Here is a 47,659-nt window from a genome sequence, read left to right as displayed (position 1 = left end):
CTCGGGCGGTGGAATTCGGTGGACCCGCTGGCGGAGCAGATGCGGCGCTGGTCGACGTTTACGATGGCGTTTGACAATCCGCTGCGGTTTGTGGACCCCGATGGCATGAGCCCCACCACCGATAGCTATGGCTTGCAGGAGGGCTGGGATTTTAGTACTACTTTTAGTGACGAGGGAGAGCAGGAACAGCCGAAACCCCGGCCCCGGGCAAGTGCAATCAGTACCCGGCAGAACGAGCCTACATCAACAGCTCCCAAACCTGCCGCAAAGCAGGGCAGTAGCTTTGGTAAACAGCTCCGGACGACGTTTGTAAACTCAAGCCGGGCGGCGTGGCAGCGGACGGTGAATGCCTTTTTGCGGCGGGAGACCTACAGTCAGGCGCTGGAAGGGGCACTGGCTCTGGAAGGAGTGCGGGGGAGTTTGTTTACAAAGGTAGGCCAGGAGACGGCGGCAGCGGTAGTACCGGCCGTAGAACGGGAAGTAGTGTATGCTGAGTATGCCTTCGAGGAACGAATGGTGGCGCAAGAGTTCGGTAGGGGGGTAAAGAATAGTTTGAAATTTAGCGGTGACGAAGCCATAGTACATTTTGGTAAGCACAGGAAAAGTGTTATGGACGCTCTTGGTAAGACTTCTTATAATCTAAAAAATTATTTAGATGACGCGAACTTTATTATCAAGAATGGAACCTTTGTACCGGAAATGAATGGTTATGTTAGGCTTATTGGTGGTCAGGGTAGTGCTAAATTTGGATTTGTTGGCTTAAATAGGTCAACAGGAAACATAACTACATTTCATATTAAAACTGCTCAGGAGCTTGCTAGAAAAGCACCAGGTTTATTTGAATATTAAAAAAAATATGGTTCAAGTTAGCAATGTAAAATGGTTGTCAAAAGAGGCTAAGGAGGCCGAAGTATACTTGTCGGATGTAAATTTCAGTCTCATTGTTTTTTCTCATCCTTTTAATCAAAATGTAGGCGATAGCGTAAAATTGCCTTTATACACGTTGAATGCAAAGGGGATTTATAAGTTGAATAATACAGAAAATTTGCTTGTCAATAGAAAGGGGAAAACTTTTGGATATGAAATTTCAGGTACTGTTTTGAATAAAGAGTTAAATCAAATTCAAATCGGAGAGTTCGTAATCCAACTTGATGTCTCTTTACCAAATGATATAACTTCAGGCGATTATGTATCGTTTGTATGCGACCGTATAGATTTGTGAGAATGCCAGCGCCCCCGTTGTTTCTCGTCTGTGACAAGGAACCTCTATTCAAAAGGGCCTCCGGCGGCGGACCGCTCCGGCCCGTAAGTTGGCTTGCCAAAAGCGACTTAGGCGGTAGTACCGGCCGTAGAACGGGAAGTGGTGTATGCCGGGTTTGCCTTCGAAGAACGAATGGTGGCGCAGGAGTTCGGGGCGGCGGCAAAGGGGGGATTTGAACTCACAGCACACGGTGCAGAGAGAATTGCGGGAGCGGCTGCAACAAGAGGTGGTGTACTTTCTATGGAAGGAGTAAATTCCACCATGTCATTAGGTAAAACATTTACACAAGCAGATGGAGCGCATGTGTTTTTACATGAAATAACACCAGGTAGATTTAATGCTGTAATTCAGAATCAAACGACAGGAAAAGTTATTACAACTATGAGTAACTGGTCTTTGAAATCAATAAATAGAATAGGTAAAAATTATGGATGGCCAATTCAATAAGCAATCGGAAGTGATATGTTGCTTTTGTGGTAAAGGGCTTTTAGTTAAGGACGCTGTGATACTAAATGTACAACCAAATATTGAGAGCGAAGAAATACAGAATTTTTTTTCGCATAAAAAGCATTTTACTGAACTGATAGATAAGTCAATTCCTCTACATCCTGATTTTTTTGAAGATGACGACGATATAGAAATGTAAAATAGCCAAAGCCTGATTTAGCCTGTATTTTATCATTCAGGTACATATTTTAGGAGTTCGTTCCCGTTGTTTCTTGTCTGTGACGAGGAGTCCCTATTCATAAGGGCCTCCGGCGGCGGACCGCTCCGGCCCGAAAGTTGGCCCCGTTGTTTCTCGTCTGTGACGAGGAACCTCTATTCATAAGGGCCTCCGGCCCGAAAGTTAGCTTGTTACAAAACAATCTACGGGCGGGAGCGGTCCGCCGCCGCGGTCCCTTCTGGATAAAAATTACTCGCCACAGGCGAGCGATTACCCTGAGTACTGTCTGTTGCAGAGGCTTTACGAGTTAAAATAATCAGGTATCATGGGAGTAAATGCAAAGATAAGTGAAGTGGATTAGAGTTATACTGGTCCTGATAATTAGTGTAATACTCTTAGCTGTTTTGTACTTTTCTTTATATTTTTTTTTATCAAGGGATATTGAAGATGTAAGGGTTAAAGGATTGGTTTTTGATAGTACAGAAGGTAGACCATTAAGTAATGTAAAGGTAATAATTCGTAATGAACGGTATGAAAGTGATGCTGGTAAGATGAATTATGATGAGTATTTAGGACATGATCAAATCGTCGTTTATACAGATTCGAAAGGCTTTTTTTCTTGTGAACTCAAAAAAAGTGCCTTCCTATGGTTAATTTTCAGCAAGGCAGGCTATGAAAAATATATAGAGCCGGGGAAAAATACAAATAAGAACATGCAATACCGTATTGTGTTGAAAAGAAAATAAATAAATGATATTAATTTTTTCAAAAGCAATTTTTAGTGTTGAACTCTTTCTCCGTTGTTTCTCGTCTGTGACGAGGAACCCCTATTCAAAAGGGCCTCCGGCGGCGGACCGCTCCGGCCCGTAAGTTGGCTTGCCTAAAGCGACTTAGGGCGGTAGCACCGGCCGTGGAACGGGAAGTGGTGTATGCCGGATATGCCTTCGAAGAAAGCATGGTGGCGCAGGAGTTCGGGGCGGCGGCTGATGCAGGTTTTTGTGTGAATCCTGGTAAATTTGATTATTTTTTGCCATGTTGTGAGTGGCTTAGAACACAATATTGCAAGGTCTGCGCAAAGCTTAAAAGACTTAACAACGTGGGGATTAAAAATGAAAGCCAGTTACTTAAGTGTTTGGCCAAGCTATGGAAAGTGGGACAATTATATCGACTAAAACTAGTCAGTATGGAACAACTGTAATTAGAAGTATAAACATCGAAAACCAAGTAAGTGTTAATGTTAGCTTTTTTTATCAAAAAGGAAACATGAAGTCTATTCCTTCTGTTTCAATAATAATTCCTGAAATCCTTCAGTTAAATGAATATAAATGTAAAAAAAATATCAGAATTAGATTTTAGAAATCTAAAAATTCCAACTTTGTTTGAAGATGAGCCAATAGATAGGGCTTTTGGAATTGTATCAAATGGAAGGGCTGAATATAAGATAGGATGGCAAAGTGAAGATATTAAGCCAGTAGTAAAATGTATTAATGTTTTATTGTGCTCTATTGGTATAGATTTGGTTTTTGTGATATTTGACTTTTCGACGGGGGAAGTGTTAAAAAAAGTTTATTTAGATTATTACTTTTATGATATAATTATACATAAAGAGCTTTTGTTTGTAATCACTCAGCTTGAAGTTATAAGAATTATCACTACAGATTTTTCACTAAATAAAACATACTCTTTGCCTGATTATATTGAGAATTTTAAAATCGAGAAAGGAATTTTAGTGATAAAATGTATTGGAGGAGATATTGTATATGTGCAATAATTCATGTTATCCCGTTTGCACTCGCATTTTGCGAGTGAGGCTTACCCCATATTTTGCCCATGATGAACAAACCCCGTTGCTGTAGCGCGGGAATGCCGGCAGTAGGTAGCCTGCAACCGGCATAGCGCTGATGGCGAAGCCATAGTAAAAGCCTGTACCGGTTTCAGCACACCGGTACCGATCCCGAACGGACGTTTGGAGGTAAATAATCAGTTACCCTATTGGCCTGTTGGCTGAAGATTTCTCCGGAGAAACACGTTTCTATGGTTCATTAAAAATGATCATATGTTAATATTATTTAATTGATATTAACTTTTTCACCATCAAATCATGAGTATGAAACACCGTTTATGTACAGCTGTAGACAGCAGCATTGGGCGTAATTGCCGGGTATGGGCAATGCTGTTGTGTATGTTGGTAATTGGCCGGTTAGGCGCGGCACAATCGCTGCCGCCGTCGTATACCGCCACCCCGCCGGGCTCATCAACCCAAAACAAATCCGGGCTCGACTATACTAATCAGGATTACGACAAAATCCTGCCCGCATCGCCCGGCGCTGCCGCCCTGGGTACGTATGGCGAAATTCCGGTCAGCCTCTATACCGGTACACCGTCGATTACGATTCCCGTATATGAGCTTACCGGCGTGGAACTAAAGCTGCCCATCACGCTTTCGTACCGTGCTTCGGGTGTCCGGGTCGAAGACAACGCCTCATGGGTTGGCCTGGGGTGGTCGCTTGAGGCAGGAGGCGTCATTACCCGCAGTGTCCGGGATAAGGCCGAGCAACAGGCCGGTTCGGGCGTACGTGTACCGCTTCCGCTCGGAAACTCAACGGCATCGCTGAATACCCTGAAAAATACCGGCAATACCAATTACGATTTCGAGCCGGACATCTTTTACTATAATTTCATGGGTATGTCGGGCAGCTTTGTGTTTGATGCAACCGGCAAACCCCGGTTCAGCAACCAGGCGAGTTATCAGGTATCCTATACGACAACGTCTGCCCTGAGTAGCCAGAACAATTTTACGATTGTGACCGACAACGGCAACCGGTATGAATTCAACGGGCAGGAAATTACCACCAACGGAACCGGTGCCGTCACGGCCTGGTACTTAACCAAAATAACCTCGGCATCGGGCAAGGAAGTGATTGTATTCAACTACGTCGATGAATCGTATGGGTACCACATGCCTGCCCGCTCGTCGCGGCTGATTACCCCCAACGGACAATCCGGCTATTTGTCTGCGCCGGGCTACACCGATTTTGCCTACGAACGGTTTGTCTCGATTTTAGGGAAGCGCTTAACCACGATAACGTTTCAGGGCCTGGCAACGGTTGAGTTTAAGGCAAGCCCGAGACAGGATTTGTATACCAGCAGTACGCAGGGGGCAGGCTATCTCGACGAAATTACAATCAAGGATGTGGGGGGCGTCGTAAAAAAGGTGGTCGATCTACAGTATCAGTCCGTCAAGACGAGCGATCCGTATCAGGCGTTATCGGTCAATCCGTGTAAGGATGCCAACGGCTGTCCATATCTGAATTACCGGCTCTATCTGACCGGCGTACAGGATAAATCGGATGCGTCGCTGACCAATCCGCCAACCTACCGGTTTGAGTACTACGGCCGCAACACCGCCGGCGAAGACCTGCTACCCAATAAAGTGTCTGCCAATCAGGATCATTGGGGATATTATAACTACAATACTCTGTATAACAAGGATCTGAACCCAGGGTTCTGCGGTCCGTTTGGCGATGCCGATACCGAATTTTATAATTTATTCCAGCGATGTGATCCGGCGGCAGGCATAACATCCCTGAACTTATGGCAGATTGGCGGGGCTAACCGGGAGCCTTATTTTCCCGCCAGTCAGTACGGCAGTCTGCAACGGATCACGTACCCGACAGGCGGACAGTCTGAATTTATTTATGAACCCCATCAGTATCAGTACGTCGGAGCTACGGGCGTGCCGGCACCAACCTCAAACGAGTTATATTGTTACGGGCCAGATTATGCGAAACGGTATGCGGGGGGTATCCGGATCAGGGAGATCATCAACCGGATCGACGGGCAGCCGGTTAAACAGACGGAGTATACCTACGAAAACGGCGTCTTACGAGCCAAACCGCATTATTACAGCTATTTTTATTGGTCTACCTATGATGGTGTGACACGGAAGTCGCCCTTTCCGGAGTGCGGAACCATTGGAGGGTCAAGTGGTTATACATCAGACCGGCATTTGTACGTGGAGATCAATTCGGGTATGGTCACCGATCACGGGTATCGGGGCGGCACCCACATCGGGTATGGAAAAGTAACAGAACGAACGTTTACGACAAGCAATGCGGGCCGTATTTACAACGGAAAAACCGTTTATGAGTACAACTCAGAGCGAGACTCTCCGACCGGTTACAGTGCGGCTATTGCCTCCTTGTTCAGTCAGAGCGGGCAGACTATTACCGACTATCGGGAGAGCGCCATTACGGATCAATATGCCTGGCCGTTTTTCCCGGGGCAGAATCTGGATTGGGCACACGGGCAGTTACTGCGTAAAACGGTGATGAATGTCAGTGATCAGACCGTATTCAAACAGGAGTCGTATTATACCAATTCCAGCCTCGGCACCATACCGGCAGCGAAGGTGTTTGAGGTCAGAAAGGATAAAGAGTACTATTTTGTAAACTACGACTTTACGGAAGGGTGGCCACGACTCACCTCACAGGTCGAAACGACGTATGACCTGAACGGACAGAACGGAATCGTCGTCACGAAAAGTTTTGACTATGCTGCTACAAACCATAAATACCTGACCGGCGAAACAATGATGGGCAGCGATGGCTCTACGGCTCAGACCCGGCTGACGTATGTGGAGGATTACGCCAACACCGCCATGAACGGAACAATTGCCACGCTCAAGAGCAAAAATATACTTAATAAGGTCATTGGCAATCAGTTGCTACGCAATAACCTGACCACGCAGCACCGCATTACGCAGTATAATCCGGACGGGCAACCGATTTCTATTCATCAGCTGGAGACCGTGCAGCCGGTTCCGGTGACGGTAGATCCGGCGTCGGTGTTGCCGACAGTACCTGTCAGCGCTACCTACGTACCTAAAACGCAGATTACGTATGCCAATAAAGTGCAGCAAACCATTACACAAACCGACGGGCTGAATACCACTTATCTGTGGGGCTATAATTACATGCGTCCGGTAGCCGAAATCAGCAATGCAACGGCGGCTCAGCTTACCGCGACCGGCGTCGATCTGTCGCCGTTGACTAGCAGTACGGTTTCAGATGCCGGCATTCAGTCGGTCCTGGCTGCTTTGCGGCCTAAATTACCGCAGTCGCTGATTAAAGGATTTACGCACGATGTCTTGTTTGGCACTACCACTGAAATCAGCCCGGCAGGCATCAGTACCTATTACCGGTATGACGCCCTGGGCCGGCTGAAGCAGATACTGAATACCAATCAGGCCGTTGTAAAGCGCTACGAGTATGCCTACCGCCTTGCCGGGCCTACTGTTAGTTTGCCATTGACAGGAGTGAGCGCAGTGGTTGGGCAGTCCTTTAGTTATTCAGTGCCTGCGAATACGTTCTCCGATCCGGCCTCAATGACCGTCAGCATTGATCCGGCAGGTGCGCCTGCCTGGATGACTGTCAACGGAAAAGTAATCAGCGGAACCCCGCCCGCCGGTAGCGAGGGGCTGATGTATACACTTAGCGTAAAGGCGGTAAATCAATCCGGCGGAGTTACCTATGCTACACTGCCGGTTGCCGTTGTGGCACCGGCACCGCTCAGGCTGTTGCCGCCAACGTATGATTGTAACACCGGTATATTCAGCTTTAATGTGACCGGCGGAGATGGTACACCGGTCTATTTTCTGTCGACAGATATTACGGGTTGGACAACGAAGCGTACCGGCCACAGCGTACAATTTTATTGTGATGCCTTTCCGCTTACGCTCTATGCCCGTCAGGGAAGCACAATTGTCAATATGTCGTGGAGCTGGCAAACCTATTGTCAGTCGGTCAAACAGCCGCCGGTTCGTGACTACAGTATTCAGATTCCGAACCTGACCGCCACAACGGGTGTCCCGTTCTCCTATACGTTTCCGGCGATGGCTTTTTATGATCAGGACGGTTATCCGCTGACTTTTTCGGTGAGTGGGTTGCCGGTTGGGCTGACCTTTAATGCTGCCACCGGGGTTATTAGTGGTACGCCGGTAAGCGCCGGCACGTTTACCCTGAATTACAAGGCGACGAATAATGCCTGTATGACCAATCTGGCTATTCCGACCCTGACCATACAAGCCTGTACACAACCGCAACCGCCTGTGTTATCGGCTAATCCAACAACAATTTGCCCGAATCAGAGTGCGGTCATAACGGCCGGTGGCTGTTCCGGCGGAGTGATCCGCTGGTCTACAGGTAGTACTGGCACTACGCTGAACGTAACAACAACGGGATTTTATTCGGCCACCTGCGTTGTAAACGGCTGCGCCAGTAATGCGCGGAGCATCAATCTTGGTGCGGGAGCCACCTGTTGTAGTACCTTACCGGCCGCACCTGTGCTGGCGGCCAGTCAGGGAACAATTTGCCCCGGGCAGAATGTAACGCTGACCGCAAGCGGTTGTACCGGTGGGACGATTAACTGGTCTACCGGTAGTGTCGGTAATACGCTTGTGATCAGTGGGGCCGGAAGCTATTCGGCTACCTGTACGCAGAATGGCTGTGCGAGCCTTGCCGGGGTATTGCTGGTAGACGAAGGGGCAGAATGTTACAAACTGGCCACGTCAGCGAGGATATATACCCGGCCAAATCCGGGCTGGAATATCATGTTCCGTTATGTTGGCGGTGTTTTTCAGGGATCGAATGATATAATAAACCCGCTGGAATCGAAAAGCTGGACAACCCTCGCTACCATTACAACGGACCCGGTCGCCGATGCCTGGAACAGCTATGCATTTGCCGGTAATACAGTTCCCTATCGTTATGTACGGTTCGTGGCTGGCCCGAACGGCTATGGCGAACTGATGGAGATTGAGTTCTACAGCGGTAATACGAAAATAACCGGAACAAGCTTCGGGTCTCCGGCAACGTATAATAACCAGTCAAACTATGTGTCCGGAAATGTCTTTGATGGTAATACAACCACGATGTGGCACGGCGCCACAACCGGGAATTCCAATTATGTCGGTATTGGTCAGGAAAGTAAGGTACCGCCGTGTGTACCGCCGTCAGCACCTGTTCTTACGGCAGGAGCTACCGGTTTCTGCGCCGGTCAGGGAATGATACTGACTGCCGGCGGATGCAGCAGCGGAACAATTACCTGGGCGGGCGGGGCTACCGGCTCTTCTTTTACGATAACAACGCCAGGGATTTATACCGCCACCTGTAAGCAGGGAACCTGTGTGAGCCAACCCGGTAGTTTAACCGTACCGGCGATAACTAACTGTCCACCGGCTCCGAACGGGGCGGTCAGCTTACCGGCTCTTACTGTGGTGGCCGGCGCAGCTATGGCTTATTATCTGCCACTCAATGCCTTTACCGAGCCTGAAAATCAAAGTATGGCCTATGCCGCCAGCGGTTTGCCCGGGGGGGTAACCATAAACGGCTTTACGATAAGTGGAGTGGCTAATACACCGGGTACCTATACGGCAACCCTTACCGCAACTGATCCGTATGGTGCATCCGGAAGCAGATCGTTAGTGATAATTGTGAGTAGTCAGGCAGTGGCTTTTCAACTGCTGGCACCGTCTTATAACTGCTCAACGGGTAGTTTTTATTTCAACTCAACCGGCGGCAACGGCTCAACTGTGTATTATATGGCTGTCGGGGTGACCGGCTGGACAACCGCTGCCGGGCCATTTACGGTATTGCCTTACACCGATGCTCAGCCGTTTACCCTGCAAGGCTGGCAGAGCGGGAATTTTTATACCTATACCTGGGACTGGAAAGCTACCTGTCAGACGACAAACGCGCCACCTGTGAGAAACAACGCTGTGTCGCTACCGGCTACTTTAACGGCGGTTACCGGCAATGCATTTACCTACACGATACCGGCAGGCGTTTTTACTGACCCGGAAGGACAGGCAATGACGTATGCTATGAGTGGTTTACCGGCAGGCCTGTCTTTTAATCCGGCTACACAGCAGATAAGTGGAACTTCATCGGTTACGGGGTCTTTTACATTAACGTATCAGGCAACCGATAATGCCAATGCGTCTGCCAGTACACAAATGGTATTGGTTATATACTCAGCCTGTAACTGTCCCGGGTGCAACCCATGTGGCCTTGTTGCTACGTCTGCCCGGATTTATACCCGGCCAAATACGAGCGGGGTGCAGCTTATGTATCGTTACGGAGGGGCGGTGTTCCAGGGATCAAACGATAATCAGAACTGGACTACGCTGGCGTCAATTATTGTGTACCCTAATCCAGGTGCCTGGAACAGCTATACTTTTACAGGAAATGCAAACGTCTACAAATACCTGCGGTTTGTGGCCGGTCCGCAGGGATATGGTGAGTTAATGGAGATCGAATTCTATAACGCTGCGAAAAAGATATCCGGCGTTATGTTCGGCTCAACGGCTACCTATGGCGGTAATCAGGCACTCTATTCGTTTACCAATGCGTTTGATGGTAACCAGGCTACCATGTGGCACGGGGCCGTGCCGGGCAATGTAAACTATGTCGGAATCACTCAGCCATAAGGCGTGTCAATGACGGAAAAAGAGGGTCAGCGCGTTCTGGCAGCGATACAGATTCTCCCGGTAATGTAACAGAAGTGTCGATAAAACTGTAAATTGCACAAGCCTTGTCCGTCACGCCAAAAAGCCGGCAGGGCGTCTATCTCGCAATTTGACACAATATTAATGAAAACCCTTCTTGTAGACGACGAGCGGTTAGCACGCGCCGAACTGCGCCGATTGCTGGAGAATTTCCCGAAAATTGACATCATCGGCGAGGCCGCTAATGCGGACGAGGCATTGCCCATGATTGAGGACCTTCAACCGGATTTGCTCTTTCTGGACATTCAGATGCCGGGCAAAAACGGATTTGAACTCCTGCAGTCCATCGAAGGCAAAGCGCCGGATGTGATTTTTACCACCGCCTACGATGAATACGCGATCAAGGCCTTTGAGTTCAATGCGCTCGATTACCTGCTGAAGCCGGTGGAGCTGAACCGGCTGACGGAAGCCATTCACCGCGTGGAGGAGGAGCATCATCACCGCAACGAACCGGAGCGCACCCAAAAAGACATTTCGACCAAGATTCTGGGCGAAAACGACCAGGTCTTTGTCAAAGACGGTGAAAAGTGCTGGTTCGTGAAGCTGGGTAAAGTGCGGTTGTTTGAGTCGATGGGGAACTACGTGCGCCTGTATTTCGACGATCAGAAGCCGCTTGTCCTGAAGTCGCTCAACGCGCTCGAAGACCGGCTCGATCCGGCCACGTTCTTCCGCGCCAACCGGAAACACATCATCAACCTGCAATGGATCGACAAAATCGAGCCGTGGTTCAGCGGCGGGTTGCTGGTTACCCTGCGCGGGGGCGATAAAATCGAAATCAGCCGCCGCCAGGCCATCCGCTTTAAAGACTTACTGAGTCTGTAACGTCATACGATACAAGCCGGGGGAGTGATTAACAGGCTCAGGCCTGCTGGTCACTCCCCCAGGTCGTTCAGGGCGGCCCTGGCTTTGTTGTCAATGCTGTTTTTATACTCATGCTTTTTGTAGCTGAGTGCCTTCTCAAAATATTGCCGGGCCCTGGCATTATTTTTCTGTTGCTGATAGAGGTAGCCAAGCTGAAGGGCTGAGGTTGCGCCAAACGAGAGCTGACCGGCCTCGCTGAGGGAAATGGCCCGTTCAAACAACGGAATAGCGGCCGGCAGCTCGGCCCGCTTTTGCCGGATGCGGCCAAGCCGGTAATTGTATTCCGCCTTTTCGGCCGTTGATCCGAACCGCGCTTCGGTATAGCCTCTCAGGTGCTCCAGGGCGTCGTCCAGAAAACCGCCGTCGAACGCCAGCCGTGCTTTCATCAATACCTTCTGGTTGGCCGACGGGGCTCTCTTCGCGAAATTTTCGGCAAACTGCTGCGCCACTTTATCCGTTTCTGCCACCGTTTTGCCGACCGACGTTACCTTTTGCAGATAAGGCAGGGCCTTGCCGTCTTCGTTATCGAGCCAGAAGCTGAGAAACAGCTTGTAATACGCATCTTTCAGAAAGCTCTGCCCGCGGTACGTACTTAAAAAACGCCGGAACGCTCCCTGTGCTTTGTCATACTGCGCCTGTTGCAGGTAAATGTCTCCGAGAATGCTGTTCAGGACCGGCATCGGCAGGTAGTCGGGGCCGGTTGGCCGGCTGTTCAGGTAAGCCAGGGCCTGTTCGCTATGCCCGTTTTTGATCTGCATCGTAGCCCCGAAATAATGAACAAGCAGGTTATCCGGCTGACTGTTTACCCACGGGGTCAGTTGCTGACTCACGGCCGGCGACATGGTCAGTATGTACGACCGGGCCAGCAGTTCGAGCAGATAGGCTTCATTTTTCAGCAGCGGATCATGCTGGGCGCGTTCGAGTTCCTGAAGTCCCAGCCGGACATTGCCCCGAAGCCCGAGCATGTTGGTCAGCCAGGTATAGTTGTCGGGTACTGACCCGAACAGGATGTGCAGCAGGCCAAGGGCTTTGTAGGTAGGCAGAAACGAGGGGTATTTTTCCTGGTTATCGGCCAGCAGCCGGAACGCTTTGATGATGTCCCGGCCTGCGCTGATTTCATGGCCGAACTTCAGTTTGGCAAACGCCCAGTGCAGCCTGACCTCTGCCTGTAGCACGCGGGCATAGGGCGAATCGTCGGGTAAGGTACGCAACTGATCGAGCCGCTGCGTTTCCCGGCCTGCCAGCTGATCAAACGCCTTTTCATCGTCGTTGATGAGCAGTATGAGCATATCGGCATAATCAGTGAGCCAGATAGTGATCCCGTTCCGGCTGTTTTCGGCCGCCAGCCGCTGAAGGGCGGGTTGTACTTTCAGCTTCGACAGGTCGGCGTATGCCTGCTGATGGCCGGCCGTCCAGCCATACGGCTGCGCACCGGCGGGTTTCGCACCGGCGGGTTGCTGACCGGCCAGCCACAAGAGGAATATCGATAGAACATGCATGTACATAGCGCACCATTCATGACAAAAATAAAAAAGCCCCGCCTGATTCTGTCAGGCGGGGCGTACAAGGGGCAATCCGCAGTTACCGGCGACCGGTTACTGCGGGCTCAGGTGCGCCTTCTACGTCGGCCAGCACGCGGCCGCAGTGTTCGCACACGATGATTTTCTTCTTGTCTTTGATGTCAGCCTGACGCTGTGGGGGAACCACGTTGAAGCAGCCGCCACACGCACCGCGTTTAACGGTTACCACGGCCAGACCGTTGAGGGCGTTGCCCCGGATTTTGGTGTACGACTTCAGCAGACGTTCTTCAATGTGCGTAGCTTGCTCGTCGCGGTCAACTTTCAGGCGTTTTTCTTCTTCTTCGCTTTCGGCCAGAATCTGATCCAGTTCCTGTTTTTTCACGCGCAGGTCTTCTTTCCGCTCATTCAGGGCGCCCTGTGTCGCCTTGATTTCGTCTTCCTTCCCGGCAATGCGGAACAGCGCTTCCTTAATGCGTTTGTCGGCCAGTTCGATTTCGAGCGATTGCAGTTCGATTTCTTTGGAGATGGCATCGTACTCACGGTTGTTCCGTACGTTCATCTGCTGGTCTTTATAGCGATTAATCAGGCGTTCGGCGTCCTTTTTCGACAACCGGTTGCGTTCGATTTCGTCGTTCAGCGTGCTGATTTCGTCGTTAAACTTACCAATTCGCGTTTCAAAACCGGCGATTTCATCCTCCAGATCCCGAACCTCTTCAGGCAGGCTACCACGAATTTTAATCAGATCATCGAGGGAAGAGTCAATCGTTTGTAGTTTGAGAAGAGCATCCAGTTTTTGCGCAATTGTTAGTTCCATTCGAGCGAATATATTTTAATGTAAAAGGCATTATGAATACTGAACACCAGGCTATCTGTAAATAGTTTGGCAGCAACCATAACCTGCTAAAAATAGTACTGAATCGGGTTAGTCACCGTTTCAGACAAAATTACCGCAAAATTAGTGAAATGTTTTGATAAATAGTGCTGAATCAGCTCCTTTGTAAAGACTTCACTTTCGTAATGGCCAATGTCGCAGATCACAATTTGCTGATCGGCATCGAAAAATTCGTGGTATTTGTAGTCGGCAGTCACCAGCACATCGGCACCGGCACGAATAGCGTTGGGCAGTAAAAAGCCGCCCGCGCCCCCGCAAACCGCTACCCGGCGGACCGGCTTATCCGGCAAAGCTGTATGGCGGATGACCGTGACGTTCATGTGCTGCTTCAGGTAAGCCAGAAAATCGGGGCCGCTCATTGCCTCCGGTAAATCGCCGATGGCGCCCGAACCAACCTCGCCGTTGACGTTCAGTACCGGATATAAATCATGGGCAACCTCTTCGTACGGATGCGCTTTTTTCATGGCCGATACAATGGCCCCTTCCAGATAGGCCGGAAAAATAACCTCGACCTTGTGTTCGCGTACGGCTTCGTCAGTACCTACCTGACCGATTACCGGATTGGCGCCGTCCAGTGGCTTAAAGGTCCCCGTGCCCTCGACGCGGAACGAACAGTGTTCGTATTGGCCGATATGACCGGCTCCGGCCGCATACAGCGCCTGTAACAAGGCTTCGGTATAATCGACCGGAATATACACCGATAGCTTGGTCAGCGTCTGCCCTTTGGGCGAAAGAATGCGTGGGTCCCGCAGGCTTAGTTTTTCGGCAATTTTAAAATTTACTCCGCCTGTGACGTTATCTAGATTAGTATGAGAAGCGTAGAGCGCTACATCGTTTTTAATGGCTTTTATCACGGCCCGTTCCACATAATTGCGGCCGTTGAATTTCTTCAGGCCTTTAAATACAATGGGATGGTGGGCTACCACCACGTTGCAGCCTCTGGCAATGGCTTCGTCGATAACGGCTTCGGTCGCGTCGAGCGTGACCAGCACGCCGGTGGCGGGTGTTGACGGATCACCGACGATGAGCCCGGCGTTGTCGTATGATTCCTGATAGGCCAGCGGAGCCCAGGCTTCCAGGCAGGCCGTTAACGTGCGTATGCTTGTCATAGAGTGAGAGAGCGAAAGAGTGAGAGAGCGGCCGCCGCGCGGCGAAAGAGTGATTTTGGCGTCTAAGCACATTAGCACTCCCGCTGGCTCAACAGATTGCAAAAGTAATGGGCGGGAGGCCAATAAATGAGCGGTTGGCTAAACAAACGGGCATAAAACTGACTTTATGAAAAGAAGCACGTATTAACGTGTTGTAATTTACTCAGCTAATGAACATGAAAACAACAATACTTAAGACGGATCTACGGTTTCCGGAGGGACCTGCGTTTGATGATGCAGGACGGCTCTGGTGCGTAGAGCAGGAGGGCGAGCGCTTATTCTGCCGTCATGTCGATGGAACAAGCGAACGAATACAGGTGGGCGGTAAGCCCAACGGACTCACGAAAGGGCCTGATGGCTGGCTCTATTTCTGCGATTCAGGAAAAAACGCCATCCGGCGGCTTCATCCCGAAAACCGGCAGGTAGAAACGGTGCTGGAGGCCATACATGGCCAACCACTGAATATGCCTAACGACCTGATTTTTGATCAATACGGTAATTTATTATTCAGCTGCCCCGGCCCGCCCGACGACGATGTACATGGCTACGTGGGCGTATTGACAACCAAAGGCAACACAGATATCATAACAGAAGGCTTACGCTACCCGAACGGACTGGCTATGCTGCCCAACGGGACCAGCCTGCTGATTGCCGAAACGCACCGGAAGCGCATCTGGTGCGGACACTGGGATGCCGTCAGCCTGACCTGGGAAAACATCCGTGTCTGGGCTGAAACCGGCGAAAAGGGCTTTGGCCCCGACGGGTTGACGGTAGGCCCCGATGGTAATTTATACGCAGCGATATACGGCGGGAGCCGGGTTCAGGTGTTCGATCAGGATGGAATTTCGGTCAGCGAAATCAGCATCCCCGGCGAAAACCCGACCAACCTGACGTTTAGCCCCGATGGGTATCGGCTGATTGTTACCGAAGCAGACAAAGGGCAGTTGCTGAGTATACAGCTTTCATAGAGCGGCATTTCAACCGCCCGTTTATACTGATCAGAGCAGCCGCAAGCTGCCGAAGGCCGGACTTTTACTCCAGCCTTCGGCAGCTTGCGGCTGTCTTATTTCGGGACGGCTGGCTGGCAGTACCTGAATTGCCTACTGGCCGGTAAGTAACCGATTTTGGGGGTATCATACCTTTATCCGATTGTGGTGCATGGTTTTTTCTGCCTGTTTTACATCCGCAACCCGTACCCTCTTATCGGGCAAGGCTGTCTGAAAAACGGATACTTAAGACGTATGAAATACACCTGTAAGTTACTGATACTTTGCCTGCTCGGGCATTTTACGGCCTTCGGTCAATATATGGGCATTGGCGGAGCAACTAATCCCCAATATCCGCTTGATGTGAATGGCCAGATCCGGATCCGGCAGCAGGCCACCAACGGGGCCGGTATATGGTTCAATAAACCGGACAACACGCTTGGCTCCTTTATCGGGCAAACGGCCGCCGGTCATTTCGGAATCGCCAACAATGCGGCAGGCAACTGGAGTTTTGTTTTTGATCATACAAATACCCGGATCGGCATCGGAACGGATGCACCGGTCAACCCATTGACGATCAGGTATTCGGGTAATGGTTTTGCCCAGATTAGTGAGAACGGAGCTGTTAGTCTGGGAACGTATGTCAGTAATACGTCAGCGTATATCCAGACCAACTCCAACCATCCGCTGAGGTTTGCCACCAACAACGCCAACGCGCAGATGACGCTGGCAACCAATGGATTTGTAGGAATCGGTAACCTGACACCTGCCTACCCGCTGTCGTTTTCGAATTCGGTTGGCGATAAAATTTCGCTCTGGAGCACCAATCCCGCCCTGGCCACTGCACCGCATTACGGGTTGGGTATTCAGGGGGCGCGGTTTCAGCTGTTTGCCCCGACGGCCACCGATAATATTGTGTTCGGCATTGGCAACTCCGGCGACTTTACCGAGAATGTGCGCTTTACGGGCGATGGCAAGGTAGGAATCGGCAGTGTGTCGCCCGGGCTGGGCGGCCTGGTTGTGGATAAAAAGGTAGGGGCTGTCAACGCTGTGTTCGGGGCAAATACCAGTGGGATCGCCATCGAAACCAACTGGCCGGGTATTGGGTTCAACAGCTATTTTAATAATGGCCGCAAAGCCATCACCCCCGGATTCGGAGCCCTTATCGGGCAGGATCCCATTTCCGGAAGGATGTACATCATGAACAGCCCGGTTAGCATCGCCACGGCCAATGGCGATATGGCAACCGTGGAGCGGATCAGTATTTTGCCCAACGGCAATGTCGGCCTCGGCACGATCAATCCGGCCAGTGCGCTAACGGTTAAGCCGGTTTCAGCCGCCATCGGATTAGACCACACCAGCCCCGACGGAACCGTGCGTGTAGGTACTTATGCCAGCAGTACAGGCGGCGGAACAGCGGCCATTCAGACGCACAGCAACCACCCGTTGTCGTTTGCTACCAACGGCGGTTCACCCCGCATGACCATCGGGACCAATGGCAATGTCGGTATCGGGACAACCGATCCGCAGGCCAGATTACATGTCTCAGGTAGTGTGCGGCTGGCAACGGGCGATCAGGGCAATGGTAAAGTATTGACCTCGGATGCGGAGGGGGACGCAACGTGGCAGAAAGCCGGTTACGGAGCCGTAGAACTATTCGGAGGGAACGTTCAGGTGGGCAGTATTTTTGTCTTTATTGCCTCGGGCGAACAGATTGTTGTGCCGGAGGTGCAGGATGATGACAATCGATATACGGATGGTAACTACACGGTTGGTAAAGCCGGGTATTACAGCATTAACGGAAGACTAACCGCCAGCTTCAGTAGTAGCGGTAATTCCTCATTTTCATACAGGTATGCGGTCCGTATTTTCGTGAACGGTGCCTCCCGCCGGACAGGCACCTATGGATACACGTCGTATAGTGCCAATGCGTATGATACCACGCGGTATCCGGCCACACTCAATTCAATTATCTATTGTGAAGCCGGTGATGTGATTTCCTTTCGGCTGGCTACGCAGGACTCTACCGGCAACTGGGGTTTATCCAGCGCCCAGTTTACGATTATCAAATTATAACTGTCAGCAGCATTAACGTCCTGATCTGTGGTAAAATCTGCCATGGATCAGGATTTTTTTTTACCCCTTTCCAACTTTTCGGGTTTGCCGATGCACTTTAGAGCGTAATCATCTAAACATCGAATGTTTCGCTTGGCAACCCCTCCCGACATATCCGAACGCGACCTGATTGAGGGCTGTCTGAGCCCGGCGTTGCCGACCCGTCGGGCGGCGCAGCGGATGCTGTTTGAGCGCTACAAACGAGCGATGTTTTCAACCGCATTCCGCCTGCTGAATGATTATGATCACGCCAACGACGCGTTGCAGGATGCCTTTGTTGACATTTTCCGGAGCCTCGATACATTCCGCTACCAGTCGACGCCGGGGGCGTGGATGAAAACGATTGTGGTACGGCACGCGCTGCGTAAACAGCAGTTTGAAGGCCGGTTCATCAGCCTTGACGAATCCCTGCATGATCTGCCGGTACCGGAACCGGATACGCTGACGGGGCAGGAACTGGAGGCCGCTATTCTGGCGCTTCCGGTAGGGGCACGTACGGTATTTCTGCTGATTGAAGTAGAAGGCTACAGCCACCGTGAGGTCTCGGATATGCTTCAGATCTCGGAGGGAACGTCGAAATCACAGGTTAGTTATGCGAAAAAATGGCTGAAAAAACGGCTTCAACGATCATGAATCAATTACCCGAACATGACCCGCGCCCTGACCTCTGGGCCCGCATTGAGGCTGACCTTATCCATGAAGACCGGCTTGACCGGTTGCTGAGCCAACTGCCTGAACATGATCCGGGCGATGTATGGGCGCAGCTGGAGATGCGGGTTCAACAAGGTGAAAGCGGTGCCGCCGGCGAAACACCAGTACGGCGGATTGGCCGGTCTGTCGCCACACGATGGGTCGCCGCCGCCTCGCTGGCCGGCTTACTGGCGGGCTGGTTCTGGTGGCAGAATCTGCCCAAACCGGATGAACGCATAACGGTTGCCTGGTCGACGGAAACGACGGTAACGACACGGCAGCACCCTGATCAGACAGCGGCCGACGCTCACTTCATGACATTTGTGGAGCAGCATTGCCGGCAGGAAGTAGCTGCCTGTAGCCGCCCTGAGGTAAAAGAACTGAAAGGCCGGCTGGACGACCTGAACGACCGGAAGGTAAAAATCGAGGAAAAGCTGTCGGTTTTCGGTAATGATCCGGCGCTGGTACAGGCACAGATAAAAATTGAAAATGAGCGTGCTGAGGTGGCGAAGCAGCTCGTACGCGAACTACGGATATGAGAACAGGCAGGTATTCGGGCCGGGGCCTCTTGTGGTTACTGGTCTGCATGTGGTCAGCAACGATGGCACAGACGCAGGTACAGGTTGTGACGAAAACGATCGAAAAAGAGTTGCCTTATGCCGACGGCCAACCCATCCGGCTGATGGCACAGAAGTCCGATGTGATCGTACGAGGCTGGAACCGGCCGGTGGTAGGCATCCGGCTTCGGCTTATTGCCAAACATCCGGACCGGGCGGTGGCTGAGCGGGAGCTGGTCTATCACCAGTACACGTTGCAGGCTACCGGTACGGGGCTTGATCTGGCCAATCGCTTCGTGATTCCGCAATCGGCCGGCAAGCTGAAAAGTCAGCTGAAGGCCGTTTTCGAAGTGAATGTGCCAACCCGTTCGCAACTGACGATCAATGATGCATTCGGCGATATCAGCCTGACCGAATGGGCAGGCGAGGGGTCGGTAAGCCTGGAATTTGGCCGGCTGACGCTGGAGGAAGTCGGTGGCCGGCTGACGATCACGTCGGAGTATGCCGATATCGACGGGCGGCAGGTGAATGCTGTGCTGACGGGAAAAACGCAGAAGGCCGAAGTCAGTCTGCGCGGACTGGGCGGCACCGTGAAGTTGTACTGTAAATACGGTAAGCTGGTGATCTGGCCGAACGCTGCCACGCTGGAGAGCCTGCAGGTCGACGCGGCTGGTACGGACATCATGGTTATTCCGAAGCGGATCGAGGAGTATCAGTATGGGGTTCTGTCGGTCTACAGCACGGTACAGGTCCCCGACGGCTTCAGGGAGTTTCTGAAGAAAAAGGGCGTGCAGCAGCGTTTCGACTGGCCGGCTTCCGGCCGCAAACCGCCGATAAAGATCGATAACGAGTACAGCCCGGTGATCATTCAACCACTTTCGGATACTAACGCGTCAACGGGGAAGAAATTGTAAAACCACTACGCTTACACTACGAACCCTACTACTAATCTGATCGCATGAAAACCATCGCTACCCTTGTGCTTTTTATAGCAATCACCGGCAAACTAATGCCCTTACAGGCACAGACCATAAAGGACACCGTTCGTGTAGAGTACACACAGGAGACAGTGTCTTTCCCGGCAAAAACTGATCCGGAACGTGCAAAAGCTGAAAAAACGGCTATTGACGAATTATACAGCCGCAGCCGTGAGGAACGGACATTGTTTATGTTGCGGTTTACAGACGGCCTCCAGCCCAGCTTTATAACAAACCGGCTGCCAGTACAGGAACGGGCTGGCTGGGTTGGCCTTGAAACCGGTGTGGAACATAAAGTGCATCCGGCCTGGGCACTGCTCGGAAGCGTACAGGCCGGATTTGCCGGTGGCCGCCGAAACGGTTTTTCGTACAAGGGCTATAGTCTGGACGGGATTGGCGGGGTGGCCTGGTATCCGTGCATGATGCGGATGATCCGGAAGGGTAAATCTGCAAATAACTTTTTACGCCAGACCTACATCTCAGCCTTGCTGGTAACGACTATCCATGACCGCATTACGGCTACCCGTCTGGACAGCGGTGAACGCTGGCAAACCAACCTGAAGCCCTACAACCAGCTGATTACAATCCAGATCGGGCAGCACAGCCGCCGGACAAAATGGTTTGATTACAATTTTTCGTTCGGGGCGGGCTACCTCATTGGCCCTGATCCGGGCATCCGCCGGCATATACAGGCCGTTTTCCGGTCATGCGTTGGTTTAGCCCTGTAGAGCCGCAAGATGTTGCGGCTCCGCGTGCGTCAGCCGTATGGCGTCAGCTATCCTATTCTTCCTTAAACCCCATCGTCAGCGGGCAGGGGACCTCCACCGCCCGAGCCGCAAGATATTGCGGCTCTACAGTTGCGCCAGCTATCATCAGAAGTGCTGTACATGTCCGGAATTTCTTTAATGAGAATTTAATCATTCAGATAAAACTGGCTATATATTGATCAAAATACGCTTAATCGATAAAAAAACATGATAAAATAGAGAAAAAAAGAGCGTTTTTTTAACCTGCGAGTATAGGGATTCGCTTACTTTACTTGTCTATGATGAGTACAACGATTGTAGGTGAAAAACACAATTTTATATGAACGCTTCTTACTCAACGCATTCGCAGGAAAAAACACAGTCGTCTGTGTTCAGACCCTCTGTTTGTAAGGAAGCTTTAGTTATGGACGATGAGTTGGTACTCCGGCAGGCTTTTGCCAGCGATCCGCGCAAGGGTTGTGAACTCCTGTTCCGCCGATACTACACCAATCTCTGTAACCACGCCATCCGTTTTGTTTATTCAAAGGAAGTCGCGGAAGACATTGTCGCCGAGCTGTTTGCCAATTTCTGGTACAGCCGGGTGTTCGATGAAATCAGCACCTCCTACCGGGCGTACCTCTACCGCGCCGTCCGGAACCGCGCCTATAACTACCTTGCCTGGCAGTTTCAGCGTACGGATTCGATGGATGCCATTGAACACATGCCCGTCGACACCACCCTGAAACCCGATGAAGTATTGCAGTATTCCGAACTGCATCAAAAAATTGAATACGCCATTCAGCAACTGCCGGCCCAGTGCCAGCGGGCCTTTCTGCTGAAACGAATCGAAGGAAAGAAGTACACGGAAATTGCCGAAGAAATGCAGATCGGCACCAAGGCGGTTGAAGCCCTGGTGAGCCGTGCACTGACCCGTCTCCGGGCTGAACTGAAAAACGACTGGTTTCTGGGGCTGTCCGGACTGGTGATCTTATCTATTCTGTAAACGCGGCAGGAATTCCCTTGAACTCCTGACTATACACCGCAAAACAACCTGACGATAATGACACCGCTACCTAAAGACATCCTTTTCGATTTTTTCGACGGCAAGGCCACGCCCCTGCAACGTAAGCTCATTGAAGACTGGCTGCTGATACCGGCCAATGAAGAGTTATACTACCAATACCTCGATGAATGGGAAACCCGCCATATGCAGTTTTTCCCGTCGGTCGATGAGGCACTGACGCAATACAAACAGGAGATGGCCGGTGAACGGCCCCGCCGCATCAGAGCATTGTACGATCCGCCGGAGAGCCCTTTCCGGTTTCAGCGGTGGTTCTGGTGGAGCATTGCCGCCTCCATTATTCTGCTGGTAACGGCCGGCGGGGTATTCTTTCAGGACCAATGGCGCTACATCACCTACCAGACCGGATTCAGCGAAACCGCCACGCACCGGCTACCCGATGGCTCGGCCGTAACGCTGAATGCCAACTCGTCGTTACGGGTACCGCGCTTTGGCTTCGGCCAACACGGGCGGCAGGTCTGCCTGACGGGGGAGGCCGTCTTTAAGGTGGCTCACCTGCCCAACCACCAGCGGTTTGTGGTCGACATGGGACGGGGAATACAGATTGAGGTACTCGGGACCGAATTTGTGGCGTATGCCCGCAACCGCGGACAACATGTTTTTCTGCACAAGGGGAGCATTAAGCTGGATTTGCCGCAGGGCAAACAACTGTACATGAAGCCGGGAAACCTGTTTACGGTGGATGCCCGCGGCCACGGACAGCTTACCGAAACCGCACCGGCCCAATCGTATCTCGCCTGGCAGCACCACTGGTTTCATTTCGACAATACCTCACTGTCGGAAGTAGCCCAACAGATCGACGAAGTATTTGGTGTTCAGGTGGTTATTCCTGATTCCGGGCTGGCACGGCGACGTATTGCCGGCAACTTCAAGGCAACAAAGGCAGATCAGCTCCTGCGGAGTTTATCGGAATTACTCAACGTAAAGATCACCAGAACCAACGACCATATCGAATTACGAACACTTACCCTTTAATTTAACTTCTCCTATGCACCAACCTTTCCGACCAGGAACCTTTTTGGTTCTACTGGGGCTTTCCTGTTGCCATACGGGTATGGCACAGCGGGTATTACTGGCCCGGCAGCAGGCCAAACCTGCGGCATTGATGCAGCCGTCCGGGACATCGGCGCGGCAGTTGAAAGATGTGCTGACCGACCTGAGCCGGCAACATCGTGTAAGCATTTTGTTTGAAGAAACAACCGTTCAGGGTCTGACCGTTCCGGGTAAGTCGCTGACAGCGAGTGGTAAACTGTCGCGGCAGCTCGCTCATCTGGTAGAGCCTTATGGCTTGCAGGTAAAGCAGGTGAGCGACCAGACGTTCCTGGTCTTTCGTAAGCAGACAAAGGCCGTACCCACAGCCAGCCTGGCCAACACACTCCAGCCACCACTGAGTGCTGAACAAACCCCTGCCGGTAATACGATGGCCATGAATCCGCTGGCAATGCGGTCACCAGGGGTGTCGCCGTCGTCGGCAGATGTTCAGGTAACCGGTACGGTGACCGACGAAAAAGGCGACGGCCTGCCGGGCGTTAACGTGGTGATCAAAGGCACTACCAAAGGGGTAACCACTGATGCGACCGGCGCGTTCCGGATGAGTGTGCCTGACCAGAATGCGATCCTGGTATTCAGTTTTGTGGGCTACACATCGAAAGAGGTGGTCGTCGGGGCTAACACCCGGATTGCGGTCACGCTCGTAGCCGACAACCAGACGCTTGAAGAGGTGGTGGTCGTCGGGTACGGTACACAGTCGCGGGGAACGGTGACCGGCGCGGTCGGCAACGTAAAAGCCGACGACATTATCCGGACACCGGCTGCAACGACATCAGGAGCGCTGGTAGGCCGTGTGCAGGGGATTACCGCCCGTCAGGCCGATGCGCGTCCGGGCGGGTCAACCAGCATTCAGATCCGGAACATGGGTACGCCGCTGTTCGTTATCGACGGCATTACGGCCGATGCAGGGCAGTTCAACAACCTCGGGATCAACGATATTGAAAGTATTTCGATCCTGAAAGATGCCTCGGCGGCGATTTACGGCCTCCGGGCGGCCAACGGGGTTGTGCTCGTAACGACCAAAAAAGGTAAGGCCGGTCAGAAAACGTCGATCAACCTGTCGGGCTATTACGGCTTACAGAACTTTACCCGCTATCCGCGCCCGGCCAACGCCTATCAGCACGTGCGGGCACTGGTCGAATCAGACCAGAACCGGGGTATTACGCCGACTATTACGCCGGAAGAACTGGCCAAGTGGCAGGCCAACACCGAAAAAGGCTTTCAGAGCTTTGACTATTACGACATGGTCATGCGGCCGAACGTACCGCAGTACTACCTGAACGCCAGTGCGTCGGGTGGTTCGGAGAGCGTAAACTATTACTTTTCGGTGAGCCACCTGAATCAGGACGCGTTGATCCGCGACTATAACTTTAACCGGACCAACTTCCAGGCAAACATTGATGCTGGTCTGTCGAAACGCCTGCGGGTCGGTACTCAGATCAGCGGTCGTCTGGAAGATCGGTTTCAGGTCGGGGTGCCGGGCCTTGACGATTACTTCAACCCGTTTCTGAGTATTTTCTCGATGTGGCCGACGGAGCGCCCGTATGCCAACGATAATCCGAAATACATCAACCAGACCCACAACGTAAACGTAAACCCTGCGACTTACAAGAAGGAAGTAACGGGGTATATCGACGAAATCTGGCGGGCGGCTAAGGGCAACTTCTACGCCCAGTATGACTTCGATTTCGGGCTGAGCGCCAAGGCGACGTATTCGTATAACTTCACAAATTTTGATTTCGACGGGTTCGAATACACCTACAACGCCTATACCTACGACGCCAAAACCGATACCTATAACCTGGTGCCGGGCGGCGGTAACCAGAACCCGTGGCGCGAACGCCGGAAACGGAACGTCTCCGACCGCTTTGCGCAGTTGCAGCTGAGTTATAACAAGCAGTTTGGTGTACACGGCATCTCGGCGGTAGCGGCCTACGAACGAACCGACTCCGACAACAAATACCTCGTAGTGCACACCGTGCCGCCCAACAACTACATTCCGTTGATGTCGTTTGCCAACCAGGACCTGCTGATCGACGAATGGAACGTGCAGGCGCGGGCGGGCTATATCGGCCGGGTAAATTATAACTACAAACAGCGCTACCTGCTTGAGGTACTGGGCCGTTATGACGGATCATTCCTCTTTGCGCCCGGCAAACGCTACGGCTTCTTCCCGGGCGTGTCGGCGGGCTGGCGGATTACGGAAGAACCGTTTATGCAGGGCCGCACGAAGGTACTGAACGAACTGAAGCTCCGGGCTTCGTATGGTAAAACGGGTAGTGACCTGATCAACGACGGGTTTATTGTGGCTCCGTTCAGTTACCTGCCAGGCTATAACTTCCTGCAAGGCAGTGCGATCTTCAACGGCAACTACGTCATTGGGGTACGGCCGCGCGGTCTGCCGATCACGACCCTGTCGTGGGTGACCAACATCTCGTCCAACATCGGGGTTGACTTTGCCTTGCTGAATTCAAAACTGTCGGGTCAGTTCGATGTGTTTGAGCGCCGCCGGACCGGTCTGCCGGCCGCCCGGTATGACGTGTTGCTGCCCAGCGAAGTGGGCTACACGCTGCCAAACGAAAACCTGAACTCGGACGCACACCGTGGTCTGGAAGGGGTACTGACCTACCGCAGCAAAGTCCGCGACATTGATTTCTCGGTAAGCGGTAACGCCACGATTTCCCGCCTGCGCAACATCAGTCAGTACAAACCGCGTTTTGGCAACTCATGGGATGAATACCGGAACTCAGCTGTTGACCGGTGGGCAAGCGTGAACTGGGGGTATCAGGTAATCGGCCGTTTCAAGTCGCAGGAAGAGATTGATAATTATGCGGTTAACAACGACGGGCAGGGCAACCGGACCCAGCTCCCGGGCGACTTTATCTACAAGGATGTCAACGGCGACGGCATCATCAACGGCCTCGACGAGCGGCCGATTGGCTATGCTGAAGGCGCCAACCCGTACCTGAGCTTCGGCGGGAGCATCAACCTGGGCTACAAGGGCTTTACGCTCCAGGCCGACTTTGCCGGGGCGTCCCTGCAATCGTTCCGGCGCGAAGTGGAGATGAAGATTCCGTTCCAGAACAACGGTACGTCGCCGAACTACATGTTTGAAGACCGCTGGCACCGCGCCGATCCGTACAATGCCGACAGCCCGTGGGTAGAAGGGACGTATCCGGCCATCCGGAAAGACAATACCAGCCACGTGAACTTCAGCCGCCGGAGCGATTTCTGGACAACGAACGTACGCTACATCCGGCTTCGTAACCTCGAACTGGGGTATAACCTGCCGGTTCTCTTTACGCGCAAGTTTGGGGTGAATCAGATGAAAGTCTACGTCAATGCGACCAACCTGATTTCACTGGATAACGTGAAATCGCTCGGTATTGACCCTGAAATTTCGTCGAACGGTGCATTGGTGTATCCGCAGCAGCGGCTGTTTAACACCGGCTTCAACCTGACCTTCTAAACGATTCCGGAACGATGAACGCGAAAGGCTCTTTATTCTCCATGAAAACATTCCATAGATTACTCATCATAGCGGCCCTGTCTGCCCCCGTAACGGCTTGTAAGGAGGAGTGGCTCGAACGGCAGCCACCAAACATCATCCTTGAAGAACAAGTCTGGAACGACCCGAACATGATTACCGGCCTGCTGGCAAACTACTACGACCGGCTGCCGGCCCACTCGCAGATCGACGTCGGCTGGGCGGAGTTTGCGGCCTACGACGAAGCGATGTGGTCGGGCAACGACGATGCGCGGAACAACATTGTTTCGTATCCGTTTGACCGCTGGCGGTTGTGGGATTACGGCCTGATCCGCGACATTAACCTGGCGCTGGAAAGTATCGAAAAGTACGGTACAACACTGACAGCCAGTCAGAAAACGCTGTTTTCGGCGGAGTTGCGGTTCCTGCGGGCGTACCAGTATTTCGAGCTGGTGAAGCGCATGGGAGGCGTACCGCTTATTACAAAGCAGCTGATTTATGACTTCAGCGGCGACCCGACCCCGTTGCAGCAGCCACGGGCGAAGGAAGAGGCTGTCTATGACTTCATTGCCAGCGAACTCGACGCGATCAAAGACCAGCTGGGCAACGCCGGCAGCAACACGCGGGCCAATAAGTTTACGGCGCTGGCGCTGAAAAGCCGGGCCATGCTCTATGCGGCGTCGATTGCCAAATACAACAACCGGATGGGAGCCCCTATTACGACACCTGGCGGCGAGGTAGGCATTCCGGCATCGCGGGCGAATGACTATTACACTAAGTCACTCGCGGCGTCGAAGGAGATCATCACCACCGGCAACTACTCGCTGTACCGCGTGAATCCGAACCTGGGCGAAAACTTCTTCGAGGCGATCACCAAGAAGATCAACAACGCCGAAGTGATCATGGCCAAGGATTTCCTGACGGCTAAGGACAAGCGCCACGGATTCAGTTACGACAACATTGCCCGGAACATCCGCGAGGATAACCTGAGCTCGTCGAACGTTACGCCGACCCTGAATCTGGTGGAGGCGTATGAGTACCTCGACGGCACATCCGGTACCCTGAAAACCCGCACCGCCGACGACAAGGATTTTATCTACTATGATAAGCTGAGCGATGTCTTTGCCAACAAGGATGCCCGGCTGTATGGTACGGTCATTTATCCGGGAACCTCGTTTAAGGGCGCGGAGGTGCAGATTCAGGCGGGTGTTATGGTCTGGAATGCAGCCAGCAACAGCTACCAGACCATTGAGTCGAACGTGCTCGGATCGACCTATACCGACGGCAGGCTGCTGACGGGTGCGTCGGGGCCGCAGCGGTCGCAGACCGAAGTATCCAACACCGGTTTTTACCTGCGTAAATACATTGATCCGGCGCCGCTGTCGAGCACGCGCGGTATCCGGAGCGACATGTGGTGGGTGCGTTTCCGGCTGGGCGAGGTGTTGCTGAATGCGGGTGAAGCGGCCTTCGAACTGGGGCAGACGGCCGAGGCCCTGACCTACATCAACCGTGTCCGCGAGCGCGCCGGTTTTGGCCCCAACAGCCTGACGGCGCTGACACTGGCGCGGATTCAGAACGAGCGGCGCGTGGAGCTGGCCTTTGAAGATCACCGCGTATGGGATCTGATGCGCTGGCGGATTGCCCACGAGGTCTGGAACGGCAGCCCGACCAACCCCGATGCCGTGATGTCGGCGCTGTATCCGTACCGTATCGTCCGCCCGGGCGATGCCCGCGACGGGAAGTATGTGTTTGTCAAACTGACCGCGCCGCGCTTCCGGGCCCCACGGTTGTTCCAGATGGGCAACTATTACTCGTCGATCGACCAGGCGGTGATCAACAACAACCCTAAAATTGTCAGAAACCCATTCCACTGATCCAGTCATGAAATTCCAGCACTTGATTTTCCCGGCACTGATGGCGCTTGCGGGCCTGCTGACGGGGTGTGAAAAAGATAACTATGCCGAACCGAAGGCCACTATCAGCGGCCGTGTGGTGTACCAGAATCAGCCCATAGGCGTGCGCTCAAACGGAGTACAGCTCGAATTATGGCAGCGCGGCTATCAGCTGTTTACCAAAATCCCGGTGTATGTCGACCAGGATGGCTCGTTCTCGGCCACCGTGTTCGACGGTAACTACAAGCTGGTGCGGCTGCGGGGCAACGGCCCGTGGGTCGACAATACCGATACCATTGATGTGCAGGTCCGTGGCTCGGCTACCATCGATGTCCCGGTACAGCCATACTTTACGGTCGCCAATGAAAAATTCCAGAAAGCCGGCACCGCCATTACCTCCACCTGTAAGATTAATCAGGTGCTGACGACGCGGGCCATTGAGCGGGTGACGCTGTATGTAGGGTCAACCCAGTTTGTTGATATCAATAACAACGCGGGCAACGTCAGCAAAGCCGGTGCCGACCTGGCCGATCTGACGAAGGAACTCAGCTTTACGATGAACATCCCGTCGTCGGTAGCCAGCAAGGCGTATGTATACGGTCGGATCGGCGTGAAGACCGTCGGGGTCGCCGAAATGCTGTATTCACCGGTACAGAAAATACAGTTGAAGTAGCGCTTTAATTAGAGTAGATTAGAAGATGATTGTGTAACCCCTCGCTGGCTTCAGATGAGGGGTTATTTGTTCCCGAAAAAACAAGATGCGCCTCACTGCTTTGTTCATAATCCTCCTGAACGCCGGGTCGTTGGCCTGTGCCCAGACTGCGCCCGTGCGGATTCCGGTCCATGACCCCGTCATGATCCGGCAAGACAGTATATACTATACCTTTGCTACGGGGCGTGGCATTTCGGTCTGGTCATCCCGCGACCGCGTAACCTGGAAGGCCGAAAAGCCGGTATTCAGTACCCCGCCGGACTGGGCTGTCAAGGCCGTGCCTGGCTATCGGGGGCATACGTGGGCACCCGACATTTCGTTTCACAATGGCCTGTATTACCTCTATTATTCGGTGTCGGCGTTCGGGAAAAATACGTCGTGTATCGGTGTCGCCACCAACAAAACCCTCAACCCCGCCGATCCGGCGTTTGGCTGGCAGGACCACGGCATGGTGGTACAGTCGGTGCCGGGGCGTGATAACTGGAACGCTATTGATCCCAACCTGATTGTCGATCAGGACGGTACACCGTGGCTGGCCTTCGGTTCGTTCTGGGACGGGATTAAAATGGTCCGGCTCCGCGATGACCGGAAAGCCGTTGCCGAACCACAGGAGTGGGTGACGCTCGCCAGCCGTAAGCGCAGCAACGGCGCCGACGATACGCAGGCCGGTGACGGCGCCATTGAAGCCCCCTTTATCTTCCGCAAAAACAACTACTATTACCTGTTTGTCTCCGTTGACTATTGCTGCAAGGGGCCACAGAGTACGTACAAAATGATGGTTGGCCGCGCCGAAAAGGTCACGGGGCCGTATGTCGATAAAACCGGCAGAAAGATGGTGTCGGGCGGAGGGTCGCTGCTGTTACAGGGCGATGCCAACTGGTATGGGGTGGGGCATAATTCGGTCTACACCTTCGACGGAGCGGACTACCTCGTCTATCACGGCTACGACGCGGCCGACAACGGTAAATCAAAGCTGCTGATCCGGCCGCTCAGCTGGGATGCGGAGGGGTGGCCGGTCGTGAAATAAACATCGTTCTCCGGACAGATACTGGTTTGTCCGGAGAACGATGCCGCTATTATGGACAGGCGGTTCCGCCAACGATAAACGTACGGGTGTCGGTACTTTCATACCCGCAGGCGTTGCGGAACGAAGCCGTAAACGTATAGGTACCCGGTTTGGTAATGTTGAGCGGTGACAGTGTATAGGTGCCTGGCTTCCGGTAAACCGTACTGAAAATATACCCACCCGGACCTTGTGTCACAAAAGAAGTACCGGTGCCGCTTCCCGAAAGCTGAACGGCGCAGTTGCCGGGCCCCAACGTACCTGTTATGGTGATCGCATTTGCCTGAGCCGTTACCTGCGTACAGTTAACGGTAACTGCTGCGGTGGCAAACGCCGGACAACCGTTGCTGGTACCGGTCACCGTGTAAGTCGTTGGTTGTGTCGGGCTGACGACAATACTGGTGCTGGTGGCGTTGGTCGACCATAGAAAACTATCAGCGCCCTGCGCACTAAGGGTTACACTTTGCCCGCCGCTGATGGTCGTACTCGCCGGTGAAACAGTCACAACAGGGGTCTGGTTAACAGACAGCGAGAAGGCGTTGGCCGTTACGCTGTTACAGCCGCCCGTAATAACCAGCGCATACGAACCGGCATCAGTCAGTGTCAGAGGATTGAGGGTTAGTGTCGCTCCGGTCTGCGTATTAAGCGGATTCCCGTTTTTATACCACAGATAAGACGCTCCGGCACCGCTGACACTAACCGGCAGGCTTAGACGCTGCCCCGTACAAAGCGCTGTGCCGGCGATTGGTTGCTGCAGAATCGCCACCGCCTCGCTAACGGTCAGGCTGAATGCGGTGCTGGTGATACTCGAACAACCGCCGGTAATTACCAGGGAGTAACTGCCTCCGCTGGCTACGCTCAGGCTCGTCAGATTCAGCGTGGCCGAGGTTTGGGTGCTGAGGCTAACGCCGTCTTTATACCACTGGTAGGTTGTTGAGCCGTTGGTGCCGGTCACCGTTACCGGAACCGTCAGGTTCGTTCCTGCGCAGACGAGTGTACCGGAGGGAAGTTGTCCGGTAATGCCCGGCACGTCGAAGGCGTTGGCCAGTGTAAACAGGCCGCTTAGATTGGTGGCCCCGTCTGAAACGACAACGTTGCCGGTGATGCCCCCGTTCCGTTCCCGGCTCAGGGCGGTCCACTGCGAACCGGTATAGACGGCCACCCGCAGGGTAGGAGAGTTAAGTGACAGATTGCTGGTTGCTACGTTCTGATTTGGCAGGCCGACGACCGCCGACCCGCTGCCCGTTGTATGGTCGATCTGCCAGTATTCCTGCCCCGAAATAGCCGACAGACAGAGCAGTGAGCTGTTGTTTGGTGGGACATTCTGAACATAGTGTGCCGTGTATGTATCCGTTGTGCTGCCCTGAACGGTCAGCTGCGCGGGGCGGGAGGCGGTTCCGTTACCCAGGGGAAACGTAAAACTATCATCCCCGATCTTACGGACAGGGCCTGCCACGTGCGCCGCGTTCGACACCCCGCTGCTTTGGGCGTTATCGGCGAACACCAGCAGATTCGTGGCGTCGGTCTTCACAATCCCGGTGCTGAAACTGGCCGATTGGGTAACCCAGAGCGGGGTTTGCAGGTAGACGGCCGTACCGGAGGCCGAATTGCTGACGGTCAGGGAGCTAACCGTAATGGCCGTCGGGCTGGTCAGGGTCTGGGAGGTTGTGCCATACAACCGTAGCTGACCCTGGGCCGACGTCAGCGAACCGGCATCGGTAAAGCTGGCTTTCAGTGCCAGTTGCCCGTTGAGTGTCAGTTGCCCTGTATTGGTTAGTGACTCGCCCGACGAAACGATGCCGGTATTACCAATATACAAAATGCCCTGGTTGACAACCTGGGCTACTGCCTGAACCGCCGGTAGCAGAAGCAGGCAGAAAAAAAGAAGGAAATGTTTCATGGGGTACTTAGCGTTTACGTGTCCATTGAGACATTTCTTTCCTAGTTCAATTGTTGGATGGTTAATGATGCACCATTGCCGGTTTGTAACGTTGCTGCCCCCAATAGCCCGAAAAGCTGTAACGAAATGGTAGTGCCGGCGGCTAACGTTACAACGGTCTCTGCTGCAAAATGGCTTTGCGATGATGCCGGATTAATTGTGCTGGCTACATTTGCCGTCCCATCGATGAGCAACCGCGCTCCGACGAGCAGTGCCGCTGTTAAGTTTACACTATATGCCAGTCTATACGTTCCGGTCGTACTAATCACAAAGTTTGTATTCGCTCCGTTGGTTATTACTGAGCTGAAGTTCTGCGCATTTGGCAAAGGAATTTCTGTTCCGCCCAATACAACGGCAATGATTGATCCGGAGGTGTTCGCTGCGTATCCATACGAAAGTGCACTGCCGCTTCCACCACCCGTACTCAGCATTTTCCAGTCAGGAGAACCCGGCGTGCCACTGTTATAATAGAAGCCTTCGGTACCGCCAGTCTGATAAACGATCAGGCCCTTGGCCGGGCTGGTGACGGAGGCCGTACTGGTAACCCGCGGAATGAGCAAGCCTTTTGAGGTAGACTGAATTTCGAGTTGTGCGCTGGCGTCGGGTGTCGTAGTGCCAATACCAACCTGAGCCTGAGCCTGTAAGGCCATGAATAAACCAGTAATGACAAGAGCGAGAAGGGTTTTGTACATTGTTTTCATACGAGCATAAACGTGTTAATTGGTTAAATAAAATTGTTTTAGTGTACTCTTTATGCGGCTTTGGGTTACTATTTATGTATTTTTTGTGAAAAAGTGAGTTAGTTACCCGAAAGTTATCGTATGGCCTGCGGGTAGGCAGGCAGGTAGAGGTGATACAGAAAACAACAAGAAGAGAAAAATCACTCGCACATACGTGAAACAGGATTATGTAGCGTCAAATGTGGCCTGACATGCCGCTTTGTCCGAAAATCAACAGGATTTGTCCGGAAATTGACAAGGCAGGAGAAACCGGATAAGGATCTTTACGCACCTAAACAGGCTTACGTTTCTTATCTATGTCGATCATTACTAACTCTACAGGCTACCGCCGGGCAGACCGCGCACTACTATGCCGAATCGGCTGGTTAACCCTGCTTTTCTGGGGCTTTTATCAATCCGGTTACGGACAAACCATTATTCAGGTGACCAATACCGGCGATAGCGGCCCGGGTACGCTGCGGCAGGCGCTGGCCGATGTTGACGGCAGCAGCGTACCGGGCACCTTTACCATTACGTTTACCGTGTCGGGTACCATTGCCCTCACCAGTCCGCTGGTGGCTCCGGCCGACAAAGATGTGACGATCACCGGACCCTCGGCGACTACAACCGCGATTACCCTGAGCGGCGGCGGCCCATCCAGTGATTTTTCGATCCTGGACGTACCGGTGGCCGCTACCCTGACAGTCCGTTACCTTAGCTTTGCCAACGGACATACCAGCGGGAATGGCGGGGCTATCAGCCTTGGCGGAGGTACCCTGCGGCTGGCGTACGGCTATTTCCACGAGAACCAGGCCGGTAATTTCGGCGGGGCGATCTATCAGGGTGGCGGATCGTTTACTATTACCAACAGCACCTTTGCCGGCAATACCGCCATCAGTAACAGCGGAGCAATCCACAAGGGCAGCAGCGACGATGGCCTGATTGATAACTGTACCTTCAGCAGCAACGTCGCCCGTGCCGGCGGGGCCATTGAAGCTTCGTTCGGTAGCCTGACCATCAGCAACAGTACGTTCACCCAAAACCAGGCTGTAGGAGTCACCAACTCGCCCGGCGATGCGGATGGCGGGGCCATCTATGGCGGTAACGGCGATGCCCGCGTGACGATCAATAACTGCCTGATCGCGGGTAATACTTCATCCGGCGGCGGACAGGATATACGTAGCGGCTTCAATTCATCGACCGGGCATAACCTGATCGGAAACCCGGCAGGAGCTACGCTGGATGATGTGACAACGGGTAATCTCACAGGCATGCCGGCATCGGTGGTACTGAGTCCGGTGCTGGCCACCAACGGCGGAGCTACCCCCACGCATGCCCTCCTTACTGCCGGACCAGCCATCAACGCCGGCCCTCCTGCCAGCACAGACCCCGATCAGCGGGGGCTGCCCGTTTTCGATACCCGGCGCGATATCGGGGCTTTTGAATCGCAGGTGACACCGCTGGTGACAGCCACCGGCAGCGTGTCGGCTGCCTGCAACGGGGCGGGCGGGTTTTCGCTGACGGTAACGGGCGGCACGAGCGGCTATGCCTACCGGCTGACGGATGGGGGGAGTTTTACCGCGCTCGCCGGTGCATCACCCTATACCGTTTCTGTCACGACCGCCGGTTCATACACGGTTACGGTACAGGACGGGGCGGGTAATCTGAGCGTACCCATGCCGCTGACCCTGACCGGCCCGCCGACCATAAATATTGCCGCGACGCCATCGCTGTTTATCGTATCGGGTCAGCGCACGACCCTGACCGCCTCGGGTGCCGGATCGTATCAGTGGTCGACGGGCGAGAATACCGCCGCTATCTCCGTGAGTGTAGCGGGGCCTTATTCGGTGACGGGTACCACCGGCAGCTGTTGGGCCGTTGCCAGAGTAACGGTGGCCGTTCCGGCCTGTAACACAGTGGTGTATGTAACGCAGGCGGGGGCAGGTGCGCAGGACGGGAGTAGCTGGAGCCATGCCTTCTCCGGCACCGCCCTGCAAACGGCCATTCAGGTTGCGGCAGCCTGTGGGGCACAGGTGTGGGTGGCGCAGGGACTCTATAAACCAACCGTCTACACCGGTCCCGAGAGCCGGACGGTGAGTTTCTTTATTCCTGACGGCGTTCAGGTGTATGGTGGCTATGCCGCCGGTACGAACTCCCGCACAACCTTTCCTGGCAGTACCACGCTGAGCGGTGATATCGACAATGACGGATTACCCGGCAATAATAGTTACCATGTCGTTCGCTTCCTGAATGCCGGTAATCAGACCCGGTTGGATGGGGTTGTGATTACAGGAGGGAACAGTAATGGTAGTTCATCTGCTGACGCCGGTTTGGGAGGAGGTGTTTTTAATGACGGCGGTTACGGCGGCAGTAGCAGTCCAGTGTTAGCAAATGTCTATTTTTTAGAAAATAATGCAGTTGATGCCGGCGGGGCCATGTATAATAATGGGTTCAGAGGAGCAAGTAGTCCGACCCTGATTAATGTCAGCTTTACGCGTAATTCAGCGCGGAATGGCGGGGCCATGTATAATTATGCCAGTGAAAACGGAGTGTCTAATCCGGTACTGACCGATGTGAGTTTCAGTTCCAATTCGGCTGCTTACGGAGGCGGAATGTATAGTAATGCCTACTTTGGCCTGTGTAATCCTGTGTTGACAAATGTGCATTTCAGTAGTAATTCGGCGGTAGAGAGTGGCGGTGCGATTTATAATGACATTAATTGTAGTCCGATATTCACGAACTGTAGTTTTACCAATAATTCAGCGTTTAACGGTGGTGCGATGCGTAACTATTTTAATAGTAATCCCTCCTGCACCAGCTGTATTTTTCAGAACAACACGGCAGCCGGATCGGGTGGGGCAATGTATAACAATAGTTCTAGTAGTCCCTTATTGACCCACTGTGTGTTTCGTGGTAATACGGCTGTAGATGCTGGTAGTGCTATGATCAATAACGCATCATGCAGTCCCATACTGAAGGACTGTATATTCGAGTATAATTCGGTAGATCTTGCGTCGATATCAGGAGGGACTGTAACTACTTATTCCAATAGCAATGCGATTATTACCAATTGCATCTTTACCAGTAACTCTGCACCGGTAGGGGGAGCAATAAGCAGTGATAATTCCGGTCCTGTTATAACCAACACGGTGTTTACCCGTAATCTGGCCATAAAGGGCGGGGCGATATACATACTCGGCAATACCGACAAACCGGTACTAACCAATGTGAGTTTCAGCAATAATTCAGCCGTAACCGGAGGGGCTTTGTCAATTGTGAATTATGAAAGCGTTAGCCTTGTATTAACCAATAGCGTGCTGTTCGGAAACGGGAGTGCAAACGCAATAGAGGCAGTTACCAGTACGGGTGGAGGGCCAAGTCCTGTCATTGCTGCTGATGCTACAAGCCTGCTGATCCGCTTTTCATTGGTAGAGGCAGGGGTTAACCCGGCCATGTATACGGCCGGCCCCGGCAACCTCACCACCAGTACTTCTCCCTTTGTGAGTGACAGTGACCTGCAGCTTGCTACCGGTTCGGTGGCTATTAACGCCGGCGACATAGCCAGCCTGACGGCAGTCAACGGCCCTTATTCGGCCACGGCCCTGCCCGCTACCGATCTGGCAGGGGTACCCCGCATTGTCGGCGGACGGGTAGATATGGGCGCCTATGAGTCACAGACGGCTTCGCCGCCTCTCCCGTGCGGGCTTCCGCCTGCGGCCATCAGCTTCCGGGCGAGCGGGGACATCGGGCCGGACAACTGTAGTGTGCCGCTCCTCGCCACCGCCACCGGCGACCGCTTTGTCATGACCGGCCCGTCGGGCTATGTCTATTCGACCGTTTACCGGAATGCCGGGACGTACTCCGTAACGGGGCTCAATGTCCGGCAGCCAGGTGTGTATACCCTGACGGTATACAGCGGCAGTTGTACCGCAACCTATACCACAGAGGTGGCTGGTACGGCCTGCCGGTAGGACTGGAATTTACCGGTCTTAGCCGGGAATTAACTTTATTGTACGTTGGTGCCAATCCGGGTAAATGAAATTATCGTACTTTGCCAGTACCGGTAACGTGTGATATGGTCGTTTACCCGGTTGCCTGACTGTATGCGGAGTTACGTCTGTCTGATGATTTTGTTTTTGCTGGCGTGTCATGTTGGGTTGGCACAGCCGGTTTACCTGAAGTCCGATACGGAAACACTCAACCTGTGTCCGCTGGTGTCGGTATATGCCGATCCGGCGGGGACGCGTTCGTTTGATCAGGTCCGGCAGCAGACGTTTATACCCCACCGGCAGCAGTCCTTTCAGTTTGGTTTTTCAAAACAGGTCTTCTGGTTCCGCTTTACCCTTGATCCCGGTACCGCCCCGAAAGACCGGCAATGGTATCTGCTCTGGAGCGATGGCCTGCGCGACCGGATCGACCTCTATGTGCCGCAACCCGACGGTAGCTGGTCGGTTTTAAAAGGCGGCCTGATGACGCCGGCCGCGCAGAAAGCCTACAAGGGATTGTTTCCGGCCTACTCTCTGGGGGCAGTAACCCGCCCGCAGACCTATTACCTCCGCCTCGAAGCCAGCGAATCGATTAACGGACTTCTGACGCTCCTGACCTATCAGGCGTATATCGACAGCTTGCCGGGCAGCCTGGCCATGGTGTGGCTGGTCATCGGGATTCAGTTGCTACGGGTGTTTTACAATATCATTCTGGCACGGTATGTCCAGGACAGTTCCTTCCGGTGGTATGTCTTCCATACGGTCATTGTCACGGCGTCGGTGCTCGGCTCCTTCGGCGTGACGGGCAACCTGCTGGGAAATTACCCCATACTGGCCAGTTTTTTCAACGTGGCGTTTTTTGAATTAATGCCGGCCACTTACACCCTGTTTATTTATTCCCTGCTGTCGGTGCGGCGGCATTATCCTAAGCTGCGGCCGGTGTTTTTCGGTATCGTGGCCGTCAGTGTGCTGCAACTGGTGTGCCATGCATTTGTGCCCCGGATGTTTCTGTTGCAGGCAAATAATTACCTGTTTCTGTTTACCGAAGCCTTTCTGATTGCCATCTGTAGCCATGCCCTGATCCGGCGGGTGCCGATGAATACGTACCTGCTTATTCCGTGTTTCATCACCCTGGTTCCGTTTATTTTTCTGAACCTGCGGTCGCTGGGCGTCATTGCCTATGACTGGATCTATCCACTGATCTATGCGACGAACTTCCTCGAAATTGTAGCCCTGGCGCTGGTGTTGGGGAAAATCATTGAGGCAGCGGAACAAAAGCGGCTGGCTACGGAAAAAGCGCTCTTTACGGAGAAGGTCGAAGCCGAAAAACTGGTGGAGCTGGATGCGCTCAAAACCCGCTTTTTTACCAATATCTCGCACGAATTCCGGACGCCGCTGACGCTGCTGATCGGGCCGCTCAGTGATCTCGTACAGCGGTTCCCGGCCGAAGAGCTTTACCGCATCATGCACCGTAATGCCAGCCGGTTGCAGACGCTGATCAATCAGCTGCTGGACCTGGCAAAGCTCGACAACGGGCAACTGAAACCTGATCTGCAGCCGGGTGACCTGGTCGCTGATATCCGGATACGGGTGTTTGCCTTTGAATCGCTGGCCGCTGCCAACCGGATACAGCTGTCGCTGACGCAAGACCGGTCGGCGTTTATCGCCGGTTACGACAGCGACAAACTGGAAAAAATCATAACAAACCTGATTGCCAATGCCCTGAAATTTACGTCGGCCGGCGGATCGGTTACGGTGAAGGTGTCTTACCGTGATGCGGCGCTGGTGCTGACCGTAACCGATACCGGAACAGGCATTGCGCCCGAACATCTGCCGTTTATTTTTGACCGCTTTTATCAGGTGGATGCCAGCCAGCGGCGCGGCTACGAAGGAACAGGCGTCGGGCTGGCATTGGTGCGGGAACTGGTTCGTTTGCTGGACGGGGATATTAAGGCCGACAGCCAGTTGGGAGCCGGTACCACGTTTACCGTTACCTTGCCGGTACAGGCCCTGTCCGGAACGGAGCCGGTGGCAGAAGCGGATGCCGTTGTTGTACCGGTCCGGCCTGAGTCTGCGGAACCGGTCATGGCAACGTCGTTTCCGGAGGAAGCAACCCATCAGCCTGTGGTGCTGATTGTCGAAGATAATGAAGACCTCCGGACCTACGTCCGGTCAATCCTGAACCCGTATTACCGGATACTGGAAGCCACCGACGGGCAGGCGGGGCTGGATCAGGCCCGGCAGGCGGTTCCTGATCTGATCGTAACCGATGTAATGATGCCGGTGCTCGACGGCATCACGCTGTGCCGCTACCTCCGTCAGGACCAGGCCACAAGCCATATACCCGTTGTGATGCTCACCGCCCGGGCTGCCCTCGATGACCGGTTGCAGGGGCTCGGAACCGGCGCCGATGATTACCTGACCAAGCCCTTTGTGGCGCAGGAATTACTGGTCCGCGTACAGAATCTGCTGGCGCGGCAACAGGTGATCCGGGCATATTTCCGGGAACAGGTAATCAGGCCTGCGGGAGCAACGGCTGCCCGGTCAATACCGGAACCGGTGTTTACGGTGCAGCAACAGGCGTTTATTGATGAATTGTACCGGCAGATTGATCTACAGCTCGAAAACGTTGAGTTTGATGTGGAAGGGCTGGCTAAGTCGCTGGCCATGAGCAGCCGTACGCTGGCCAGAAAACTGAATGCATTGCTGAATATGACTGCCGGTGAAGTAATCCGGACGTACCGGCTGCGCCACGCCGCTGAACTGCTCAAATCGGGCCTGAGTCCGAGCGAAACCGCCTATCGGGTCGGATTCGATAATCTGTCTTATTTCAGCCGTGTCTTCCGTGAATATACCGGGTCGAGTCCCTCAGATTATGTCCGGCAACTGAAAGAGCCTTCCGGTCAGGAATAATCCCGCCGCAAAGCGGAGCGTGTCCGGAAATCAACAGGATTTGTCCGGAAATTGACAAGCCACCGGTCTGTGGTCAGCTAGTTTTGGTCGAAGAAAGCCAGCTGATCATTTATGAAAAACTACTATCTGCTTCTTATCGGTCTGGTGTCCGTGGCATATTGTCCGGTCATGGCCCAATCCTCAACATCGCCTGTATCCGACGCCGCTGAGAGTGCGGGAACGACCCCTGCCGTAGCGGAACCGCCGGCAGCGGCTGAGGCACATTATGATCCGTTGCGTTCATTCCGCAACACCTTACTCCACGAAGTAAAATACCCCGCACCGGCCTTACAGATGGGGCACGAAGGGACCGTAATCATCCGCGTTCATGAGCGGGGGGATGGCTATATCGGGGTTGTCCGTATTATCAAATCGGCCGGACCGCTGCTGGATGCTGCCGTTCTGCAGGCTGCCGAAGCCATTCTGCAACGACAGCCGCCGGCGCGGATAGCGGGAGCCAATGGCCGGAAAATGGACTTTCCGGTGGTTTTCAGGCCGTGAAAAGGCCGTTTTTCGCGAAAAAAATACCTGATGCCGGAAATGAGCTAACAGCGGGAGGAATCGGCGGACTTCTTAAATCCATGTAAAACCAGGCTATCCCTTAAAAGAATATAACTGATTACGTAAAGACCGCCTCGCTGACGCTTGACCCGGGCGGGGGAGCTATCGAAGCGGCAGTCGGACAATTCAGTATCTTTACCCAAAACCGCGTCATTGGTAGTCCGGCGCCAGGTAGTCTTCCCGGATGTAATCAAGTCCGGCACGTATACCCTGACGGTATACAGCGGCAATTGCGTGGTGACGCAGACGGTTGCCGTGACCGGCACGGCCTGCCCATAACAACTGTAGGGGCGGCCCCACGTGGCCGCCCTTTACATTGTGTACCTATAAGTTAACATGAGAACACAAAAATGCTGTATTTTGCCACTTAAAGGGCGAAATATGATGCGTTTTGTTTACCTGTTTCTATTAATACCATACATGCTGCGGGCTCAACAGATGCCATTAATGAAAGGCTGGCAGGAGCTGACCATTTCTGACGGGCTGTCGCAGGGAATGGTTTTCGACATTAAGCAGGACCGGAAAGGGTTTATCTGGGTGGCTACGAAAGATGGTCTTAACCGTTATGATGGTTATAATTTTCAGGTATTTACGCATGATCCGTATAACGAATTCAGCCTTTCAGACGATGCCTGCTCGGCTTTGCTGGTCGACCGGAAGGGAAGGCTTTGGATAGGTACACAAGCCAACGGGCTCAACTTATATGACGATCGTAACGGGCGGTTTTATCATATACTAATTCGTAATAAGGGTAAGGCAACAGCAGGGAATTATGATATCCGGTTGCTGAGTGAAGATCCGGAGGGCAATATCTGGGTTGGCACGAGCGTCGGCCGTCCGTTTAAAATCGTATTACCGGAAACGTTACGGCAAGGGTTTCCTGAGAAAGCCGACTTTACCGATCAGGTGCGCTGTATCGCCGTAGAGCTTGCAAATGAGGAGCCGAACAACGTTAATTACTCCTTTGCATTCGGGGCCGATGGTCAGGCGATAACCGGGATGCAGGATAATGTGTACACGTTTAACTGGAAACACCCTGCCGGATTAAAAAACCTGAACCTGCTTGAAGGTACTAAACCGGTGGTTATTGATCTGTATAAAGACTACCGGAAAGACTATTTATTTGTCAGTACAGGGAATCAGCTGATTAGCTGGCATAACGGAGTAAAGAAAGTAATCCGGTTTCCCGGCCAGGGAGACGCGCTGGATGTTAAAATCGACGTTTTTGATCAGACACGGCTGGCTATCACAAAAGGGGGAAACCTCTGGCTGTTTTCGGCCGGTGACCTGTTCATACGCGATAGCCTGACCAAACAGGATGTTTATGCTTCCCTGCCGCCACAGGTTTTTCAGATAACCAAAGCACTGAAAGATCAGGCCGGGAACATCTGGATCGGTACCGCCGGTTACGGACTCAGGAAGTTCAATCCGGCCGTTAAGCAGTTTCAGAATGTATTATCGGGCAAGTCGCTGGGTAATCTGTATGTGGACGGGCAGGGCCGGACCTATGCGAGGGTACTATACGCTTACGGGCAGATTGCGGTACAGCAGGATAAACTAACCCCTTTTCTGGACCCCCGTTTGCCCTCCGCCGATCAGCGGCAGCGCAACATGATTCAGAGTCGGGACGGATCATTCTGGGTGTCAAACGTAAACTTTGAAACGCATGAAAACCGGCTATTCTGGTTTTCGCCTCAATGGAAGCTGCTTAAAAAATACCCGCTGCCGCAGGGCGTATATTTTGGCTTTACCGGTAACCAGACCTATGAAGACCGGAGCGGAAATCTGTGGATTGGGGCGACAAACGGTAATTTACTCTGCTTCAACCGGCAGACAGAACAGTTTACGATACACCATTATCAGCATTTATTGCAGCAAAGCGGGGGCGATGTGGAGACATTTGCCTTTGTTTCGGAAGCCGACAGCGTCTTCTGGATAGGTACCCAGAAAGGGCTGGTAAAAGTACAGCACCCGTTGCACCGGCCCGTTTTTTCCATGTACAGAAATTCCGTTACGGACCGGCAAAGCCTGAGCAATGACTTTATTCTTAGCCTGGCCGCTGATCCGTACCAGCCCGGCCGGTTTCTCTGGATCGGTACCAAGGGCGGTGGACTGGATCGTCTGAACCGGCAGACCGGCCGGTTTGAGCATGTCAATGTAGCCCGCGGATTGCCCAATAAAGTGGTATACGGCATACTGACCGATGAATTCAGAAACCTGTGGCTGAGTACCAACAAAGGAATCAGCCGATTCAATCCGCGTACATTTGAGTTCCGGAATTATACTAAGGCCGACGGATTACAGGATGATGAATTTAATACGCTGTCGTACGCAAAAAACCGGGCCGGAGACCTTTTATTTGGCGGTGTAAACGGACTGACCATTTTCCGGCCGGGGATGCTGACCGGCCAGCGCAGACAGCTACCGAAACTAAACATAATCGGGCTGAAGGTAAACAACAATCCGGTAGAACCAGGCGATGATTCGGGCATATTAGCCGGTACCATTGATCATACGACAGAGCTTCACCTGGCACATGATCAGAATCTGCTGACATTTGAGTTTGCGGTGATGGATTATACCAATGTCGGCAAGAACCGGTTCCGGTATCGCCTCGAAGGGATCGACCGGGATTGGGTAGAAGCCGGTACAAACCGGTTTGCCAATTATGCCCAATTACCCGACGGGCATTATACCTTACAGGTAACGGGTTCGGCGGACGGCGATGTCTGGAGTGAACCGGTAACGCTTCAGGTCAGGGTGCATCCGCCGTTTTACCGGACCTGGTGGGCGTACCTGTTCTACATGGTCGTGATCACTGTAGTAGGGCTCCAGGCTTACCGCATCCAGACCCAGCGGCTTTTATTACAGCAGCAAGTCGCGTTTGAGCAGCAGGAGGCTGGTCGGCTGGCAGGGCTGGATGCGTTGAAAACCCGGTTTTTTACTAATATTTCGCACGAGTTCCGTACGCCGCTGACCCTGATTCTGGGACCCTTGAGTAACCGTCGCCATAAACAACCCGGGGAGGCCGAATTATCAATGATGGAACACAACGGCCGCCGCTTACTGGCATTGATTAATCAGGTACTCGATCTGAGCAAACTGGAGGCCGGTAACATGCAGGTAGAAACCGTTGCGGTTGATGTCGCGTCGTTTATCAGAACACTGACCAGTTCGTATGTGTCATTAGCGGCCGGTAAGTCGATCCAATTTGAATTTGACCGCAATCCGGCCCCCTGCTGGGTCTATGCCGACCGGGATAAGCTGGAAAAAATACTAACCAACCTGCTATCGAATGCTTTTAAGTTTACGCCCCCGGGAGGCACTGTGCAGATGGAGGTGGCCTGGCGGCCGGAAAACTCACGGCTCGAACTGACTGTTTCGGACACGGGCATCGGTATACCGGCGGCGCAGCTACCGAAAATCTTTGACCGGTTTTATCAGGCCGGAAACGGAGAGAGACGAGCGCACGGAGGTACGGGCATTGGCCTGGCACTGGTCCAGGAGCTGGTAACGGTGCTGAAAGGAACGGTTAGTGTGACGAGTACAGAAGGGCAGGGGACTACGTTCCGGGTCATGCTGCCGCTGCCCCCGGCGCCAGGAAGCAATGAACGTCCGGTCGTGTCGGTCTGGCCGGACGAGGCGTTAACAGAGTTGGCCTGCGCCCCGTCTGACACCACGGCGCAGGCCGGCGCGGCTTCGGAAAAAATTCTGCTGATCATTGACGACAATGCCGATATCCGGACCTTCCTGCGATCGGTTTTTGCCGGCGACTATGTGATCATGGAGGCAGAAGACGGGCTACAGGGGTTGCAGAAGGCTACCGAAGTAACCCCCGATCTGGTGATCTGCGACCTGATGATGCCGCACCTCGACGGCTTCGGCTTCTGCCGGATCCTGAAAACGCAGGTGGCGACAAGTCATATTCCGGTAGTGATGCTGACAGCCAAAGCGACGGTCGAAGACCGGATAGAGGGTTTCGGGCTGGGCGCGGATGACTACCTGACCAAGCCCTTTGACGCAACCGAAATCCGGGTGCGGGTGAAGAATCTGATCCGGCAGCGTGAACGGCTGGCACAGTATTATCAGTCACATCCGGGACCACTGCCTGTTACTGTTGCTGAACCTGTCAGTGAGCAGCTGATTCTGACAGAAAATAACTTCCTGGAGCAGGTGCAGACCCTTGTCGACAGCAACATGGCGGATAGTACGTTTGATGTTGAACAACTGAGCCGGCAGCTGAATCTGAGCCCTCGGCAGCTGGTGAGAAAACTGAAAACACTTACCGGCCAAACCACCGTAGAATTTATCCGGAACCGCCGGCTGGAGCGGTCAGCGGTGCTTATCCGGCAGGGCACGCTGAGCGTTTCGGAAGTGGCATTTGCCGTGGGATTTGAGAGCCTGTCGTATTTCACGCGTAGCTTTCAGGAAAAATATGGTGTCCTGCCATCGGCGTATACGGGTGATAGGGAGGATATAGCGTGACTTGTCCCGGAAAAAAATGGCAGCAAACAGGTTAACTTATGGATCATGTCAATCTATCACCGATGCAATAGCATGAACTCACTATGCCCCGGATGGTGGAGCAAACGTACCCTGGTAAACTCAACATGGATCTGGCCGCATACCCGGCGCCTGCAATTATCATCACTGTCTGCCATGGATACATATTTCTCACCCTTGTTTTACTAGTAGCAGGTATCTTTTCTCTACTAGCTTACACCGCTTCTTTAAGTTAACATTATGTCTATTATGTATACTTATTGGCACATAAAAGGTGTTTTTTCTGTAAAAAAGCGACCAATGTCCGAAATGGGCAAAAGAATGTCCGAAATGGGTTAACAGCAGGAGGCATTTCGGGGGCATTTTTGGGGGCGGATATTCCGTACATGAAAAACAAAAAAGCTTTTCTCATGACCCGTCTTTACCTACTGCTTTCCCTGGCCATAGATTCCTTCCCATTCGGTTTTAGGTCAATAAATCCAAGGAAGTCCTTTTATTGTATGAGTAGTACTTCATGGCTATCCCATCGTATCATTCGGTGGGCCGGTCAATTTCTGTTTGACCAGTGTTCATCACTGCCGATCAGGATTCTATTACTCCTGCTCATAACAGCGGGGATAACCTACGCTCAAGCTCCCACCATCACCAGCTTTTCTCCTTCGAGTGGTCCGGCGGGAACAGTGGTGACCATCAACGGTACAAACCTGACGGGAACTACATCCGTTGTGCTGCGCGGAATACCTGTTAATATTACGCCTATTTCAAATACTCAGGTATCATTTGTAGTGCCCGCTCAGGCGTCTACCGGACCCATCCGCCTGACTAAGCCGGGTGGCACCGTGCTGAGCAGTACAAACTTCACCGTAACGCGAATTAGTTCGTCGCTAACCTACGCGTTGCGCAGTAATTCGTTTAACTCAATTAATGTCGGGAGCTTTTCCACACCCGCCATTACCGATCTTGACCACGACGGGCTGATTGATCTGCTGGTGGGTCGGGAAACCGGTGAGGTGAGCCATTATGAGCAAAGTGCGGCCAATAGCCTTACCTTCACGCTGCGCACCTCCAACCTGAGTGGTTTGACGGGGCATTATAGCGCGATAGTGTCGGTAACCGATATAGACGGCGACGGCCTGCTCGATTTGGTGGTTGGTGCTGGTGGAGGTAATTTCAAGCACTACGAGCAATCGGCCCTCAACAGTACATCATTCACGCAACTATCCAATGACTTTAACAACATCTTTAGTACAGGGGGAATGACCTTCCAGTATCCACATTTTACGGATGTTGACGGCGACGGCCTGCTCGACCTGCTGGTTGGCGACGAGTTTCTGAGCCGCTACGAGCAGAGCTCCGCCAACGGCGGCACTTTTACTCAGTTGAATAACCAGAATTTCGGCCCGACGGCCGATGCGGGAAACGGTGGCTCGGCAGCCTGCCTGGCCGATCTGGACGGTGATGGCCTGCTTGATATGCTGGTTGGGCGTGCTAATGGGCAACTATTTCACTACGAACAGAATAGCGTCAACAGCGCTTCCTTTACACAGATATCGAGCGCCTTCAACGGGTTAAGTTTATCAGGGTATACAGCCCCCGCTATAACTGACCTGGACAACGATGGCTTACTCGACCTGCTGGTTGGTGGTGCTGATGGTCAGATTCGCCATTTTGAGCAGGCTACCCCCCCCTCCGTCACTACCCATCCCGTCAATAGAACTGTTTGTACGGGCAATAGCACCTTCTTTTCGGTGGCGGCAACGAATGCGTCGTCCTACCAGTGGCAGGTTAATACAGGTGGTGGGTTTACCAACCTGAGCAATACCACGCCCTATTCGGGCGTAACCAGTCAAACGCTCACCATCAGTAACGTGGCCGGCTTCAACGGATACCAGTATCGCTGCGTGGTAACGGGTGGAGGTGGTAATACCAACTCCAACGGAGCTACCCTGACAGTTGCCTCTCTGCCGACGGTGGCCATCCTGACTCCCGCCAGCACCACGCTCACCTGCACCACCCCCACCCTGACGCTGACAGCTACCGGGGGCAGCACCTACCGGTGGAATGACAATACGACTACGGCTACCAAAGCCGTGAGTACCTCAGGCACGTACTCCGTGACGGTCACCAACGCCAGTAACTGTACGGCGGCCACCAGTCAGGTGGTCCGGAGTGCTACGGCGACCATCACTGTTACCAACCCCGGCGCCAGCCCCGCCACCGCTGTCATCGGCGTTGGGTTCAGCCAAACGTTCACGTCTGCCTCCACCGGCGTGGCCTCGCGCACGTTCGCAATTGCCAGCGGCACCTTGCCTGCGGGCCTGACATTAACCACTACGGGCGTGCTATCGGGAACACCAACCTTAGTCGGCACGTACGTGATAACCGTACGGGCTACCGATGTCAACGGCTGCTCAGCCACCGGATCAGACTACTCAATCGTGGTATACAATCTGACGCCCACTATCGCGGGCTTTGCCCCTGCTTCAGCGTCCCTGTGCGCGGGCAGTACAGCCACCTTCACCGCAACGGTCGGCAACGTGACTACGCCTTACAATTTTACCCTCTCCAATGGCACCAGCACGACCACAGGTACCAAAACCAGCACGGCCTTCAGCCAGAGCTGGGTGGCTGCCGGGTCGGGGGCGCAGGCGTTCACACTGACGGTGAGTCAGAGCGGGCAAACCACCCGTGCCACCGCATCGCTGTCGGTAGTTGCCCTGCCCACGGCGGG

Annotated in this window: 30 protein-coding genes (1 of these 30 running past the window's edge); 25 read left to right on the top strand and 5 right to left on the bottom strand. The window is 53.2% G+C overall.

Annotation, left to right across the window (positions count from 1 at the left end):
* From BLX24_RS23950 to BLX24_RS23915, 8 genes are all read left to right on the top strand, one after another.
* On the top strand, positions 1–849 hold an 849-nt coding region (locus BLX24_RS23950; protein WP_218160715.1), incomplete at its 5' end, for a hypothetical protein.
* The gene (locus tag BLX24_RS23945; RefSeq protein WP_177225913.1) at positions 839–1,222 is read left to right on the top strand and encodes a hypothetical protein; all 384 of its coding nucleotides are present in this window, start codon (positions 839–841) and stop codon (positions 1,220–1,222) included. The genes BLX24_RS23950 and BLX24_RS23945, both read left to right, overlap by 11 nt.
* Before the next feature lie 171 nt (positions 1,223–1,393).
* Complete coding sequence (locus tag BLX24_RS32250) at positions 1,394–1,708, top strand: hypothetical protein (protein WP_143092784.1); 315 nt, start codon at positions 1,394–1,396, stop codon at positions 1,706–1,708.
* A 621-nt stretch (positions 1,709–2,329) separates the two neighbouring features.
* On the top strand, positions 2,330–2,671 hold the full coding sequence (locus BLX24_RS23935; protein WP_143092783.1) for a carboxypeptidase regulatory-like domain-containing protein: 342 nt from the start codon (positions 2,330–2,332) through the stop codon (positions 2,669–2,671).
* Positions 2,672–2,835: 164 nt separating this feature from the next.
* Positions 2,836–3,123, top strand: a complete 288-nt coding sequence (locus tag BLX24_RS23930; RefSeq protein WP_143092782.1) for a hypothetical protein — start codon at positions 2,836–2,838, stop codon at positions 3,121–3,123.
* Between the two features lie 117 nt (positions 3,124–3,240).
* Positions 3,241–3,696, top strand: coding sequence for a hypothetical protein (locus BLX24_RS23925; protein WP_071505744.1), 456 nt, complete (start codon positions 3,241–3,243; stop codon positions 3,694–3,696).
* 336 nt (positions 3,697–4,032) lie between these two features.
* Positions 4,033–10,413, top strand: coding sequence for a putative Ig domain-containing protein (locus BLX24_RS23920; protein ID WP_177225912.1), 6,381 nt, complete (start codon positions 4,033–4,035; stop codon positions 10,411–10,413).
* Between the two features lie 162 nt (positions 10,414–10,575).
* The gene (locus tag BLX24_RS23915; protein ID WP_071505742.1) at positions 10,576–11,313 is read left to right on the top strand and encodes a LytR/AlgR family response regulator transcription factor; all 738 of its coding nucleotides are present in this window, start codon (positions 10,576–10,578) and stop codon (positions 11,311–11,313) included.
* 50 nt (positions 11,314–11,363) lie between these two features.
* On the opposite strand, the gene BLX24_RS23910 is transcribed toward BLX24_RS23915, so the two are convergent.
* The 3 genes from BLX24_RS23910 to BLX24_RS23900 form a co-directional block, all read right to left on the bottom strand.
* The gene (locus tag BLX24_RS23910; protein ID WP_071505755.1) at positions 11,364–12,851 is read right to left on the bottom strand and encodes a tetratricopeptide repeat protein; all 1,488 of its coding nucleotides are present in this window, start codon (positions 12,849–12,851) and stop codon (positions 11,364–11,366) included.
* An 82-nt stretch (positions 12,852–12,933) separates the two neighbouring features.
* Positions 12,934–13,686, bottom strand: coding sequence for a zinc ribbon domain-containing protein (locus tag BLX24_RS23905; RefSeq protein ID WP_071505741.1), 753 nt, complete (start codon positions 13,684–13,686; stop codon positions 12,934–12,936).
* A gap of 86 nt (positions 13,687–13,772) precedes the next feature.
* Positions 13,773–14,873 (bottom strand): Nif3-like dinuclear metal center hexameric protein, encoded by a 1,101-nt coding sequence (locus BLX24_RS23900; RefSeq protein WP_071505740.1) that lies wholly within the window; start codon positions 14,871–14,873, stop codon positions 13,773–13,775.
* A gap of 215 nt (positions 14,874–15,088) precedes the next feature.
* Here BLX24_RS23900 and BLX24_RS23895 point away from each other — a divergent pair, with 215 nt between their 5' ends.
* From BLX24_RS23895 to BLX24_RS23840, 12 genes are all read left to right on the top strand, one after another.
* On the top strand, positions 15,089–15,880 hold the full coding sequence (locus BLX24_RS23895; RefSeq protein ID WP_177225911.1) for an SMP-30/gluconolactonase/LRE family protein: 792 nt from the start codon (positions 15,089–15,091) through the stop codon (positions 15,878–15,880).
* 273 nt (positions 15,881–16,153) lie between these two features.
* Positions 16,154–17,974 (top strand): hypothetical protein, encoded by a 1,821-nt coding sequence (locus tag BLX24_RS23890; protein WP_143092781.1) that lies wholly within the window; start codon positions 16,154–16,156, stop codon positions 17,972–17,974.
* A 123-nt stretch (positions 17,975–18,097) separates the two neighbouring features.
* Complete coding sequence (locus BLX24_RS23885) at positions 18,098–18,646, top strand: RNA polymerase sigma factor (RefSeq protein WP_071505737.1); 549 nt, start codon at positions 18,098–18,100, stop codon at positions 18,644–18,646.
* Entirely contained in the window at positions 18,643–19,242 is a 600-nt protein-coding gene (locus BLX24_RS23880; RefSeq protein ID WP_071505736.1) for a hypothetical protein, read from the top strand. The genes BLX24_RS23885 and BLX24_RS23880 overlap by 4 nt, the downstream gene beginning before the upstream one ends.
* Positions 19,239–20,174, top strand: coding sequence for a hypothetical protein (locus BLX24_RS23875; protein WP_071505735.1), 936 nt, complete (start codon positions 19,239–19,241; stop codon positions 20,172–20,174). The genes BLX24_RS23880 and BLX24_RS23875 overlap by 4 nt, the downstream gene beginning before the upstream one ends.
* Positions 20,175–20,218: 44 nt before the next feature.
* Positions 20,219–20,965, top strand: coding sequence for a hypothetical protein (locus BLX24_RS23870; RefSeq protein WP_143092780.1), 747 nt, complete (start codon positions 20,219–20,221; stop codon positions 20,963–20,965).
* Positions 20,966–21,323: 358 nt separating this feature from the next.
* On the top strand, positions 21,324–21,986 hold the full coding sequence (locus BLX24_RS23865) for an RNA polymerase sigma-70 factor (RefSeq protein ID WP_083422144.1): 663 nt from the start codon (positions 21,324–21,326) through the stop codon (positions 21,984–21,986).
* 57 nt (positions 21,987–22,043) lie between these two features.
* Positions 22,044–23,039, top strand: coding sequence for a FecR family protein (locus BLX24_RS23860; protein WP_071505732.1), 996 nt, complete (start codon positions 22,044–22,046; stop codon positions 23,037–23,039).
* A 445-nt stretch (positions 23,040–23,484) separates the two neighbouring features.
* Positions 23,485–26,583, top strand: a complete 3,099-nt coding sequence (locus BLX24_RS23855; protein WP_083422147.1) for a SusC/RagA family TonB-linked outer membrane protein — start codon at positions 23,485–23,487, stop codon at positions 26,581–26,583.
* Positions 26,584–26,624: 41 nt separating this feature from the next.
* Positions 26,625–28,475 carry a RagB/SusD family nutrient uptake outer membrane protein gene (locus BLX24_RS23850; protein ID WP_071505753.1) on the top strand — a complete coding sequence of 617 codons (1,851 nt, stop codon included), beginning with the start codon at positions 26,625–26,627 and terminating at the stop codon, positions 28,473–28,475.
* 7 nt (positions 28,476–28,482) lie between these two features.
* Positions 28,483–29,166 carry a DUF3823 domain-containing protein gene (locus BLX24_RS23845; protein WP_071505731.1) on the top strand — a complete coding sequence of 228 codons (684 nt, stop codon included), beginning with the start codon at positions 28,483–28,485 and terminating at the stop codon, positions 29,164–29,166.
* An 85-nt stretch (positions 29,167–29,251) separates the two neighbouring features.
* Positions 29,252–30,232, top strand: coding sequence for an arabinan endo-1,5-alpha-L-arabinosidase (locus tag BLX24_RS23840; RefSeq protein WP_071505730.1), 981 nt, complete (start codon positions 29,252–29,254; stop codon positions 30,230–30,232).
* Between the two features lie 49 nt (positions 30,233–30,281).
* On the opposite strand, the gene BLX24_RS23835 is transcribed toward BLX24_RS23840, so the two are convergent.
* Both BLX24_RS23835 and BLX24_RS23830 read right to left on the bottom strand, forming a co-directional pair.
* Entirely contained in the window at positions 30,282–32,168 is a 1,887-nt protein-coding gene (locus BLX24_RS23835) for a hypothetical protein (RefSeq protein ID WP_071505729.1), read from the bottom strand.
* Positions 32,169–32,209: 41 nt separating this feature from the next.
* Positions 32,210–32,908 carry a BclA C-terminal domain-containing protein gene (locus tag BLX24_RS23830; RefSeq protein ID WP_071505728.1) on the bottom strand — a complete coding sequence of 233 codons (699 nt, stop codon included), beginning with the start codon at positions 32,906–32,908 and terminating at the stop codon, positions 32,210–32,212.
* 335 nt (positions 32,909–33,243) lie between these two features.
* On the opposite strand from BLX24_RS23830, the gene BLX24_RS23825 reads away from it, so the two are divergent.
* From BLX24_RS23825 to BLX24_RS23800, 5 genes are all read left to right on the top strand, one after another.
* Positions 33,244–36,897: a beta strand repeat-containing protein gene (locus tag BLX24_RS23825; RefSeq protein WP_071505727.1), complete on the top strand. Its 3,654-nt coding sequence runs from the start codon at positions 33,244–33,246 to the stop codon at positions 36,895–36,897.
* Positions 36,898–37,029: 132 nt separating this feature from the next.
* On the top strand, positions 37,030–39,825 hold the full coding sequence (locus BLX24_RS23820; protein WP_071505726.1) for an ATP-binding protein: 2,796 nt from the start codon (positions 37,030–37,032) through the stop codon (positions 39,823–39,825).
* Between the two features lie 111 nt (positions 39,826–39,936).
* Positions 39,937–40,365, top strand: a complete 429-nt coding sequence (locus BLX24_RS23815) for an energy transducer TonB family protein (RefSeq protein ID WP_071505725.1) — start codon at positions 39,937–39,939, stop codon at positions 40,363–40,365.
* A gap of 480 nt (positions 40,366–40,845) precedes the next feature.
* Positions 40,846–44,910, top strand: coding sequence for an ATP-binding protein (locus BLX24_RS23805; protein WP_229201885.1), 4,065 nt, complete (start codon positions 40,846–40,848; stop codon positions 44,908–44,910).
* A 518-nt stretch (positions 44,911–45,428) separates the two neighbouring features.
* Positions 45,429–47,659: the beginning of an FG-GAP-like repeat-containing protein gene (locus tag BLX24_RS23800; protein ID WP_177225909.1), read on the top strand. It continues 5,455 nt past the right edge of the window; 2,231 of the gene's 7,686 nt are visible here — the first part of the coding sequence; the start codon lies at positions 45,429–45,431; its stop codon lies beyond the right edge, outside the window.

It is taken from the genome of Arsenicibacter rosenii, assembly GCF_001870735.1.
Lineage (GTDB): Bacteria > Bacteroidota > Bacteroidia > Cytophagales > Spirosomataceae > Arsenicibacter > Arsenicibacter rosenii.
The sequence above is the reverse complement of the archived record's forward strand: the minus strand, read 5'-3'. Positions and strand labels throughout refer to the sequence as shown.

Coding starts and splice junctions, on each gene's coding strand:
- BLX24_RS32250 (WP_143092784.1), top strand. CDS start 1,394: ATGGTGGCGCAGGAGTTCGGGGCGGCGGCAAAGGGGGGATTTGAACTC.
- BLX24_RS23925 (WP_071505744.1), top strand. CDS start 3,241: ATGAATATAAATGTAAAAAAAATATCAGAATTAGATTTTAGAAATCTA.
- BLX24_RS23920 (WP_177225912.1), top strand. CDS start 4,033: ATGAAACACCGTTTATGTACAGCTGTAGACAGCAGCATTGGGCGTAAT.
- BLX24_RS23915 (WP_071505742.1), top strand. CDS start 10,576: ATGAAAACCCTTCTTGTAGACGACGAGCGGTTAGCACGCGCCGAACTG.
- BLX24_RS23910 (WP_071505755.1), bottom strand. CDS start 12,851: ATGCATGTTCTATCGATATTCCTCTTGTGGCTGGCCGGTCAGCAACCC.
- BLX24_RS23905 (WP_071505741.1), bottom strand. CDS start 13,686: ATGGAACTAACAATTGCGCAAAAACTGGATGCTCTTCTCAAACTACAA.
- BLX24_RS23900 (WP_071505740.1), bottom strand. CDS start 14,873: ATGACAAGCATACGCACGTTAACGGCCTGCCTGGAAGCCTGGGCTCCG.
- BLX24_RS23895 (WP_177225911.1), top strand. CDS start 15,089: ATGAAAACAACAATACTTAAGACGGATCTACGGTTTCCGGAGGGACCT.
- BLX24_RS23890 (WP_143092781.1), top strand. CDS start 16,154: ATGAAATACACCTGTAAGTTACTGATACTTTGCCTGCTCGGGCATTTT.
- BLX24_RS23885 (WP_071505737.1), top strand. CDS start 18,098: ATGTTTCGCTTGGCAACCCCTCCCGACATATCCGAACGCGACCTGATT.
- BLX24_RS23880 (WP_071505736.1), top strand. CDS start 18,643: ATGAATCAATTACCCGAACATGACCCGCGCCCTGACCTCTGGGCCCGC.
- BLX24_RS23875 (WP_071505735.1), top strand. CDS start 19,239: ATGAGAACAGGCAGGTATTCGGGCCGGGGCCTCTTGTGGTTACTGGTC.
- BLX24_RS23870 (WP_143092780.1), top strand. CDS start 20,219: ATGAAAACCATCGCTACCCTTGTGCTTTTTATAGCAATCACCGGCAAA.
- BLX24_RS23865 (WP_083422144.1), top strand. CDS start 21,324: ATGAACGCTTCTTACTCAACGCATTCGCAGGAAAAAACACAGTCGTCT.
- BLX24_RS23860 (WP_071505732.1), top strand. CDS start 22,044: ATGACACCGCTACCTAAAGACATCCTTTTCGATTTTTTCGACGGCAAG.
- BLX24_RS23855 (WP_083422147.1), top strand. CDS start 23,485: ATGGCCATGAATCCGCTGGCAATGCGGTCACCAGGGGTGTCGCCGTCG.
- BLX24_RS23850 (WP_071505753.1), top strand. CDS start 26,625: ATGAAAACATTCCATAGATTACTCATCATAGCGGCCCTGTCTGCCCCC.
- BLX24_RS23845 (WP_071505731.1), top strand. CDS start 28,483: ATGAAATTCCAGCACTTGATTTTCCCGGCACTGATGGCGCTTGCGGGC.
- BLX24_RS23840 (WP_071505730.1), top strand. CDS start 29,252: ATGCGCCTCACTGCTTTGTTCATAATCCTCCTGAACGCCGGGTCGTTG.
- BLX24_RS23835 (WP_071505729.1), bottom strand. CDS start 32,168: ATGAAACATTTCCTTCTTTTTTTCTGCCTGCTTCTGCTACCGGCGGTT.
- BLX24_RS23830 (WP_071505728.1), bottom strand. CDS start 32,908: ATGAAAACAATGTACAAAACCCTTCTCGCTCTTGTCATTACTGGTTTA.
- BLX24_RS23825 (WP_071505727.1), top strand. CDS start 33,244: ATGTCGATCATTACTAACTCTACAGGCTACCGCCGGGCAGACCGCGCA.
- BLX24_RS23820 (WP_071505726.1), top strand. CDS start 37,030: ATGCGGAGTTACGTCTGTCTGATGATTTTGTTTTTGCTGGCGTGTCAT.
- BLX24_RS23815 (WP_071505725.1), top strand. CDS start 39,937: ATGAAAAACTACTATCTGCTTCTTATCGGTCTGGTGTCCGTGGCATAT.
- BLX24_RS23805 (WP_229201885.1), top strand. CDS start 40,846: ATGCTGCGGGCTCAACAGATGCCATTAATGAAAGGCTGGCAGGAGCTG.